We start from the raw sequence: 55,057 nt of genomic DNA, 5'->3' as shown, positions 1-55,057 counted from the left end.
CAAAGTCGAAGGTGGGCGACGAGGCGGTCGACGGCGGCGCGTCGGCCGGCGTGCAGGGCGGCGCATCGGCCTCGGGCGCCGCACAGTAAGCGGCCCTCCGACGTCGCACGACGTTCGCCCCGGACGGCGCGTCGTGACGGCGATCGATCGGCGGCCCGGTTCGCTTCGCGCGAACCGGGCCGTTCTTCATGCGTGGACGCGGGCCGTCATGGCCGGTGCTGTTCCTGGCCCGGTCCGGGCGCCGGTCGCGCGGCGGACGGCGTGAATACGCTGCGCAGCCACGCGGCAAGCCGCGCGAAAACGTCGTACGGCTCGTCGACGAAGATCTCGGGCTTCAGCAGCCGCAGGTATTCCATGATCTGCTGCGCCTCCTGTTTCTGGAACGAACCGTGCGCGAGCCCGAGTCGCAGCAGGCCGCGCAGTTCGCCGAGCTTGTCGCGCGCGGCGCTGCCGACGCTCATCTCGCACGCGAGCTTCGCCTCGTAGACGCGCTGGCGCAGCGATTCCGCAAGCCGCCATGCGGGCGTCTGCATCATTTCCTCGAGCGCCTGGATGTCGTGCACCGCGCTCTTGATCTGCGCGGCGAGCGGATCGACGAGCGACGCGTCGCCCTGTGCTTCGGCGACGATCGCCTTGGCCCAGTCGCGGCACGCCTTCGCGAGCTCGTCGGGGGTCCATTCGGAGCGCGACGCGAAGCCGAAGCCGAATTCGCCGGCCTGCCGCATCAGGATCGCGACGACGTCCGGAAATTCCTTGTCGAGCGTGCGCTTCGCCCATGCGTACTGGCCGCCCTCGAGCATCCGCTGCACGGCATGCTCGGTCAGCGGCACCATGTTGTCGAGCAGCTTGGCGCGCAGGAAATCCTCGAACGACGGCGTCGCGAACTGCGGGTCGAGTTTCAGCGACACGCGCACGAATGCGTCGTAGTCCTTGCGCAGGGACGCAAGCGTGTCGTCCTTGAGGGAAAGGGTGATCTGGCCCATGAATCGTCTCGATGGCGGCCCGCGCGGCCGGCGGCCGACACCGCGCACCGGTGCGGGCGCAGCGTCGACGGACCGGTTCGCGCCGAGGCCGATGGCGGGTCTTCCTACCCGATATCGGCGCGCCAGGCGAAAACTTGAGCGCGGCCGGCGACGTTCGCTCAGGCCGACAGCCAGTGCGGCATCACGATCCCTTGCCAGAAGAAGAACACCGCGAGCCCGACCGCGATCGTCACGAGCGGCCGGCGTGTCGTCGCCGATACCAGCACGGCGGCGAGCGCGCCGACGAGCTGCGGATTGCGCCAGGTCAGTTCGGCCGTGCCGCCGTGCGGCGAGACGGTCATCGGCACGATGATCGCGGTCAGCACGGTGACGGGCACGAAGCCGAGCGCGGTCCGCACGAGCGGCGGGAAGGTCAGCCGCTCGCCGAACAGGAACAGCGTCGTCCGGATCGCATAGGTGATCACGGCCATCCCGAGGATCAGCAGCGCGTAGCTCACGATGCGGTCTCCGTGTGTGAGGCGGTGCGCGAACGCTCGTGCCGCAGTGTCAGCGCGACGCCGACCGCGACGCCGGCGGCGACCGCGCCCAGCAGCCCGAGCTTGTACGGCCAGCCCTGCCAGAAGTACGCGAGCGTACCGGCCGTCGCGGCGGCCGCGAAATAGCGCAGCGTGCCGAGTTGCGGAACGACGATCGCGATGAAGGTCGCCGCCATCGCGAAATCGAGGCCGAGCGACTGGAGGCCCGGGAAGGCCGCGCCGAAACCGATGCCCGCGAGCGTCCAGACCTGCCAGTTCAGGTACATCGCGAGGCCCGAGCCGAAGAAGTAGTGGGGGCCGATCGCACCGGGCGGGAAGTGCCGGTAGTGCGCGTAGGCGACCGCGAACACCTCGTCGGTCATCAGCGCGCCGAGCGTCGCGCGCCAGCGCAGCGGCAGGTGCGCGACGTACGGGGCGAGCGTCGCGCTGTACAGCAGGTGACGCAGGTTCACGATCAGCGTCGTCGCGAGCACGACGACGAAGCTCGCGCTGCCGGCGATCAGGCCGAGCGCGATGAATTGCGCTGAGCCCGCGAACACCGCAAGCGACATCAACGCGCCGTGCCATGCGGCGAGCGGGCCGCCGCCGACCAGCGTGCCGAAGATCACGCCGAACGGCGCCGCGCCGATCATCATCGGGATCGTGTCGCGTGCGCCGTCGAGCCATTCGTTGAGCGGGCGGCGGGGCGGGGATGAAGGTGTGGGTGCAGGTTTCACAGGGCGCGTCTCCATGCAATGCAGGATAGCGGTGCGCTGCTCGTGGCGGCTTGTACGTTCTTGCGCACGCGGCGCCGGCGGCGCAATCTGCGTGCCGGTTGCCGCGTATCGTCGAATGCAGGATGGGCGTGTGCGCGTCAGCGCGCCTGCCAGCGTCCGGGCGGCACGCCGAACATCCGCTTGAAATGCCGGGAGAAGTGACTCTGGTCGACGAAGCCGCTGGCCGCGGCGACGTCGGCGATCGACACGCCCGCGCGCAACGGCGCAAGCGCGCGCTGCAGCCGCAGCTGGTTGCGCCACGCATGCGGCGGCATCCCGATCGTCCGGGTGAACAGGCGCGCTGCGTGGAACGGCGACAGGCCGGCGGCCTGCGCGACGTCGTCGAGCGTGACCGTGCACGTGAGATCGGCGGCGAGCCTCTCGCGCATCGCGTCGACGCGCGGCTCGTCGGCCGCGAGCGCCGCCGGCTGAAGCCGCGCGTCGGCATGGCGCGCGATCAGTGTCGACAATGCATCGAGCATCGCCGTTTCGGCGGCGAGCGGATCGTAGGCGCACGGTGCCGCGGCGGCCGGAACGTCGGCGGCCGGCTGCTCGTGCGGATGGAACGGCGGCATGCACTCGCTGCCTGCCTCCATCATCCGGTGGGCCAGCGCGAGCCGTGCCGCGAGATCGGCGTCGCGGATCACGTCGGACGGGAACCATGGCGCATCCTGCGGGCGCCCCGCGATCGCGCTCGCGAGCGCGCGAATGTAGTCGACCGGCACGTAGCTCACGCGATAGCACCAGCCTTCGTCCGTCGCGCGCGAGCCCGTGTGCACCTCGCCGGGATTGATCACGGGCACGGTGCCCGTTTCGGCGACATGGCCGCTGCCGCGACAGGTGTAGCGCTCCGCGCCCTCGAGGATCACGGGAATCGTGTACGCGTCGTGCCAGTGCGGCGCGAACGTATGGTCGCGATAGGTCGCCGTGAGCAGGTCCGCATCCGGCAGCAGCGGCGTGCGCCAGTAACGTGCGGAGTCCGGAAGAAGGCGGGGGGCGGACATGGTCGGGCGCGAGGGCGGTCGAATCGACAGTGTATCGCTCGAGCGCCCGGCCGGCGCGGGCTTACTTGACCGGAATCGTCGTGCCGGCCGGCATCGGCACCGCGGTCACGGCGTTCTTCGGACTGCCGCTGACGATGCGGTCGCTGTAGGTCAGGTAGACGAGCGTGTTGCGCTTCTTGTCGACCACGCGCACGACATGCAGCGTCTTGAAGATGAACGACATCCGCTCGCTGAACACGTCGGTCTGCTGCTTGAGCGGCTCCTTGAAGCTGAGCGGACCGACTTGCCGGCACGCGATCGACGCTTCGCTCGGATCCTCGGCGACGCCGAGCGTGCCCTTGATCCCGCCGGTGCGCGCCCGCGACACGTAGCAGGTGACGCCCGTCACGAGCGGATCGTCATACGCTTCGACGACCACGCGGTCGGAGCCCGTCACGCGGAAATGAGTGTTGACGCTGCCGACTTCCTCCGCGTGCGCGAGCGGCGCGGCGGCAAGGGCGGAGAGCAGAAGGGCGAACGGCGCAGCGGAAAGGAGGCGGTGCTTCATCGATGGAACCGGATGCGAATGCGGGACAGAAACTCTAGCATGCGCGGCGGTGACCGACGGGCGCCGGAAAAACAAAAGGCCCGTCGAATGACGGGCCTTTTGCTGTCTGGCTCCCCGACCTGGGCTCGAACCAGGGACCTACGGATTAACAGTCCGGCGCTCTACCGACTGAGCTATCGGGGAATAAATCGGTACATCTGCGTGCTTGTTTGGTGGCCAACAAAAAACCCGTCCACCTTCAACGGGCTCTTGCGTTTTTGGCTCCCCGACCTGGGCTCGAACCAGGGACCTACGGATTAACAGTCCGGCGCTCTACCGACTGAGCTATCGGGGAACAAACAACAACAGCAGAGAAACGAGATTGTATGGAGCGTTCGCTAACCTGTCAACACTTTTGAGCGGCGACGTGCAAAATATTTTGCGGCGCCGCTGCGCGATCAGCGTTCGAGCAGGTGCAGCTTTTCCTGCACGTCCTTCCACTCGTCCGCATCGGCCGGTGCCGGCTTCGTCTTCGTGATGGACGGCCAGTTCTTCGCCAGCTCGGCGTTCAGCTCGGTGAACTGCTGCTGGTCGCCCGGAACGTCTTCTTCGGCATAGATCGCATTGGTCGGGCACTCGGCGACGCACACGGCGCAGTCGATGCACTCGTCCGGATCGATGGCGAGAAAGTTGGGACCTTCACGGAAGCAATCCACCGGGCACACATCCACGCAATCCGTGTATTTGCACTTGATGCAGCCTTCGGTCACAACGTGAGTCATTAAAACGCTCCTGCTTGGCGGTATATATGGGGTGGCGTTTGCGCCAAAAGCGGCATTGTAACTGAAGCGCAAAACCCGCATGGCGTGGTCGGCTTTCCGGCTTATATCGTTTCGTGATTAGTTTATGGGGCCGACCGTGGGCGCGGTGCGTACGGCCGGCCGCACGACGCGGTGGGGAAGGGGGAGGCGGTTTCATGATGGTCGGGCCCGCATTCGGGTAACATGGCCGGCAGACCGGGCGGCGCGCGGTGCGCCGGGGCCCTGTCACGATATTGGCGGTGCCGTAATCATGATCATCACTTCGCTGCTCGACACGGATCTCTACAAATTCACGATGATGCAGGTCGTCCTGCATCACTTTCCTGCCGCAAACGTCGAGTACCGGTTCCGGTGTCGCACGCCCGGCGTCGATCTCGTCCCGTACATCGACGAGATCCGCGACGAGGTGCGCGGCCTGTGTTCGCTGCGCTTCACCGACGACGAACTCGACTACCTGCGGCGCATGCGCTTCATCAAGAGCGACTTCGTCGACTTCCTCGCGCTGTTCCACCTGAACGAGAAATACATCTCGATCACGCCTTCGCCGAAGGGCAACGGCGAGATCGACATCGTGATCGAGGGGCCGTGGCTGCACACGATCCTGTTCGAGATCCCGGCGCTCGCGATCGTCAACGAGGTCTATTTCCGCAACACGCAGCGCGAGCCCGACTATCGCGAAGGCCGCGAACGGCTGCGCGAGAAGATCAAGCTGCTCGGCGCGAAGCCCGAGTTCGCCGACTGCAAGATCGCCGACTACGGCACGCGCCGGCGCTTTTCGAAGGTGTGGCACGAGGAGGTCGCGCTGACGCTGCGCGACGGGCTCGGGCCGCAATTCGCGGGCACGAGCAACGTGTTCTACGCGATGAAGCACGGCCTGACGCCGCTCGGCACGATGGCCCACGAATACCTGCAGGCCTGCCAGGCGCTCGGCCCGCGGCTGCGCGATTCGCAGACCTACGGTTTCGAGATGTGGGCGAAGGAGTATCGCGGCGACCTCGGGATCGCGCTGTCGGACGTTTACGGGATGGACGCGTTCCTGAACGACTTCGACATGTACTTCTGCAAGCTGTTCGACGGCGCGCGCCACGATTCGGGCGATCCGTTCGAATGGGGCGAGCGCATGCTGCGCCACTACGAGGCGAACCGCTGCGATCCGCGTACCAAGGTGCTCGTGTTCTCGGACGCGCTGGACATCCCGAAGGTCATGCAGCTGTACGAACGGTTCCGCAACCGCTGCAAGCTCGCGTTCGGCGTCGGCACCAATCTCACGAACGATCTCGGCTACGTGCCGCTGCAGATCGTGATCAAGATGGTCCGCTGCAACGGACAGCCGGTCGCGAAGCTGTCGGATTCGCCGGGCAAGAGCATGTGCGACGACAAGGCGTATCTCGCGTACCTGCGCCAGGTGTTCGGCATCGCGCAGCCGGTCGACGAGGACGCATCGCAGTAAGCGTCGGCCAAGCGGCCAGGTGCGTCGCGGCGAGGGCGGCCGGTATAATCCGACGGTATTGCACGCCAACGTCACGAGGACCGTTCATGGACACTTCCGCTGCCCGTCGCCAGATCCTCGCACGCATTCGCGCGGCGCAAGGACGCGCGCCCGAACCCGATGCAGCGGAGCGCGACGGCGTCGCCGACTATCTCGCCCGCCATCCCGAGGGGCCGCGCCCGCCGATGCCGGCCGACCTCGTCGCCGCATTCGTCGACGAAGCGGCTCGCTTGTCGACGACGGTCGACGAGGTCGCGACACTGGCCGATGCGCCGGCCGCCGCCGCCCGCTATCTTTCCGCTCACGGCCTGCCAATGCAGGCCGTCGCGTGGCGCACGCTGGCCGAGCTCGACTGGGCCGGCGCGGGCTTGTCGGTCGAATGCCGAAAACCGCGCGACGGCGATCTCGTCGGCCTCACCGGCTGCTTCTGCGCAACCGCCGAAACCGGTTCGCTGGTGCTGCTGTCCGGCCCCGACACTTATGCGTCGGCCGGGCTGCTGCCGGAGACGCACATCGCGATCGTGCCGGCGTCGCGGATCGTCGCGGGCCATGAAGACGCATTCGCGCTGATTCGCGCGGAGCGCGGCGAATTGCCGCGTGCGGTCAATTTCGTATCGGGCCCGTCGCGCACGGGCGATATCGAGCAGACCATCGTGCTGGGCGCGCACGGCCCGTACCGCGTTCACGCGATCGTCGTACGCGGCGCATGACGCGCGCGCCTGATCCATCCTCACTCGACTCACACGCACAAGGAAGTTCTGCATGAAACGACATGCCGCCTGGGCGGGCATGGCGTCGGGAGCAGCGCTTGGCGCCGTTCCCGCGCTTGCATCGGCCGCCACGCTCGACGGTGCCACGCTGTCCGCACTCTGGGGCATCCCGTTCGCCGGGATCCTGCTGTCCATCGCGGTGTTCCCGCTCGTCGCGCCGGTGTTCTGGCATCACCACTTCGGCAAGATCGCCGCGGCGTGGGCGATCGTGTTCCTGGTTCCGTTCGCCGCCGCGTTCGGTGCGGGCACGGCGTTCGGTACGCTCGTGCACGCGCTGCTCGAGGAGTACATACCGTTCATCGTGCTGTTGACGGCGCTCTATACGGTCGCCGGCGGCATTTGCGTCAACGGCAACCTGCACGGCACACCGAAGCTGAACACCGCGATCCTCGCGCTCGGCACGCTGCTCGCGAGCGTGATGGGCACGACGGGCGCCGCGATGCTGCTGATCCGGCCGCTGCTGCGCGCGAACGATAACCGCAAGCATGTCGTGCACGTCGTGATCTTCTTCATCTTCCTCGTCGCGAACGCAGGCGGCTCGCTGTCGCCGCTCGGCGATCCGCCGCTGTTCCTCGGCTTCCTGAACGGCGTGAGCTTCTTCTGGACGACCACGCATCTCGCACTGCCGATGCTGTTCATCTGCGCGGTGCTGCTGACGCTTTTCTTCGTGCTCGATACGTACTTCTACCGGAAGGCCGGCGAGGAGCGGCCGGCCGCACTCGACCCGACGCCTGACGGCGGTGCGCTGTCGATCGACGGCAAGGTCAACTTCGTGTTGCTCGCGGCCGTGATCGGCCTCGTGCTGATGAGCGGCGTCTGGAAGCCGGGCATCTCGTTCGACGTGTGGGGCACGCACGTCGCGCTGCAGAATCTCGTGCGCGACGTCGCGCTGGTCGTCGTGACGCTCGCGTCGCTCGCGCTGACGCCGCGCTCGGCGCGCGAAGGCAACGCGTTCAACTGGGCGCCGATCGAGGAGGTCGCGAAGCTGTTCGCGGGGATCTTCGTGACGATCGCGCCGGTGATCGTGATCCTCCGCGCGGGTGCGGACGGTGCGTTCGCCCAGATCGTCCATCTCGTCACGGGGCCCGACGGCAAGCCGATCGACGCGATGTACTTCTGGGCGACCGGCTTGCTGTCGTCGTTTCTCGACAACGCGCCGACCTACCTCGTGTTCTTCAACCTCGCGGGCGGCGATGCGCAAGCGCTGATGACGACCGGCGCGACGACGCTTGCCGCGATTTCGGCGGGGGCGGTGTTCATGGGCGCGAACAGCTACATCGGCAATGCGCCGAATTTCATGGTGAAGGCGATCGCGGAATCGCGCGGCGTGAAGATGCCGAGCTTCTTCGCGTATCTGGGCTGGGCGCTCGTGATCCTGGTACCCGTATTCCTGCTGACGTCGTGGATCTTCTTCCCGGCGTAGGCTGACGATTTTCAACCAAGCGCGGACGGCTCCGGCGGCGCACGATGTGCCGCGTGCCGGCCGCGGCATGCGGAGATGGCGATGCAGAAGATCCTGGTCGCACGTCCGATCTTTCCGGACGTGATCGAACGGCTCGAGCAGTATTTCGAAGTCGACTGGAACAATGGCGACGCGCTCGCCCCCGATGCGCTCGCTGCGCGTCTCGCGGACAAGGACGGCGCGCTGACGGCGGGCGACCCGGTCGGCGCGGCCGCGCTCGCGGCGGCGCCGCGCCTGCGCGTCGTGTCGAACATGGCGGTCGGCTACAACAATTTCGACATGGCCGCGTTCAATGCCGCGAACGTGCTCGGCACCAACACGCCCGACGTGCTGAACGAATCGACCGCGGATTTCGGCTGGGCGTTGATGATGGCCGCCGCGCGGCGGATCGCCGAATCCGAGCACTGGTTGCGCGCCGGACACTGGCAGAAGTGGGCGTATGACGGTTTCCTCGGCAGCGACATTTACGGCTCGACGCTCGGCGTCATCGGGATGGGGCGCATCGGTCAGGCACTCGCACGGCGCGCGCGCGGCTTCGGGATGGAGGTGATTTATCACAACCGGTCGCGGGTCGCGCCCGAGATCGAGGCCGAGCTGAATGCCGAATACCTGTCGAAGGATGACTTGCTGGCGCGCGCCGATCACGTCGTGCTCGTGCTGCCGTACACGAAGGAGAACCATCACACGATCGGCGCGGCCGAGCTCGCGAAGATGAAACCCACCGCGACGCTGACCAACATCGCGCGCGGCGGCATCGTCGACGACGCGGCGCTGGCCGCCGCACTGCGCGACAGGACGATCGCCGCGGCAGGCCTCGACGTCTATGAAGGCGAACCGAGCGTGCACCCGGCGCTGCTCGAGGTGCCGAACGTCGTGCTGACGCCACACATCGCGAGCGCGACCGAGAAGACGCGCCGCGCGATGGCGAACCTCGCGGCCGACAACCTGATCGCCGCGCTGGGCGAAGGGCCGCGCGCGGGGCAGCCGCCGAACCCGATCAACCCTGACGTGATCGGGAAGCCGCGCGCATGACGACGATGTTGTTGCTGGCGACGGTCATCGTGCTGGCCGTCGCGCTCGCGGTGGCGATCGTCGCGATCGTGCGCGGCGGTGGCCGCCACGACGATGCGGCCGTGCTCGGCGACCGGATCGAGGACGCCGCGCACGCGCAGGCGCTCGCGGTCGAGCGGCTCGAGCGCGAGCTGCGTGGCGAGATCGTCGAGAACGCGCGCGGCTCGCGCACCGAGCTGGCTGGCAGTTTCTCGCAGCTTCAGCAGACGCTCGCGACACAGCTCACGAGTATCGCGACCGTGCAGAACAATCAGATCGAGGGGTTCGCGCAACAGTTGGGCAAGCTCGTCGCGGGCAACGCGCAGCAGTTCGATGCGATGCGCGAGAGCGTGCAGCGTCAGGCGCAGCAGGCGCGCGAAGAGCAGACGGTCGCGCTGCGGCTGTTCGGCGACACGCTGAACCGGCAGCTCACGCAACTGACCGAGGCCAACGATCGCCGGATCGGCGAAGTGCGTGCGACGCTCGAGCAGCGGCTGAAGGAAATCGAGACGAACAATGCGGCGAAGCTCGAGGAGATGCGCCGCACCGTCGACGAGAAGCTGCATGCGACGCTCGAACAACGGCTCGGCGAATCGTTCAAGCTCGTGTCGGACCGGCTCGAGCAGGTCCACCGCGGGCTCGGCGAGATGCAGACGCTCGCGGCCGGCGTTGGAGACCTCAAGAAGGTGCTGACGAACGTGAAGACGCGCGGCACCTGGGGCGAGGTGCAGCTCGAGGCCTTGCTCGAGCAGATGCTTACGCCCGACCAGTATGCGAAGAACGTCGCGACGGTGCCGAAGAGCAGCGAACGCGTCGAGTTCGCGATCCGGCTGCCGGGGCGCGATGCCGGCACGCGCGACGCGCCGCCGGTGTGGCTGCCGATCGACGCGAAATTCCCGCGCGAGGACTACGAGCGGCTGATCGACGCGCAGGAGCGCGCCGATTCCGTGGCGGTCGAGGACGCGGCCCGTGCGCTCGAGGCGCGCGTGCGGATGGAAGCGCGCACGATTGCGGAGAAGTACGTCGCACCGCCGCATACGACCGATTTCGCGCTGCTGTTCCTGCCGACCGAGGGGCTCTACGCGGAGATCCTGCGCCGCCCGGGGCTGACCGACCTGCTGCAGCGCGACTATCGTGTCACGGTGGCCGGCCCGACCACGCTGACCGCGCTGCTGAACAGCCTGCAGATGGGTTTCCGCACGCTCGCGATCGAGCAGCGCTCGAGCGAAGTGTGGCAGGTGCTCGGTGCGGTGAAGACCGAATTCGGCAAGTTCGGCGATGTGCTCGCGCGCACGAAGGCGCAGCTCGAAACGGTCACGCGCTCGATCGAGGCCGCCGAGCAGCGCACCCGCGTGATGAACCGCAAGCTGAAGCAGGTCGAGGCGTTGCCGGGCGAGACGGCGGCCGGGCTGCTCGGCGCGGAAGCCGCCGACGGCGCCGATGCGGACGATGCATGACGCATCACGTGTACAGCCGAAGCCGGCTGGAACGAAAAACGGGCGCCGTGGCGCCCGTTTTCCTTTGCAGCACCGACCGGCGTGGCCGGCCCGCGTTCAACGTGCGGCGAGCGCGTTCAGCGCATCCCCGGTGACGCGCACGATGCGCCATTCCGGCAGCACGGTCGCGCCCATCTTTTCGTAGAAGTCGATCGCCGGCTGGTTCCAGTCCAGCACCGACCATTCGAAGCGAGCACAGCGGCGCTCGACTGCGAGTGCCGCGAGGTGCTGCAGCATCGCGGTGCCGAGGCCCGTGCCGCGCTGCGACGGCTGCACGTACAGATCCTCGAGATACAGGCCGCGACGGCCGAGGAACGTCGAATAGTTGTGAAAGAACAGCGCATACGCGACGATCGCGCCGTCGCGCTCGGCCACCAGCGCTTCGGCGGCGGGGCGCTCGCCGAACAGCGCGTCGGCCAGATCGGCGTCGCTCGCGACGAACAGGTGCGCAAGCTTCTCGAACTCGGCCAGCTCGCGCATCAGCGCGAGAATCGCACCGACGTCGCGCGTTTCGGCCGTGCGGATCAGCGGCGTGCCGCTCACGCTTCCTCCGGCGGATCGGACAGCACGATCTCGATGCCGCCGAAGCGCGACGCGACCCAGTTGTACGCGTGGCAGGCGATCCACAGCAGCACGAAACCGAGGATCGCGTTCAGCAGCAGCGCGCTCAGGATCGTGCTCAGTTCGACCATCCCGTAGCGGATGTACGCGACCAGGATGCCGAGCAGCACGATCGGCACGCTGAACGTCAGATAGACGAGGATCAGCGCCTTCGCGGTCTGCCCCGCGGCGATCGACGAGATTTGTTTCTTCATGTGCGGATTGCCCCCGTAGAGATATACCGATTGGAATTCAGATCAAGCCGTCGAGCGGCAGGATGTCGACCGGGGCGCCCGCGTCGACTGCCGCGGAATCGTGGCCCAGGACGATGAAACAGTTGGCGGCCGCGAGGCCGCTCAGCGATGCGGAACTCTGCGAGCCGGCCGGTGCGACGTGCCACTGGCCGTCGGCGTCGCGCGTCGCGACGGCGCGCAGGTATTCTGTACGGCCCGGGTGCTTTTTCAGCGCCTGCGTGCTGCGTGCCGTGTACATCGCCGGCGGTGGCGCATGCGCGCCGGCCAGCGTCAGCAGCGCGGGGCGCACGATCGCGTAGAACGTCACGGCGGACGCGACCGGATTGCCGGGCAGCCCGAAGAACAGCACGTGGCCGGCGCCGTCGGCCGCAGGCGCGAGCGTGCCGCACGCGAGCGGCCGGCCGGGCCGCAGCGCGAGGCTCGCGAAGGTCACGTCGCCGAGCCGCGCCATCACGTCGCGCGTGAAATCGGCTTCGCCGACCGACACGCCGCCCGACGTGATCACCGCGTCGGCCTGTGCGGCGGCGGCCTCGCGCAGCGCGCGTTCGAGCGCCACGGGATCGTCGCGGACGATCCCGAGATCGAGCGCGTCGATGTGCAGCCTTTCGAGCATCGCGACCAGCATCCCGCGATTGCTGTCGTACAGCGTGCCGCGATCGAGCGGCTCGCCGGGTTCGCGCAGTTCGTCGCCGGTCGAGAACACGGCGACGCGCACGCGGCGGCGCACCGTGACTTCGTGCAACCCGAGCGATGCGAGCAAGCCGAGATCGGACGGGCGGAGGATGCGCCCGGCGGCAAGCGCGCAGGCGCCGCGGGCGAGATCCTCGCCGGCCCTGCGGCAGTTTGCGCCGCGCGTGACGTCGTGCGCGGCGAAGCGGATGACGTCGCCGTCGACGCGCACGCGTTCCTGCGGAATGACCGTGTCGCATCCGGCTGGCATCGGCGCGCCGGTCATGATGCGGATGCACGCACCGGGCGCCACGACTCCGTCGAACGGATGGCCGGCGAACGCCGTGCCGGCGACCGTCAACGCGATGTCGGCGGCCGATGCAGGCCCATGTGCGCTGCCGTCGAATGCATAGCCGTCCATCGCCGAGTTGTCGTACGCGGGAATGTCGAACGGCGCATTCACGTCGGCCGCGAGCACGCGGTCGAGGGCGTCATGCAGCGGCACTGTGTCGCACGCGTCGACCGGCATCGCGAATCGGCACGCGAGCGCCTGCGCGTCGGCGAGCGACAACGGGGCAGCGGAATCGGGTGCGGTTCGGGAGGCGGGCGAGGATTGCGTGATCATCAGTCTGACTGCGCCGCAAGGCGTATCGGGTTCGTGGCCGGTGGCGCGCGGAGGGCGCCGGAGCGCGAAGGCGCATGCGGCGGGCGGGAACGGATGCCGGGGCCGTCAGCGGCGGGCAAGCGCGGCAAGTTCCTGCCAGGAGTTGGCATTGTAAAACGCACGCTCGTCGCAGAACTCGACTTCGACCGTCTTGTGGCGTGCGTACCACGCACGCACCTTGCGCTCGCCGGCCGCGAGCCTGACCGCGAGGTCGTCGGCGAGCGACGTGCGCAGCAGCGCGAAGGTCGGCTGCGGCGAACGTGCCTGTTGCGCGTCGACGGTCACCGCCATCGCGATGTCGGCCTGCTGCGCATCGAGCGCCGCATGCAGCCGCGCGACGAGGTCGGTCGGCAAATAGGGCGTATCGCACGGCGAGCACGCGACGAGCGGTGCGCGCGCCGCGCGCATGCCGGCGAGCAGACCCGCGAGCGGGCCGGGGAAATCGGGTGTTTCGTCCGGCACGATGCGCGCGTCGAACGGCGCACCGAGCTCGGCATAGCGATCGGTGTTGCGATTCGCGCTGATCAGCGTCTCGTCGACCTGCGGCGATAGCCGGCGCAGCACGTGCAGCGCAAGCGGCGTACCGTCGAGCAGTTGCAGACCCTTGTCGGCGCCGTCCATGCGCGTCGCGCGCCCGCCCGCGAGCAGCAGGCCGGTGACGGAAGGCGAGGCGGAAGCGGACATCGCGGGAAATCGGGGCGGCGGGCGCGCGTCAGCCGCCGATGTACGACATTTCTACGCGCTTGCCGGCACCGTGGGGCGCCGCGTCGGCGGTCGCGCTGCCGCGCAGCTGCGAATAGCGGTCGGTGCGGGCCTGCCAGATGCGGGCGATCGCGGTCGCGATCTCGGCGTCGCTGGCGCCGCCGCGCACGAGGGCGCGCAGGTCATGGCCGGTCGACGCGAACAGGCACAGATACAGCTTGCCTTCGGTCGACAACCGCGCGCGCGTGCAGTCGCCGCAAAATGCCTGTGTGACGCTCGAGATCACGCCGATTTCGCCGCTGCCGTCGGCATAGCCCCAGCGCTGCGCGGTTTCCGCCGCCGTGTGCGGCTCGAGCGGCACGAGCGGGAACTGTTCGGCGATCCGTGCGACGACGTCCGCGGACGGCAGCACTTCGGTCATGTTCCAGCCGTTCGACGTGCCGACGTCCATGTATTCGATGAAACGCAGGATCACGCCGGTGCCGCGGAAGCGCTCGGCCATCGGCAGGATCTCGCTGTCGTTGGTGCCGCGCTTCACGACCATGTTGACCTTGACTGGCGCGAGGCCCGCGGCCTGCGCGGCGAAGATGCCGTCGAGCACGTCGGCGCTCGCGAAGTCGGCGTCGTTCATGCGCTTGAACAACTTATCGTCGAGCGCGTCGAGGCTGACCGTCACGCGCGTGAGGCCGGCATCCTTCAGCGCGCGCGCCTTGCGCGCGAGCAGCGAGCCATTGGTCGTCAGCGTCAGGTCGAGCGGGCGGCCGTCATGGGTCGTCAGGCGCGCGAGGCGCTCGATCAAGAATTCGAGGTTCTTGCGCAGCAGCGGTTCGCCGCCGGTGATCCGGATCTTTTCGACGCCGTGTGCGACGAACAGCCGCGCCACGCGCTCGATTTCTTCGTGCGTGAGCAGCGCGCTGTGCGGCAGGAACGGGTAGTTCTTGTCGAACACGTCTCGCGGCATGCAGTACACGCAACGGAAGTTGCAGCGGTCCGTCACCGAGATGCGCAGGTCGCGCAGCGGCCTGGCGAGCGTGTCGGCCAAGGCGCCGTCAGGGGTATGCGCGACGCCGGAGATATCCGGCATCCCGCTGACGTCGGCGAGAGGAATGATGCGTCGGGACATGTTGAAAGAAGTGCGAGCCAAGCTTCTATTCTAGCCGGAAGCGGCTGGCCGGGCCGGTGGGCGGAAACCCGCAGCGCGGAAATGGAAAAGCCCGCCGGAGGCGGGCTTTTCCTGGTCGGGCGATGCGCCGCTTAATGTTGCGACGTTTCGACCTGCTGCATCGGGGTCGTGTCGACCGGCGGCAGCGCCTTGCGCTCGCGCGGAACGCGGACTGCGCGCGGCAGGCTAGACGCGGCTTCCTGAGCAGCGCGGAACTTGTCGGCGTCGGTGTTCACCCACACAAGACCGGCTTGTTCCAGCACGACATCGAGGCTCGCCGACGCTGGCGCAGCGGCCGTTTGCACGGGCGCCGGTGCCGGCGCGGCGACGGCTTCGACCGGCGCAGTTTCGACGCGAGCCGGTTCGACGGCGGCCGGAGCTGCTTCGGCTGCGACGACCGGTGCCGGTGCGGCCTGCTCGACGGGCGCGGACTGCGGCGCTTCGGCGGCAGCCGGCGCGGCCGGCACTTCGAACGCATCGGTCGGCGAAACCGCGACCGGAGCCGGGGCGGCTTCCGGAGCAGCGGCCGGCGTGACCGGTGCCGCTTCGGCTGCCGGTGCGACGACGGCCGGCTCGAGCGGCTCGACCGGCGTCGCTTCGACGCGAACCGGTGCCGGTTGCGGCTCGGCTGCGACCGGTGCCGCCGCTTCGGCAACGACTGCGCCTGCTGCGGCGACGGCTGCCACCGCGACCGGTGCGGCCGTATGAGCCGGCTCGACCGCGCTCGGGGTTTCCGTCGTCACGGCCTGCACGGCGGCTTCGCCGTCCGCGCCTTGCTCGGCGTGGTCGACGACTGCGCCTTCGTCCTCGCGCTCGCGACGACCGCCACGGCGACCGCGGCGGCGGCGGCGACGTTCCTCGCCGTCACGTGCGCCGGCTTCCGCGTCGGCTGCGACATCGGCGCCCGGCAGGGCGACGGCTGCAGTCTGGTCGGCTGCCGCTTCCGGATGGTTCTCGCCACGGGTGACGGTTTCGAGCGTCGCCGCGTGTTGCGTCGGCTTGCGGCGCTCTCCGCGCTCGCGACGTTCGCCGCGTTCCTGGCGCTCGCCGCGGCCGGCTGCCTCGACGGCTTCCGGCTGCTCGGTGCGCTCGCGCGGTTCGCGGTTCTCGCGCGGTTCACGGCTCTCACGCGGCTCACGCGGTTCGCGGCCTTCGCGTGGGCCACGACCCTCGCGACTTTCGCGACCCTCACGGCTTTCGCGCGGCTCACGGCCTTCACGCGGTTCGCGACCTTCGCGCGGTTCACGCGGCTCGCGCCCTTCCTTGCCTTCGCGTTCCAGGCGTTGCGACTGGCCACGGCCTGCCGCTGCCTGATCGCGACCGCCCTGAGCCTGCTGGGCGCCGCCGCGACGGTTGCGGTTGCGATCGCCGCCGCGCTGCTCGGTCTTCTCGGTCCGCTCGCGGGCCGGACGGGCTGCCTGCTCCTTGGCCGGTGCCGGTGCGACCGGCGCGGGTGCCGAAGCCGGCGACATGCCGAACAGACCCTTCAGCCAGCCGATGAAGCCGCCGCTCGCCGCGGCGACCGGGGCGGGTACCGCAACCGGTTCGACCGGGCGCTGCGGTGCCGGGCTCGGTGCCGGACGCTCGGGCGTGATGCCCTTGACCGCGGCTTCCTGCTTCGGCTTCACGTCGGCCGCACGCTTGCTGTAGCCGGTTTCCGACTCCAGTTCGCGGGCGGCTTCTTCCGCCATCTTCCAGGACGCACGCGGATCGTCGAGGCGCGCGTCGTCATGGCGCAGGCGCTCGAGCTTGTAGTGCGGCGTATCGAGGTGCTTGTTCGGGATCAGCACGATGCCGACCTTGAAGCGCGACTCGATCTTGTTGATTTCCTGACGCTTTTCGTTGAGCAGGAAGGCGGTCACCTCGACCGGCACCTGGCAGTGGATCGCCGCGGTGTTTTCCTTCATCGCTTCTTCCTGAATGATCCGCAGGACCTGCAGCGCGGACGATTCGGTATCGCGGATGTGGCCGGTGCCGTTACAGCGCGGGCACGTCACGTGGCTGCCTTCCGACAGGGCCGGACGCAGGCGCTGGCGCGACAGTTCCATCAGGCCGAAGCGGGAGATCTTGCCCATCTGCACGCGCGCACGGTCGTGCTTGAGCGCGTCCTTCAGGCGTTGCTCGACTTCGCGCTGGCTCTTCGCCGACTCCATGTCGATGAAGTCGATCACGATCAGGCCGCCGAGGTCGCGCAGGCGCAGCTGGCGGGCCACTTCGTCCGCCGCTTCGAGGTTCGTGCGGGTCGCCGTTTCCTCGATGTCCGCGCCTTTGGTCGCACGCGCCGAGTTGACGTCGATCGCGACGAGCGCTTCGGTGTGGTCGATCACGATCGCGCCGCCCGACGGCAGCGGCACCGTGCGCGAATACGCGGTCTCGATCTGGTGCTCGATCTGGAAGCGCGAGAAGAGCGGCACGTCGTCGTGGTAACGCTTCACCTTCGACACGTTGTCCGGCATCACGATGTCCATGAACGCACGGGCCTGATCGTAGATCTCGGTCGTGTCGATCAGGATTTCGCCGATATCGGGCTGGAAATAGTCCCGGATCGCGCGGATCACGAGGCTCGATTCCAGATAGATCAGCATCGGCTGGCCGGAATTGCCGCTTTGCGATGCCGCTTCGATCGCGCGCCACAGCTGCAGCAGGTAGTTCAGGTCCCACTGCAGTTCCTCGGCGCTGCGGCCGATGCCCGCGGTGCGGGCGATCATGCTCATGCCGTCGGGAATCTGCAGCTGCGCCATGGTTTCGCGCAGTTCCTGCCGCTCGTCGCCTTCGATCCGGCGCGATACGCCGCCGCCGCGCGGGTTGTTCGGCATCAGCACGAGGTAGCGGCCGGCGAGCGAGATGAAGGTCGTGAGGGCGGCGCCCTTGTTGCCGCGCTCCTCCTTCTCGACCTGAACGATCAGCTCCTGGCCTTCGCGCAGGGCATCTTGGATGCGCGCGGAGCGCATGTCGATGCCTTCCTTGAAGTACTGGCGGGCGACTTCCTTGAACGGCAGGAAGCCGTGGCGGTCTTCGCCGTAGTTGACGAAGCACGCTTCGAGCGACGGCTCGATGCGGGTCACGACACCTTTATAGATATTGCCCTTGCGCTGTTCGCGCCCGGCTGTCTCGATGTCGATGTCGATGAGCTTTTGCCCATCGACGATGGCGACGCGCAGCTCCTCCTGCTGCGTCGCATTGAACAGCATGCGTTTCATGAACGACTCCAGGCGGCTCTGCTGCCGGCGCCTCGCGATTGTCAGTCGCGAGGGCGGGAACGACGGCAGGCCGCGCCTTGTTGTGTTGTCACGGGCACGCTGGAGCGGGAAGGATGGCGGGGAGAATTGCCTGAAGAGGCGCTTGGGCCCGAAAGACGGGGCCGGCGGCCAAAGGGCACCTGCGAACACGGCTTCAAAGCACGGCGTCCACACACCGCACGCTGCGAAAGCGCGCTAAGCCTGAGACCGGGGCACTGCCACGGGGCGCGCGCAATGCGTCGCGCGCGCCGACGGGCGGCAGATGCTGCGGCTTGGGCCGCAGCGGGGAGTATCGAATCCAGCCCGACTTTCCCGCCTGGGGTGTACTTCCCTGGTTTGACGTCGCCAAGCCCCGCACGCTTCGCGGGGCCAAATCGGGCGCAACGCCGTATTTTCGCAACCGGCAGCCTACGGACGTACTTCACGCCGTCGGGCTGCCGATCAAATTCTTTTCAACCAACTTTCCGTTACCGCGGCGCCTTGCCGACCGAATCCGCCTGTGGGCGCGATCCTTGCCGACGGGCGGCGCCGTGCGTGCAACTTGCTGCATCTCTTTGGTTAGGGGCGAGCAGCAGACCCCCGGCGCAAGTAAAATAGCGGTTTGCGCTTGCGCCTTGCCCGATTCCGTCGGGGCCGGCCTGTCAGGCCACCCTCAACGTCCGGCTGGGCAAAATTATATTCAGTATGAATGAGTTAGGCAAAATATCCCAGAATTCAGTCGCAAGCGGCCAGGTATCGATGATCCAGATCGACGAAAACTCGGCCGGTCAGCGGATCGACAACTTCCTGTTGCGCGTCTGTAAAGGCGTGCCCAAAAGCCATATTTACCGGATCCTGCGCAGCGGCGAAGTGCGCGTGAACAAGGGTCGGGTCGACGCCCAGTATCGCCTCGCGTTCGGCGACATCGTCCGCGTGCCGCCCGTGCGGGTGGCGGCGGCCGACCTCGCGCGCGCCGACACGCCGATCGTGCCGCCCGCGCAGTTCGAGGTGCTGTACGAAGACGATGCGATGCTCGTCATCAACAAGCCGGCCGGCGTCGCCGTGCACGGCGGCAGCGGCGTCGCGTTCGGCGTGATCGAGCAGATGCGCCAGGCGCGTCCGCGCGCGAAGTTCCTCGAACTCGTGCATCGGCTCGACCGCGAGACCTCCGGGATCCTGATGCTCGCGAAGAAGCGCTCGGCGCTCGTCGGCCTGCACGAGCAGATCCGCGAGAACCGGATGGACAAGCGTTACTTTGCGTGCGGACACGGAGAGTGGCAGTCCGACTGGGGCCGCCGCCGCGCGGTGAAGGCGCCGCTGTTCAAGTATTCGACCCCGGAAGGGGAGCGGCGCGTGCGCGTGCAGGACGACGGCCTGCCGTCGCACACGGTGTTCAACCTGATCGAGCGCTGGCCGGACTACGCGCTGGTCGAGGCGGAACTCAAAACGGGTCGGACCCATCAGATCCGTGTGCACCTCGCGCATCTTGGCCTGCCGATCGCCGGCGACGCCAAGTATGGCGACTTCGCACTGAACAAGGCGCTGGCGCGCGCGAACGCGCAGCCGTCGCTCAAACGGATGTTCCTGCATGCGCACCGGCTGAAGCTCGCGCATCCGCTGACCGGCGAGGCGCTGCAGTTCGACGCGCCGCTGCCGGACGAATGCCGGCGCTTCCTCGATCAACTCCGCGCTCTGCGCGATACCGCCTGACTCGCATGGCCCGACAGCAATTTGACCTGATCGTCTTCGACTGGGACGGCACGCTGATGGATTCGACTGCGCACATCGCGCACAGCATCCAGGCCGCGTGCCGCGATCTCGGCCTGCCCGCGCCGTCGGACGAGGCCTCCCGCTATGTGATCGGCCTCGGCCTGCGCGATGCGCTCCAGATCACTGCGCCGACCCTCGATCCGTCCGACTATCCGCGGCTGGCCGAACGTTATCGCCATCACTACCTGCTGGACGATGAGCGCATCGAACTGTTCGCCGGCGTGCGCGAACTGCTCGCGGAATTGCGCGATACGGGTTACCTGCTCGCGGTCGCGACCGGCAAGGGCCGTGTCGGACTGAACCGCGTGCTCGACCAGTCGAAGCTGACGAGCCTGTTCGATGCGACGCGCTGCGCGGACGAAACATTCTCGAAGCCGCACCCGGCGATGCTGCACGAATTGTCGCGCGAATTGGGGCAGGATCTTGCGCGTACCGTGATGATCGGCGACACCACGCACGACCTGCAAATGGCCGCCAGTGCCGGGGCCGCCGGCATCGGCGTCGCGTACGGCGCGCACACGGCCGATGCACTGGCTGCGCTGACACCGCGCTTCGTCGCGCCGGACGTCGGCGCGCTGGCGGCGTGGCTGCGGGAGCACGCATGAGCACGACGCCGGACGCCGTGCGCGTGTGCGCATCGGACGCGCTGGCCGACGGCGGCGCCGGTGTGCGCGTCGACGCGTCGCTGCGCGGCGAGCAGGCGGTCGTGTTCTTCGTGCGTTACGAAGGTCGCGCGTACGGCTACCTGAACCGCTGCGCGCACGTGCCGATGGAGCTCGACTGGGCCGAAGGGCAGTTCTTCGAGTCGTCGGGCCTGTACCTGATGTGCGCGACGCACGGCGCGATCTACGCGCCGGATACCGGCAAGTGTGTCGGCGGCCCGTGCCGCGGCGGCCGTCTGCGGCCGGTCGAAGTCGACGAGCGCGACACGCCGGACGGGCGTGCGGTATTCTGGGTGCCGGATGCCGACCTGGGTCCCGCCGCTCCGCCTCCTTCCGCCACGACCGACTGAAGACATTACTGCATGGCCGACCAACCGAACATCCCTGATTCCTCGTCCCGTCCCGACAGCCGCGAACCGAACTGGGAGCGTGCGGCGCTCGAGCGGATCGCGCTCGCGGCCGTCAAGGAACAGCGTGCGGCGCGGCGCTGGAAGATTTTCTTCCGCTTCGCGTTCCTCGGCGTATTCGTGCTGTTCGCGTTCGCGCTGATCGATTTCTCGAGCGACTCGAAGTTCTCGTCGAGCGGGCGCCACACGGCGCTCGTGACGATCGACGGCGAGATCGCGGCGGGCACCAACGCGAACGCCGACGACATCAATACGGCGCTGGATGCCGCTTTCGACGACAACGGCACGGCCGGCGTCGTGCTGCGGATCAACAGCCCGGGCGGCAGCCCGGTGCAGGCAGGGATGGTCTACGACGAGATCCGCCGGCTCCGCACGAAGTATCCGGACAAGCCGTTGTACGTCGTCGTGACCGACATGTGCGCATCGGGCGGCTATTACATTGCGTCCGCCGCCGACAAGATCTTCGTCGACAAGGCGAGTATCGTCGGCTCGATCGGCGTGCTGATGGACGGGTTCGGCTTCACGGGCCTGATGGGCAAGCTGGGCGTCGATCGCCGCCTGCACACGTCGGGCGAAAACAAGGGCTTCTACGATCCGTTCTCGCCCGAGACGCCGAAGATGGATGCCCATGCGCAGGCGCTGCTCGACCAGGTCCATGCGCAGTTCATCAAGGCCGTGAAGGATGGCCGCGGCAAGCGACTGCACGAAACGCCCGACATGTTCTCGGGTCTGTTCTGGACCGGCGAGAAGAGCGTCGAACTCGGGCTCGCCGACGGCTACGGCACGACCGACACGGTCGCGCGCGACGTGCTGAAGGCGCCGGATCTCGTCGACTACACGGTGAAGGAAAGCCTGACGAATCGCGTTGCGCGCAAGTTCGGCGCGGCGGTCGGCGGTGCCGCGATGAAGGCGCTGACCGCCGGCGGCGCGTCGTTCAGCCTGCGCTGAGCCGCAGCCGGCCGGCGCCGCGGCGAGCGCAGCGGGGTGCCCCGTGCCGCGAGGCTGTTGCCGGCGCCGATCTCAGTTCGCGAGCAACAGGAAGATGGCGGGGCGCTTGTGCAGATTCGGCGCAGGCGCCTTTTTCCAGTCGGCCACCGTACGGCTGGAGATCGTCTCGGTCTCGAGGGTCAGGTCGGCCGCGACGCAGATCTGCGTCGACGGCGCGCAGGTCGCGACGAGCGTGTCGAGCATCGCGTGGTTCCGGTACGGCGTCTCGATGAATATCTGCGTCTGGCGCGCCTTGCGCGACAACTGCTCGAGTTCGCGCAGGCGTTTCGCGCGCGCGGCCGCATCGACCGGCAGATAGCCGTTGAACGCGAAACTCTGGCCGTTCAGGCCGGATGCCATCAGCGCGAGCAGGATCGAACTCGGCCCGACGAGCGGCACGACCTTCACGCCGCGCTCGTGCGCCCGGCGGACTAGCAGCGCGCCAGGATCGGCAACGGCGGGGCAGCCGGCCTCGGATACGAGCCCGGCGTCCGCGCCCGCCAGTACCGGTGCGAGTAGCCGGTCGATCTCGCCGGCCGGCGTATTGACGTTCAGTTCCCGGATCTCGATTTCCTGGATCGGCCGCGTCGTGCCGATCTTCTTCAGGAACGCGCGGGTCGTTTTCGCGTTTTCGCCGATGTAATAGCCGAGCGCGCCGGCGCGCGCCTGCACGGCCGCGGGCAGCACGGCGGCGAGCATCGATGCGTCGCCTTCACCGAGGGTATTCGGGACGAGATAGAGCGTGCCGGCGGTCATGCGCGGTCTCCCTGGGTGGCAAAGAGCGGATAGCCCGCGGCGCGCAGCATCCGCGTGAGCGCGATCAGCGGCAGGCCGACGAGCGCCGTCGGGTCGTTGGAGTCGATGGCATCCAGCAGCGCGATGCCGAGCCCTTCGGATTTCGCGCTGCCGGCGACGTCGTACGGCGTTTCCGCGCGCAAGTATGCGTCGAGTTCGGCTTCGGGCAGCGAGCGGAAGCGCACGTGCGTGACGAGGTCCTCGCTCCAGGTTTCACCCGTGCGGCTGTCGTACAGGCTGAGCGCACTGTGGAATTCGACGTCGCGGCCCTGCATCGACAGGAGCTGCGCGAGCGCGCGCTCGTGCGTGCCGGGCTTGCCGATCTGGTGGCCGTCGAACGTCGCGACCTGGTCCGACCCGATCACGAGTACGCCGTCCGGCGCGTCGATCGTCGCGGCGACCGCGCGCGCCTTCGCGCCGGCGAGGCGCAGCGCGGTCGCGGCCGGCGTTTCGCCTGCGAGCGGGGTTTCGTCGAGGTCGGGCGACATCACGTCGAACGGCACGCCGAGGCGCTCGAGGAGCGCGCGGCGGTAGCGGGAACTGGAGGCGAGAATCAGCCGCGGCGGGCGGCAAACGGTATCCGTCATGGTCGATTGGGTCGATGAGTCGTCAGGTGTGGCGCGGTGTTGCGAGGGCGCAAGCATAAGTGATTGACCGCAAAAGGTAAAACAGGTATGCTTTCCCGCTTTTCGTCGGCAGGCTTTCGCAGTGGTGGCGCCTGCCGGGTCTTCGGAAGTAAAGTACGTAATCGTACGCGGCGTAGATCGCGCACGTGCGCGGCGCCAAATGTGCGGCGCCAGCAAGCCGGATCCCGCAAGTCAGCCTGTAGGCAGGAGCGCAACATGAACACTTCTTCTGGCAAACCTGCGGCGTCGCTTGATCCGCACGCGGTCGACCTGTTCGAATTCGCCCGCAGCGGGCGGCAGGCAGCGGGTGCCGTGCGCCTGTCGCAGCTGCCGCGCATGCTGAACGAAGTGCCGGCGGACGCGCCCGATCGTGACACGGTCTTCACGTGGCAGGCCGAAGGGTTCACCCAGAAAGAGTTGCAGGACGACGGCGCCGATGGGCAGCAGCCGTATCTGCGCCTCGCGGTGCACGGCCATGCGTGGCTCACGTGCCAGCGCTGCATGACCCCGTACGACCAGACGTTCGACGTCGACATGACGTACCGGGTCGTTGCGACCGAAGAAGAAGCTGAAGAATTTCCGCTCGACGACGATGAAGCCGATGTGATCGTGGGCTCACGCCAGTTCGATCTCGTCGACTTGATCGAAGAGGAGTTGCTGCTTTCGTTGCCGCTCGTGCCCAAGCACGAGGTTTGCCCGGCAGTTCACGAAAGCCTCGTGTCGGGTGCGAGCGGTCCTTCGGAAGACGCGGACGACGAGTCCGCCGAAGACGAGGACGAAGGCAAACGGCCGAATCCGTTCGCGGCGCTGGAAGCGCTGAAGAAGGACGGGGACGGCGGCAAGAAACACTAAGCAGTTGTGGCGCGGGAAGGCGTAAGGGCTTTGGGCCAGGGTAGTTAAGCGCCGGATCGGGCTGTGTTAGAATCCGGAAAATTATTTAGGAGTTAGTCATGGCAGTCCAGCAAAACAAGAAGTCGCCGTCGAAGCGCGGCATGCATCGTTCGCACGATTTCCTGACGGCAGCGCCGCTGGCAGTCGAGCCGAGCACGGGTGAAGTGCACCTGCGTCACCACGTCAGCCCGAACGGCTACTATCGCGGCAAGAAAGTCGTCAAGACGAAGAACGACTAAGCGTCAAGTCACGCGTTGCGCGCTACGATCGCCGTTCGCGTGACAACTGGTTCGCTTGACACTTTCCTGGCTCAACAAAAAGGCGGCATTCAACTGCCGCTTTTTTGTGCCTGAAATTCGTCGCATTCCATGACCGTAAAGCTCACAATCGATTGCATGGGAGGCGACCACGGCCCGTCCGTGACCGTTCCCGCGGCAGTCAAGTTCGTCCGCGCGCATCCCGATGCGCACCTGATGCTCGTCGGCATCGAAAGCGCGATCCGCGCTCAGCTGAAAAAGCTGAAAGCCCTCGACGATCCCGCGCTGACCGTCGTGCCCGCCACCGAAGTCGTGGCGATGGACGACCCTGTCGAAGTGGCGCTGCGCAAGAAGAAGGATTCTTCGATGCGTGTCGCGCTCAACCACGTCAAGGAAGGCGCGGCCCAGGCCTGTATCTCCGCCGGCAACACCGGCGCGCTGATGGCCGTTTCCCGTTATGTGCTCAAGACGCTGCCCGGCATCGAGCGGCCTGCGATCGCGTTCGCGCTGCCGAACCCGACCGGCTACACGATGATGCTGGACCTCGGCGCGAACGTCGACTGCGAGCCGCAGCACCTGCTGCAGTTCGCGGAGATGGGGCACGCGCTCGTCGCCGCGCTCGAAGGCAAGGAGCGCCCGACGATCGGCCTGCTGAACATCGGCGAAGAAGTCATCAAGGGCAACGAGACGATCAAGCGCGCAGGTGAACTGCTGCGCGCCAGCACGCTGAATTTCCGCGGCAACGTCGAAGGCAACGACATCTACAAGGGCACGGTCGACGTGATCGTCTGCGACGGCTTCGTCGGCAACGTCGCGCTCAAGACGTCCGAAGGGCTCGCGCAGATGCTGTCCGACATCATCCGCGAGGAGTTCGGCCGTTCGCTGATGTCGAAGCTGATGGCACTGCTTGCGCTGCCGGTGCTGATGCGTTTCAAGAAGCGCGTCGATCACCGCCAGTACAACGGTGCGGCGCTGCTGGGGCTGAAGAGCCTCGTGATCAAAAGCCACGGTTCGGCCGATGCCTACGCGTTTGAGTGGGCGATCAAACGCGGGTATGATGCCGTCAAAAACGGCGTGCTGGAGCGCCTCGCGCGCGCGATGGCGGACAATTCGGTGTCGCTCGGCGACGGCGAACACGACGCGGGCGGCGCGGGCCAGACGAGCCCGGCCGCAGGCCATCACGCCGAACCTTCCGCTGCGCAATCCTCTAAAGCATAAATGGCCCAATCGACTCTCTATTCCCGCGTGCTCGGCACGGGCAGCTACCTGCCGCCCGACCGCGTCACGAACCAGCAGCTCGCCGATCGACTCGCGAAGGAAGGCATCGAGACGAGCGATGAGTGGATCGTTGCGCGCACGGGCATCCATGCGCGTCACTTCGCCGCACCGAACGTCACGACGAGCGATCTCGCGCTCGAAGCGTCGCGTCGTGCGATCGAGGCGGCCGACATCGATCCGCAGTCGATCGACCTGATCATCGTCGCGACTTCGACCCCCGATTTCGTGTTCCCCAGCACGGCGTGCCTGCTGCAGAACAAGCTCGGCATCAAGAACGGCGGCGCGGCATTCGACGTGCAGGCGGTGTGCTCGGGCTTCGCGTATGCGATGGCGACGGCCGACAGTTTCATCCGCAGCGGCCAGCACCGCACGGCGCTCATCGTCGGCGCGGAGACGTTCTCGCGCATTCTCGATTTCAAGGACCGCACGACCTGCGTGCTGTTCGGCGACGGCGCGGGCGCGGTGATCCTGTCCGCATCGGAAGAGCCGGGCGTGCTCGGCAGCGCGCTGCATGCGGACGGCAGCTATTCGAACATCCTCTGCACGCCGGGCAACGTCAATCGCGGCGTGATCGACGGCAGCGCGTTCCTGTACATGGACGGGCAGGCCGTGTTCAAGCTCGCGGTCAACGTGCTCGAAAAGGTCGCGATCGAGGCGCTCGCCAAGGCGAATCTCGCGCCCGAGCAAGTCGACTGGCTGATCCCGCACCAAGCCAACATCCGCATCATGACCAGCACCTGCCGCAAGCTCGGCCTACCGCAGGAGCGCATGGTCGTGACGGTCGACCAGCACGGCAACACGTCGGCTGCGTCGATCCCGCTGGCACTCGACACCGCGGTGCGCGACGGCCGCATCCAGCGCGGTCAGCACGTGCTGATCGAAGGCGTCGGCGGCGGCTTCACGTGGGGCGCATCCGTCTTCCGCTACTGATCCGCGGCGCGCAATTGCTGCGCGCGGATCCCGAACCGGCGCGCCGTTCGCGCGCGCCGTCCGAATCGATTCAATTGGGGACGATATGAAATTTGCATTCGTTTTTCCGGGGCAGGGCTCGCAGTCGGTCGGCATGCTCAACGCATTCGCCGATCTGGCCGTCGTGCGCGAGACGGTCCAGGAAGCATCCGATGCACTCAATCAGGATCTCGGCAAGCTGATCGCCGAAGGTCCGGCCGAAGAACTGAATCTGACCACCAACACGCAGCCCGTGATGCTGACGGCCGCCTACGCGAGCTATCGCGCATGGCAGCAGGCCGGCGGCCCGGCACCGTCGATCGTCGCGGGCCACAGCCTCGGCGAATACACGGCGCTCGTTGCCGCGGGCGCGATCGCGTTCAAGGACGCGGTGCCGCTCGTGCGCTTCCGTGCGCAGGCGATGCAGACGGCCGTGCCGGTCGGCGAAGGCGGCATGGCCGCGATCCTGGGTCTCGATGACGACACGGTGCGCGCGGTGTGCGCCGAAGCCGCGCAAGCGGGCGTCGTCGAAGCCGTGAACTTCAACGCGCCGGCGCAGGTCGTGATCGCGGGCGCGAAGGCGGCCGTCGAGAAGGCCTGCGAGATCGCGAAGGCGAAGGGCGCGAAGCGCGCGTTGCCGCTGCCGGTGTCGGCGCCGTTCCATTCGTCGCTGCTCAAGCCGGCGTCGGACCAGCTGCGCGACTATCTCGCGAGCGTCGACGTGAAGGCGCCGCAGATTCCGGTCGTCAACAACATCGACGTCGCGGTGGTCAGCGATCCGGCCGCGATCAAGGACGCGCTGGTGCGCCAGGCCGCTGGCCCGGTGCGCTGGGTCGAATGCGTGCAGCACATCGCGGGCACGGGCGTCACGCACGTGATCGAATGCGGTCCGGGCAAGGTGCTGGCAGGGCTGACGAAGCGCATCGACGGCAACCTGGTCGGCGCATCGGTGTTCGATCCGGCTTCGCTCGACGAAGCACTGAAGCTGGCGACCGCCTGACGCGGCGCCTTTCCTCAAGAGACGGATATTCGATTCATGGAAAAGACTCTCGATAAACAGGTCGCGATCGTGACCGGCGCATCGCGCGGCATCGGCCGGGCGATCGCGCTCGAACTCGCGCGCCAGGGCGCGACGGTGATCGGTACGGCGACGAGCGAATCGGGCGCCGCCGCGATTACCGCAGGGTTCGCGGAAGCGGGCGTGACGGGCCGCGGCGCGATGCTGAACGTCAACGACGCGGCGGCGGCCGAAGCGCTGATCGACGCGACCGTGAAGGAATTCGGCGCGCTTCACGTGCTCGTCAACAACGCCGGCATCACGCAGGACCAGCTCGCGATGCGGATGAAGGACGAGGACTGGGACGCGGTGATCGACACCAACCTGAAGTCGGTGTTCCGCCTGTCGCGTGCGGTGCTGCGTCCGATGATGAAGGCCCGCGGCGGCCGCATCATCAACATCACGTCGGTGGTCGGCTCGGCCGGCAACCCGGGGCAGGCCAACTACGCGGCGGCGAAGGCCGGCGTCGCGGGCATGACGCGTGCGCTCGCGCGCGAGATCGGCAGCCGTGGCATCACGGTGAACTGCGTCGCGCCGGGCTTCATCGACACCGACATGACGAAGACGCTGCCGGAAGAACAGCAGGCCGCGCTCAAGACGCAGATTCCGCTCGGCCGTCTCGGCAGCCCGGAAGACATCGCCCATGCCGTCGCGTTCCTCGCATCGCCGCAGGCCGGTTACATCACCGGCACGACGCTGCACGTGAACGGCGGCATGTACATGTCGTAACGATTTTCGTTTACCATCCGCGCCGTATCCCGTTTTTCAGGCGGATCGGCGCTTGATCGACCATCAAGCCAACGCGCGTTTTGGCGTCAGCAAACCTGATAAAATGCGCGCACTTGTAAATCTGAACTTTCCCTCGGAGGGGTAATGGATAACATCGAACAACGTGTCAAGAAGATCGTCGCTGAGCAACTGGGCGTCGCAGAAGCCGAGATCAAGAACGAAGCATCGTTCGTGAACGACCTGGGCGCAGACTCGCTCGACACGGTCGAACTGGTGATGGCGCTCGAAGACGAGTTCGGCATGGAAATCCCGGACGAAGAAGCAGAGAAGATCACGACCGTTCAGCAAGCGATCGACTACGCTCGCGCAAACGTCAAGGCGTAAGCGCCTTTCGCGCTTATCTGCCACGTCGCCGCGATCTTCGCGTTTGACGCGCCATCCTGCCGGCAACCGCGCCGGACGGACTAACAGCCACAGGGCTCGCAGGGCTGGTTCCTGTGGCCACTGTGGCTTTTGTTTTTGTCATCCAATGGAAAAGAGGTTACCGTGAGCCGCCGTCGTGTTGTCGTTACAGGCCTGGGGCTGATTTCGCCCGTTGGCAATAATGTTGCCGACGGCTGGGCCAATCTCGTCGCCGGCAAGTCCGGCATCGCCACCGTCACGAAGTTCGATCCGTCGAACCTCGCCTGCCATTTCGCTGGCGAAGTGAAGGGTTTCAGCGCCGAGGAATACATTCCGGCGAAGGAAGCCCGCAACATGGATACGTTCATCCATTACGGCATCGCAGCCGGCGTCCAGGCAATCCGGGACAGCGGCCTCGAAGTGAACGAAGCCAATGCGGAACGCATCGGCGTGCTGGTCGGCTCCGGCATCGGCGGCCTGCCGATGATCGAAGATACGCACCAGACCTACGTCGATCGCGGCGCGCGCCGGATCTCGCCGTTCTTCGTGCCGGGTTCGATCATCAACATGATCTCGGGTCACCTGAGCATCATGTTCGGCCTGAAGGGCCCGAACCTTGCGGCCGTGACGGCCTGCACGACCGGTCTGCACAGCATCGGCCTCGCGGCGCGCCTGATCCAGGCCGGCGACGCCGACGTGATGGTCGCGGGCGGCGCCGAATCGACGGTGTCGCCGCTCGGCATCGGCGGCTTCGCGGCCGCGCGTGCGCTGTCGACCCGCAACGACGATCCGGCCACGGCGTCCCGTCCGTGGGACAAGGATCGCGACGGCTTCGTGCTGGGTGAGGGCGCGGGCGTGATGGTGCTCGAGGAGTACGAGGCGGCGAAGGCACGTGGCGCGAAGATCTATGCGGAAGTCTCGGGCTTCGGCATGACGGGCGATGCGTACCACATGACCGCGCCGAACATGGACGGTCCGCGCCGCTGCATGGTTGCGGCGCTGCGCGACGCCGGCGTGAACGCGGACGAGGTCCAGTACCTGAACGCGCACGGCACGTCGACGCAGCTCGGCGACAAGAACGAGTCCGACGCGGTGAAGGCGGCATTCGGCGAGCACGCGTACAAGCTCGTCGTGAACTCGACGAAGTCGATGACGGGCCACCTGCTGGGTGGCGCGGGCGGCCTCGAGTCGGTGTTCACGGTGCTGGCGCTGCACAACAACGTGTCGCCGCCGACCATCAACATCTTCAACCAGGACCCCGAGTGCGATCTCGATTACTGCGCGAACACCGCGCGTGACATGAAGATCGACGTTGCCGTAAAGAACAACTTCGGCTTCGGCGGTACCAACGGCACGCTGGTGTTCAAGCGCGTCTGACGCTGAATCGCTTGACGAGTCCATTCGATGCTCCGGCCGGGCGTCCGCAGCGCTTTGCGTTGCGGGCCTCGGCCGTGTCGTATGTCGTGCTGGCCGTGTTCGTCGCGGCGGCTGCCGCGTCCGCGTACCTGTTCTGGGCGCCGCGGGCCGGTGCCGCAGCCGGCGCGTGCGTGTCCGCGGCGACGGCAGCGCTGCTTGCCATGTGTGCCGCACGGGCCTGTGCCCGTCGGCTGCCGGCCGAGTTGCGGATCGATGCATTCGGGGAGATCGCGGCGTTTGGCCGCACCGGGCGCTTGCTGGCCCGGGGCCGCGTGACCGGCCATGCCCACTGGAGCAGCCTGCTGCTCGTGCTGTCGGTCGGGCAGGGCGCCCGGCGTGCCCGGCCGCTGCTGATCCCGGCCGATGCGCTCGACGCCGCGTCGTTCAGCGCGCTGTCCGTGCTGGCGCGTACCGCGGGCACGGCGGGGCGGGCATGACGGTGGCGCAGTTACCGACCGTAACCAGCGGCCGGCGCCGGAACGCTACAATAACGCTCCGCGTTGCATCCCTAGTTAACGGATTTGTCAGGTGAGTGAAAAAGAAATCGATCAGGCTCTGGTCGAGCGCGTACAGAAAGGCGACAAGGCGGCGTTCGAACTCCTGGTCTCCAAATACCACCGCAAGATCATTCGGCTGATCTCGCGCCTCGTGCGGGATCCCGCCGAGGTCGAGGATGTGGCCCAGGACGCGTTCATCAAGGCGTATCGTGCGCTGCCGCAATTTCGCGGCGAGTCGGCGTTCTACACGTGGTTGTACCGGATTGCCGTCAATACGGCGAAGAACTACCTTGCGACGCAGGGCCGCCGGGCACCGACCTCCACCGAGGCCGATGCCGAGGAAGCGGAAACTTTCTCCGACGCAGACCAACTAAGGGATATCAACACGCCTGAGTCGATGTTGATGAGCAAGCAGATTGCCGAGACGGTCAACGCTGCAATGGCCGTCCTGCCCGAAGAACTGCGCCAGGCGATCACGCTGCGCGAGATCGAGGGCCTGAGCTACGAAGAGATCGCGGAAATGATGGATTGTCCGATCGGGACGGTCCGGTCGCGGATCTTCCGGGCGCGCGAGGCAATCGCTGCGAAATTGCGTCCGCTGCTCGATACGCCCGAAGGCAAGCGCTGGTAAGCGCGACGGGCGCAACGAAGCGGGTCGGGGTCTAGTTACGGATAGAGTCGTGAAGTCACGACGGGGTGTGTGCAAGATGGGGAGCATCATGGGGTCGGTCAATACGCAGTCGCAAGCGTGCTCGCGCGGCGAGCGCCTTTCCGCTCTGGTCGACGGTGAACTGTTCGACGGCCCGGATCACGGGCAGTTTCTGGCTGAGCTCGACCGCGCGGATCGCGCTGCGTGGGCCCATTACCACCTGATCGGCGATGCGCTGCGCTCGGACGAGCTCGCGCTGTCGCCCGCGCTGAGCGTCGCGTTCACCGCGCGCATGTCGGCCGCGCTGGAAAGCGAGCCGCACCTGCTCGCGCCGGCCGCCGCGCCGGTCGCGCGCAAGCTGCTGTCGCTGCGCCGGCGTGTCGTGCCCGCGTTCGCGGTGGCCGCCGCGGCCGCCACGCTGACGTGGATCGTCGTCCCGCAGATGCAGACGGCCGGTGCGCCGGGCGCCGTCCAGGTCGCGTCGACAGGCGCACCGCAGAACGGCAACCTGCAGCGCGTGACGGTTGCGCAGGCATCGGCGCAGCCGGGCCTGCAGGACGTCAACATCATCCGCGACGCAAGTCTCGACCAATACCTTGAAGCGCACCAGCAATTCGCGCAGCAGCCCGTCGTCACGGGCTCGATGCCGCTGATCCGCGCTGCCGTGACCACCACGCCAGGCCAATAAACCCGATGCGGACATTGCAGTTGAATCACGCCATCTCCGGATGGAAGCGGCTGCCGGCCCTCCTGCTTTGCGCAGCCGCCCTGTTGTCCGTTCAATCTCTCTCAGCCAGCGCCCAGCAACCGGACGATCCCGTCGCGACCCGCAAGGGTGCGGCGGATTGGCTCGATCGCATCCAGCAGGCGGCGCAGCAGCAGAGCTACGAGGGTACGTTCGTCTACCAGCGCGGCGGGTATGTCCAGTCGTCGCGCATCGCGCACGTGGCGTCCCGCGACGGCGAGTTCGAGCGGATCGAGTCGCTCGACGGCAAGCCGCGCAAGGTTCTGCGGCACAACGACGAGTTGTACACGTTCGTTCCCGAGCGCAAGTTGTGCGTGGTCGAGCGCCGCCAGACGCGCGATTCGTTCCCTGCACTGCTCGGCGCGGGTGGCGAGCACGTGATGTCCGTTTATGACGCGAAGCTGCTCGGCAAGGACCGGGTGGCCGGGGTCGACGCGCAAGTGGTCGAACTCGTGCCGAAGGATGCGTACCGGTTCACGTACAAGCTGTGGGCCGACACCCGCACCGGGCTGCTGCTGCGTTCGCAGACGCTCGATGCGAGCGATCACGTGCTCGAGCAGGTCGCGTTTTCGCAAGTGCAGACGGGCGGCGCGGTCGGCGACAAATCCGCGATCGCGGCCGGCATGCGCAACCTGAGCGGCTGGACGATCGTTCGCCCGCCGGTCGCGACGGTCGACATGGAAGCGCAGGGCTGGCAGATCGCACCGACCATCGCCGGCTTCCGGAAGATTCGCGAGGTGCGCCGGCCGATGGCTGCGCGCGACGCCGGCGATCCGCCGATTCCGGTCGATCAGGCCGTCTTCACCGACGGCCTCGCCACGATCTCCGTCTTCATCGAGCCGGCCGAAAAGAACACGCGCAAGGAAGGGGCGGGCAGCACCGGCGCGACCCACGTGCTCGTGAAGCGTCGCGGCGACTACTGGATCACAGTGCTCGGCGAAGTGCCGCCGGCCACCTTGCAGCAGTTCGCGTCTGCCATAGAATACAAGGCTTCCAAGTAACGCTACGGCTTCCGACATGACGAAACTCACGCTGCGCAAAGTGCTCGCGGCGGCGGTGCTGTTTGCCTGCCTGCCGCTCGCCCCGCAAACCGCGGCCGCTGTCACGCCTCCAGCAGCCAGCCTTCCCGACTTCGCCGATCTGGTCGAGAAGGTCGGGCCGGCTGTCGTGAACATCCGGACCACCGCGAACGTGCCGACGCCCGGGCCGCGCGGCGTGCTCCCGCCGGGCTTCGACAACGGCGACATGTCGGAATTCTTCCGGCGCTTCTTCGGCATTCCGCTGCCGCAGGCGCCTGGCAACGGTGGCGGCAACGGCAATGGCAGCCCGAAGAACGCGCCGGCGCCGGACAATCCGCCCGACACCGAGCAGAACCGCGGCGTCGGTTCGGGCTTCATCGTGTCGGCGGACGGCTACGTGATGACCAACGCGCACGTCGTCGACGACGCGGACACCATCTACGTGACGCTGACCGACAAGCGCGAATTCAAGGCGAAACTGGTCGGCGTCGATGACCGCACGGACGTCGCGGTCGTCAAGATCCAGGCGTCGAACTTGCCGGTCGTCGCGATCGGCGATTCGAACAAGGTGCGCGTCGGCGAGTGGGTCGTCGCGATCGGTTCGCCGTTCGGCCTCGACAACACCGTGACGGCCGGCATCGTGAGCTCGAAGAGCCGCAACACGGGCGATTACCTGCCGTTCATCCAGACCGACGTCGCGGTGAACCCCGGCAACTCGGGCGGCCCGCTGATCAACATGCAGGGCGAGGTGATCGGCATCAACTCGCAGATCTACAGTCGTACCGGCGGTTTCATGGGCATTTCGTTCGCGATTCCGATCGACGAGGCGATGCGCGTGGCAGACCAGCTGAAGGCGACCGGCAAGGTCACGCGTGGCCGCATTGCGGTGGCGATCGGCGAAGTGACGAAGGAGGTGGCCGATTCGATCGGGCTGCCGAAGGCGGAAGGCGCGCTCGTCAGCAGCGTCGAGCCGGGCGGTCCGGCCGACAAGGCGGGCATCCAGCCGGGTGACATCATCCTGAAGTTCAACAGCCGGTCGGTCGATACGGCGTCGGATTTGCCGCGCATGGTCGGCGACACGAAGCCGGGCACCAAGGCGACCGTCAGCGTGTGGCGCAAGGGTCAGGCGCGTGATGTGCCGATCACGATCGCCGAGACGCCGGCGGAGACGACGGCGAAGGCCGAGCAGCGCAAGAATGTGCCGCAGAAGCCGCGCCCGGCCAATTCACTCGGCTTGACGGTCAGCGACCTTTCGGCTGACCAGCTGAAGTCGCTGAAGCTGAAGAACGGCGTGCAGATCGACGGCGTCGACGGCCCGGCGGCCCGGGCGGGCCTGCAGCGCGGCGACATCGTGCTGCGCGTCGGCGACACCGACATCACGAGCGCGAAGCAGTTCGCCGACGTGACCGCGCAGCTCGATCCGCAGAAGGCGGTCGCGGTGCTCGTGCGGCGCGGCGACAATACGCAGTTCGTGCCGGTGCGCCCGCGCCCGATCCAGAAGTAACGCACCGATGTTCACGCTCTACGGCCGCGGCTGGTGCCACCTGTGCGACGACATGCGTGATGCGCTGGCGCCGGTGGCGGCCGAATTCGGCGTTGCCGTCGACTACGTCGACATCGATGCCGATCCGGCACTCGTCGCCCGTTACGATGAGGACGTGCCGGTGCTGTTGCTGGACGGCACGGAAGTGTGCCGCCACCGGTTCGACGAGGCGAGGGTGCGCGGCGCGCTAACGGTGCGGCGCTGAACCTGGCCCCGTCGCCGGCCGCGCCCTGCGCGGCGTGCCGGTGCGAGTCCGCCCGCCAAGGCCTCCGGCAGGACGCCCTGACCGGGCCTCCGTGACCAGGCGTCCCAAATTACCGCCCGGCAAAGGCCTTTTCGGCTAAAATAAGCCGTTTTTTCACCGACTTACAAGGCGTGCTCCGCAGTCGTCGAGCGCGCCTTTTTCGCTTGATCGGCACTGAATGGATCATATTCGCAATTTCTCGATCATCGCGCACATCGACCATGGCAAGTCGACGCTCGCGGATCGCATCATCCAGGTATGCGGCGGCCTCGCCGACCGTGAAATGGAAGCGCAGGTGCTCGACTCGATGGATATCGAGCGCGAACGCGGCATCACGATCAAGGCGCAGACGGCGGCATTGTCCTATCGCGCCCGCGACGGCAAGGTCTACAACCTCAACCTGATCGATACGCCGGGGCACGTCGACTTCTCGTACGAGGTCAGCCGTTCGCTGTCCGCGTGCGAAGGTGCGCTGCTCGTGGTCGACGCGAGCCAGGGCGTCGAGGCGCAGACGGTCGCGAACTGCTACACGGCGATCGAGCTCGGCGTCGAGGTCGTGCCGGTGCTGAACAAGATCGACCTGCCGGCCGCGAACCCCGAGAACGCGATCGAGGAGATCGAGGACGTGATCGGCATCGACGCGACCGACGCGACGCGCTGCAGCGCGAAGACGGGGCTCGGCGTCGAGGACGTGCTCGAAGCACTGATCGCGAAAGTGCCGCCGCCGAAGGGTGATCCGGCCGCGCCGCTGCAGGCGCTGATCATCGACTCGTGGTTCGACAACTACGTCGGCGTCGTGATGCTCGTGCGCATCGTCAACGGCACGCTGCGTCCGAAGGACAAGATCAAGATGATGGCGACCGGCGCGCAGTATCCGGTCGAGCACGTCGGCGTGTTCACGCCGAAGTCCCGCAATCTCGAATCGCTGTCGGCCGGGCAGGTTGGCTTCATCATCGCCGGCATCAAGGAACTGACTGCCGCGAAGGTCGGCGATACCGTCACGCACGCGACCAAGGCCGCTGCCGAGCCGCTGCCGGGCTTCAAGGAAGTGAAACCGCAGGTGTTCGCGGGCCTCTATCCGGTCGAGGCGAACCAGTACGACGCGCTGCGCGAATCGCTCGAGAAACTGAAGCTCAACGATGCGTCGCTGCAGTACGAGCCGGAAGTGTCGCAGGCACTCGGCTTCGGTTTCCGCTGCGGCTTCCTCGGGTTGCTGCACATGGAAATCGTGCAGGAGCGACTCGAGCGCGAGTTCGACATGGACCTCATCACGACCGCACCGACGGTCGTCTACGAGGTCGTGCAGAGCGACGGCTCGACGATCATGGTCGAGAACCCGGCGAAGATGCCGGAGCCTGGCCGCATCGCGGAAGTCCGCGAGCCGATCGTCACGGTGAACCTGTACATGCCGCAGGACTACGTCGGTTCCGTGATCACGCTGTGCGAGCAGAAGCGTGGCTCGCAGATCAACATGCAGTATCACGGCCGCCAGGTGCAGCTCACGTACGAAATCCCGATGGCCGAAATCGTGCTCGACTTCTTCGATCGCCTGAAGTCGGTGTCGCGCGGCTATGCATCGATGGATTACGAGTTCAAGGAATACCGTTCGTCGGACGTCGTGAAGGTCGACATGCTGATCAACGGCGACAAGGTCGATGCGCTGTCGATCATCGTGCACCGCTCGCAGTCGCAGTATCGCGGCCGTGAAGTGGCCGCGAAGATGCGCGAGATCATTCCGCGCCAGATGTACGACGTAGCGATCCAGGCGGCGATCGGTGCGCACATCGTCGCGCGCGAGAACATCAAGGCACTTCGCAAGAACGTGCTCGCGAAGTGCTACGGCGGCGACATCACGCGAAAGAAGAAACTGCTCGAGAAGCAGAAAGAAGGTAAGAAACGCATGAAGCAGGTGGGTTCGGTCGAGATCCCGCAGGAGGCGTTCCTCGCGATCTTGCGCGTCGAAGACAAATAACAGGACTGATCCTTTTATGAATTTTGCGCTGATTCTTTTTGTGCTCGTCGTCGTGACGGGCGTAGCGTGGGTGTTGGACAAACTGGTGTTCCTGCCGCGGCGACGCAAGGCGGCCGACGCGGCGATCGAGGAGTTCGATCGCCAGCAGTCGCGTATCGACAAGCGTTTCGCGGACGAAAACGCGGGGCAGACGCGTTCGAAGCTGCGTGACGAAAAGCTGCGCCAGCCGTGGTGGCTCGAGTACACCGCAAGCTTCTTCCCGGTGATCCTGGCCGTGTTCGTCGTGCGTTCGTTCGTCGTCGAGCCGTTCAAGATCCCGTCGGGCTCGATGGTGCCGACGCTGCTGGTCGGCGACTTCATCCTCGTCAACAAGTTCGAATACGGCCTGCGCATGCCGATCACGAACACGAAGATCACGCAGGGCAGCCCGCTGTCGCGTGGCGACGTCGTCGTGTTCCGCTATCCGAAGGACGAGTCGGTCGACTACATCAAGCGCGTGATCGGCCTGCCGGGCGACACGGTCGCTTACCAGGACAAGCAACTGACGATCAACGGCCAGCCGGTGCCCGAAACGCCGCTGCCGGATTTCTTCGACGACGAGCGCCAGAACTACGCGAAGCAGTTCGAGGAGACGATCGGCACGAAGAAGAATGCGATCCTCAACAATCCCGCCGTGCCGCCGTTCGTGATGGGCGCCTACGATTATCCGTATCGCGACAACTGCACGTACAACAGCCGCGGCGTGATCTGCAAGGTGCCGCCGGGCCACTACTTCATGATGGGCGACAACCGCGACAACAGCGCGGACAGCCGCTACTGGGGTTTCGTGCCGGACAACAACATCGTCGGCCGCGCGTTCTTCATCTGGATGAACTTCGGCGACCTGAAGCGCATCGGTTCCTTCAACTGATCGCGTTCGACTCGCACGCAATACGCGACGCACGGGCCGCGCCGCGTATTGCCGAACTACTTTAAGAACCGGCGGTAACACCGCCTCGTCACGCCTTTTCGCGTCCGGCCGTGCCGTTTCGGCCCGACCGGCGCCCGCGTTATACTCCTGCACATGCCCCTATCCCAGTTGGAAAGCCGGCTGCGCTATGAATTTCGCAATGCGGAATTGTTGCGCCAGGCTTTGACCCATCGCAGTCACAGTGCCACGCACAACGAACGGCTCGAGTTTCTCGGCGATTCCGTTCTGAATTGCGCGGTGGCCGCCCTTTTGTTCCAGCGTTTCAGCAAGCTGGACGAAGGCGATCTGTCGCGCGTGCGCGCCAATCTCGTCAAGCAGCAGTCGCTCTACGAAATCGCTCAGGCCCTGAATATTTCGGAGGGGCTGCGGCTGGGCGAGGGCGAATTGCGCAGCGGCGGCTTCCGTCGCCCGTCGATCCTCGCGGACGCGTTCGAAGCCATCATCGGGGCGGTATTCCTCGATGGCGGCTTCGAAGCCGCCCAAGGGGTCATCAAGCGCCTCTATATCCCGATTCTCGACCACATCGACCCGCGCACGCTCGGCAAGGATGCGAAGACGCTGCTACAGGAGTACCTGCAGGGGCACAAGATCGCGCTGCCGACCTACACGGTCGTCGCGACGCATGGTGCGGCGCACAATCAGCAGTTCGAGGTCGAATGCACGGTGCCGAAGCTCGACGTGAAGGTGTCGGGCTCTGGTGCGAGCCGGCGAGCGGCCGAGCAGGCTGCCGCGAAGAAGGCGCTCGACGAGGTGCTGGCGGCTGCGCCGATGCTGGCCGCGAAGCCGAAGCGTTCGAAGAACGCACGCGGGTCGAAGCACGTCGAGCCTGAAATCGTGCCGGGCGTGAAGGGCGTGCAGGAAGCGCTGGACCTGCGTTCGCCGGAACGGAAGGAGCGTGCGGCGGCGCGCGATGCGAAGGCGGCGGCGGCCGCGTCGGCAGCGACCGACGCCGGCGCGCACCCGACCGAGCGGCCGGCGCAGGCGCCGATGGCCGCGATTCGCGCGGCGCATGTGGAAACGGCCGCTGACAAGGCCGACCGGCACATGAAGCCGACGGCCGACAAGCCTGCCGAGAAGGCGCCCGAGAAGCCGTCGGATCGCAACGAAGCCGGCTCGCGCGCGGCGGACAAGCCCGCGGAAGCCGCACCCCGTGCAGCCGACAAGCAGGCCGGCCAGGCGGCCGACAAGCCTGCTGCCGGTTCCGATGCCGCGTCGCGTGCGGCGTCGCGCGCCCGCGACACCACGGCGCCCGGCACCGAGACGCCGCAGGACGGCGCAAGCCTCGCTGCCGCGCAGGCGCGCGTGGCCGATGCCGACCACTGAATTGCCCCTCGATCGTGCCGCGCGCCGCGCGGCCGTTTCCGAACCTGTCTCCCAAACGATATGAACACTCCCGCTCCTACCGGTTTCCGTTGCGGCATGATCGCGATCGTGGGCCGCCCGAACGTCGGCAAGTCGACGTTGATGAACGCACTCGTCGGCCAGAAGATCAGCATCACGTCGCGCAAGGCGCAAACGACCCGCCATCGCATCACCGGCATCAACACGTTCGACGACGCGCAATTCGTGTTCGTCGACACGCCGGGCTTCCAGACCCGCCACAGCACCGCGCTGAACCGCTCGCTGAACCGCGCGGTCACGTCGACGCTCACGTCGGTCGACGTGATCCTGTTCGTGATCGAGGCCGGCCGCTTCGGGCCCGACGACCAGAAGGTGCTCGACCTGATCCCGCCCGGCATGCCGACGCTGCTGATCGCGAACAAGATCGACCGCGTGGCCGACAAGGCGACGCTGTTCCCGTTCATGCAGAAGGTGAGCGAGCTGCGCGAATTCACCGAACTCGTGCCGCTGTCGGCGCAGCGGCCGGAAGACATCAAGCGCCTGCTGGACACGATCAAGCCGTACCTGCCGGAAGGCGAGCCGATCTACGGCGAGGACGAGCTGACCGACCGCAGCTCGCGCTTCCTCGCGGCCGAAATCCTGCGCGAGAAGGTGTTCCGCTGGACCGGCGACGAACTGCCATACACGAGCACCGTGCTGATCGACAAGTTCGAGGAGGAAGGGCGCCTGAAGCGTATCTTCGCGACGATCCTTGTTGAGCGCGATTCGCACAAGGCGATGGTGATCGGCAAGAAGGGCGAGAAGCTCAAGCAGATCAGCACCGAGGCGCGGATGGACATGGAGAAGCTGTTCGACGGCCCCGTGTATCTCGAGACCTTCGTGAAGGTGAAGAGCGGGTGGGCCGACAACGAGGCGGGGCTGCGCGCCTATGGGTACGAATGACGCGCTGACGTCGACCGAAGACGCGGTGACCGCCGGCGCGAACGACGCGCCGTTGCCGGCACCGCCCGAACCGCCGCGTCGCAAGGCGCGGCGCGCGACGTCTCGCACGTCCGATTTCCGCGTCGCCGAGCAGCCGGCGTTCGTGCTGCACAGCTATCCGTACAGGGAAACGAGCCTGATCATCGACGTGCTCACGCGCGATCACGGCCGCCTTGCGCTCGTCGCGAAGGGCGCGAAGCGCCCGCACTCCGCGCTGCGCGGCGTGCTGCAGACGTTCCAGCCGCTGCTGCTGTCCTGGTCGGGCAAATCCGAAGTACGCACGCTGACGGGTGCCGAGTGGGTCGGCGGGATGCTGCCGCTCGGCGGCGACGGGCTGCTGTGCGGCTTCTACGCGAACGAGCTGCTCGTGAAATTCTGCGCGCGCGAGGATCCGCAGCCGCCGCTCTTCAATCATTACGTGCTGACCCTCACGCGCCTTGCGCACGGCGAACCCGCGGTGCAGGTGCTGCGTTCGTTCGAGCGCGTGCTGCTGCGCGAGACCGGCTATGCGATGGCGCTGAACCGCACGGTCGCGCGCCGTGCGGTCGAACCGGATCGCCGCTACGTGTTCGATCCCGAGCGCGGCGTGCGCAATGCGGACGACGACGTACCGTCGCACTGGCCGGTGATTACCGGACAGACGTTGCTCGACATGGAGCAGGACGATTACCATCGAGCCCAGACGGTCGCGCAAAGCAAGACGCTGATGCGCTTCCTGCTGAACACCTATCTCGGCGGTACGCCGCTTGCCACGCGTCAGATCCTGATCGACCTGCAAAACCTATGAGTTTCTTCCTGACAACGCCCACCGCCATCGACCTCGGCGTGAACATCGACCACGTCGCGACGCTGCGCAACGCGCGCGGCACGACCTATCCCGATCCGATCCGCGCGGCGCTCGCCGCCGAAGAGGCCGGTGCCGACGCGATCACGCTGCACCTGCGCGAGGACCGCCGCCACATCGTCGACGCCGACGTGCGCAAGCTGCGCCCGCTGCTGAAGACGCGGATGAACCTCGAATGCGCGGTGACGGCCGAGATGCTCGACATCGCATGCGAAGTGCGTCCGCACGACGCGTGCCTCGTGCCGGAGAAGCGCGAGGAACTGACGACCGAAGGCGGTCTCGACGTTGCCGGCCGCTTCGAGGCCGTGCGTGCGGCATGCAAGCAGCTCGCCGACGCCGGCGTGCGCGTGTCGCTGTTCATCGATCCGGACGAGACGCAGATCCGCGCCGCGCATGAAGCCGGCGCACCGGTGGTCGAGCTGCATACCGGCCGCTACGCCGATGCGCACGACGAGGTCGAGCAGCAGCGCGAATACGAGCGCATCGTTGCGGGCGTACAGGCCGGCGCGCAACTGGGCCTCAAGGTCAACGCCGGCCATGGCCTGCATTACACGAACGTGCAGCAGATCGCCGCGATCGACGGCATCGTCGAACTGAACATCGGCCACGCGATCGTCGCGCACGCGATCTTCGCCGGCTGGGACAACGCGGTGCGCGAGATGAAGGCGATCATGGTCGCCGCACGGGTCGCCGCGTTGCACGGCGGCGCGCGCTGACGATGCGTCGCGTGCGCGCGCGCTTCGCTCATCGCCCGGCATCGTCCGCGCATCACGGCGGGCGCTGAGATGGCGATCTACGGCATCGGCACCGACATCGTCCAGGTGAGCCGCATCGCGGCCGTGCTTGCGCGCACGGGCGGCCGGTTCGCCGAGAAGGTGCTCGGTCCCGACGAACTGCGCGTGTTCCATGCGCGCCGTGCGCGCTCGGAGGCGCGCGGCATCGCGTTTCTCGCGACACGCTTTTCCGCGAAGGAAGCGTTCTCGAAGGCGATCGGGCTCGGCATGCACTGGCCGATGACGTGGCGCGCGCTGCAGACCCTCAACCAGCGCAGCGGCGAACCGTACGTCGTCGCGTCGGGCGAGCTGGCCGACTGGCTCGCCGCGCGCGGCATCACGGCGCGTGTGACAGTCAGCGACGAACGCGACTACGCGGTGTCATTCGTGGTCGCCGAGGCCGATGCCGCGCCGCCGCCTGCACCCGCACCTGTTTCCCGAACCACTCCCTGACGGACTTCCCGATTCGATGAAAACGACTCCCGGCCCGGTCATGCTCGACGTCGTCGGCACGGCCCTGTCGCGCGACGACGCGCGGCGCCTTGCGCATCCGAACACCGGCGGCGTGATCCTGTTCGCACGGCATTTCCAGAACCGCGCGCAACTGACCGCGCTGACCGATTCGATTCGCGCGGTGCGCGAGGACATCCTGATCGCCGTCGATCATGAAGGCGGCCGCGTGCAGCGGTTCCGCACCGACGGCTTCACCGTGCTGCCGGCGATGCGCCGCCTCGGCGAGCTGTGGGACCGCGATGTGCTGCTCGCGACGAAGGTCGCGACGGCGGTCGGCTACATCCTGGCCGCCGAGCTGCGCGCATGCGGGATCGACATGAGCTTCACGCCGGTGCTCGATCTCGACTACGGGCATTCGAAGGTGATCGGCGATCGCGCGTTTCATCGCGACCCGCGCGTCGTCACGCTGCTCGCGAAGAGCCTGAACCACGGGCTGTCGCTCGCGGGCATGGCGAACTGCGGCAAGCATTTTCCGGGGCACGGCTTCGCGGAAGCCGATTCGCACGTCGCGCTGCCGACCGACGACCGGCCGCTCGACGCGATCCTCAAGCAGGACGTCGCCCCGTACGATTGGCTTGGCCTGTCGCTGTCCGCGGTGATCCCCGCGCACGTGATCTACACGCAGGTCGACAAGCGGCCCGCGGGCTTCTCGCGCGTGTGGCTGCAGGACATCCTGCGCGGGAAGCTCGGTTTCACGGGCGCGATCTTCAGCGACGACCTGTCGATGGAGGCGGCACGCGAAGGCGGCACGCTCACGCAGGCGGCCGACGCGGCGCTCGCCGCCGGCTGCGACATGGTGCTCGTCTGCAACCAGCCGGACGCGGCCGAAGTCGTGCTGAACGGGCTGAAGGCGCAGGCGTCGGCCGAGTCGGTGCGGCGCATCAAGCGGATGCGGGCGCGCGGCAAGCCGCTCAAGTGGGACAAGCTGATCGTGCAACCCGAGTATCTGCAGGCGCAGGCGCTGCTCGGCAGCGCGCTGGCGTAAGCAGAGAAGGGCGGCGCGATGTCGCCTTTCCCGTTGCCGTTGTCGAAAGCAAAAAGCCGCGCACAAGCGCGGCTTTTTGCTGTTCCACCGACGCGGGGCGAGGTGCAAGGCGACATGGTCTCGTGCAACTAACCGTCAGCTCCCACCAGCGCCCCGAACAACTGCGGCGCGGTCAGTTGACCTTCATCCGCTGCAGCTTGTTGTACAGCGTCTTGGGGCTGATGCCGAGCAGCGTCGCCGCGCGATGGCGCGTGCCGCCGACCGCGTCGAGCGTCGCGCGGATCAGCAGGTCCTCGACGTCGGACAGCGGGGTGCCGACCTTGATCTGCACGCTGCTGCCGTTCAGCGCGGCGCCGGCCGCGAAGCTCGCTTCGCCCGCGCGCAGCGTTTCGATGAAATCGCCGGACGCGTCATAGGCGAAACGCACGCGCTCCTGCAATTCGCGCACGTTGCCGGGCCATTCGTAGGACAGGCATTCGCGCACGAAGCCCGGTGCCGCGCGCTTGTCGGTCGTGCTGCGGCCGGTGGCGCGCGCTTCGCGGTTGAGTTCGTCGATCAGCGCATCCGCGATGGCGAGTGCATCGCCGTCGCGCTCGCGCAGCGGCGGCATCGTGATCGATGCCGCGTCGAGACGCAGCCATAGATCCTCGCGCAGCGTGCCGTTCGCGACCGCCTCGCGGGCCGGGCGGCGCGTGGTCGCGATCAGCCGGAAGTCGCTCGCGATCGAACTCGTGCCGCCGATCCGCATGAAGTTCTGCGAGTCGAGCGCATGCAGCAGCGCCTCCTGCAGCACGAGCGGCAGTGCGGTGATCTCGTCGAGGAACAGCGTGCCGCCGCCGGCCTGTTCGAACAGGCCCGATTCGCGCCGCTCGGCGCCGTCGAACGCGCCGCGTTCATGGCCGAACAGCACGCTGTCGAGCGACGCGCCGTGACGCCCGGCATGCGCGATCGTGCGGCAGTCGAACGACACGAACGGCCCCTTGCGGCGCCGGCTCAGGTCGTGCAGCGTGCGCGCGGCCAGCTTCTTGCCGGTGCCGGCTTCGCCCGTGAACAGCACGGCCGTTTCGGTGCCGGCGTTGTGCTCGATCATGTCGTACACGTGCTGCATCGCCTCGCTGCGGCCCACCAGCGCGCCGAAACGGCCCAGGTGGCGCAGCGACGCGCGCAGCGTCCGCACTTCGTCGATCAGTTCGTAGGGACGCGGAATCCGGGCCAGCAGGCTGCGCAGGCGCGGAATGTTGATCGGCTTCAGCAGGTAATCCCAGATGCCGTGACGCAGGCCTTCGATCGCGCTCTCGACCGTCGCATTGCCCGTCAACACGATCACCGGCAGCGAGCCGTTCGGCTGCTGCTGCGGCAGATGCTGGAGCAGGTCGAATCCGCTGCCGTCCGGCAGGTTCAGGTCGACCAGGACGACATCGGGAATCGAGCGGCCGAGCGCCGTGCGTGCCTCGGCGAGCGACGTGGCCGTGTCGACCGAGAAGCCGTCCGCGGCGAGCAGTGCGGTCAGGCCGGACAGACTGTTGGGATCGTCTTCGACAATCAGGGCGTGTGGCATGGTGGACGCGAGTCGAGTCAAGAGAGGCGGGCTGTCGGCCATCGAGCCGGCCGCAGCCGCATGTCAGATTAAAAACTGATTTTATGCCCCGCTGAACACCTGACGTGCATTATTTCTTTGTCGCTATAAAACAGTTACCGATGATACAAATTGAATACCTTTAGTGCTGGATTTTGTGTTGCCCATGGTGCCGACGCATCGGTGCTGTTGGCGGCAGACAAACAAAAAGCGCCCCGAAGGGCGCTTTGTTCGATCCGGAAATCGCGGGCGATTACGCGCGGCTGCGATATTCGTTCGTGCGCGTATCGATTTCGATCTTGTCGCCGGTGTTGCAGAACAGCGGCACTTGCAGTTCGAAGCCCGTTGCGAGCTTGGCGTTCTTCAGCACCTTGCCCGACGACGTGTCGCCCTTGACGGCCGGTTCCGTGTAGGTGATCTCGCGAACCAGGACCGTCGGCAATTCGACCGAGATCGCCTTTTCGTTGTAGAACACGACTTCGCAAGCCATGCCGTCTTCGAGGTAGTTCAGCGCTTCGCCCATCATTTCCGCTTCGACTTCGTACTGGTTGTAGTCGGCGTCCATGAACACGTACATCGGATCGGCGAAGTACGAGTACGTCACTTCCTTGCGGTCGAGCACGACGACTTCGAATTTGTCGTCAGCCTTGTAGACCGATTCCTGGCCTGCGTTCGACAGCAGGTTCTTCATCTTCATCTTGACGACGGCGGCGTTACGGCCCGACTTGTTGTATTCCGTCTTTGCGATGACCCATGCGTCGCTGCCGATCTGCACGACGTTGCCTACGCGGAGTTCCTGTGCGGTCTTCATAAAAAACTGTCCTGATCCAATCAAATAAATAGGTGCCTGAGCGTTGCACAACGGCTGACGGCGCAAGCGGGGGGCGTTCCGGTGGGTGCCAAGAGCCCCAAACGCGAGCGCTTGCGTGGTCAGCCGTCGGATAACCGCTTATTTTAACTGAGATTTTGCGTATTCCGCCAGCTTTCCGGCGAGATCGCCGACGCCCGCCAGCGCGTCGGCCCAGCATGCCGCGTTGGTGTCCAGTGCGGCACGATGTTGCAGCAAATCGGCCCAATCGGGCCTGCCGCCGCCGTTCCATGCGTGCCAGAAGCGCTCGAGCGCCGCGCGCGGCGCGTCGGCGAGGCCGGCCGACAGGTGCGCGAGCGCGGCGTCGAGCTTCGGTAGGTGCGCGTCGTCGGCCTGCGGGTAGATGTGCCACACGAACGGCTTGCGCGCCCATTGCGCGCGGACGAACGAGTCCTCGCCGCGCACGAAGTTGATGTCGGCCGCCCACAGCAGCGGGTCATAATCGGCCTGCGGGACGAACGCGAGCCCGTAAGCGGTCAGGTTGCCGGCGGTCGCGCGCGCGCCGGCGCCGAACGATTCGACCCCGAAGAAACGGGCGACGGCCGGCGATATGCGGCCGACGGGCACGAGCGCGACGACGGGCGACGGGCCGTCGCGCCACTGCGCGAGCAGCGCGTCGACGGCCGGATTTTCATAGGCGAAGAGGCTGACGACGGTCGTGCCCGGCGCCGGCGGCGCGTCGCCGGTCGCCTGCCGCCACCAGGCGGCGCGCGCTGCCGCGTCGGCTTCGAAGGCCGTGCGGCGCGCGTCGAGGTCGCGTTCCTTCAGCACGCCGCCCGTGCCGGCCGACAAACCCGGGAAGAAGAACGTCTTCAGCAGCGGGTAGCGCGGATGCGGCGATGGCCGCAAATGGAAATCGGCGACCCAGTCCTCGGCGCTCAGGTATTCGAGATTGATCCACACGGGGCGGCGAGCGCGGCGCGCCATCGCCGCGAGATACGCGCCGGGCAGCTCGCACGCGAACGCTTCGATCACGACGTCGGCGATCTCCAGCGCATCGCCGACTTCCGCATGCCAGTGTTCGATCACGATGCCGTCGAGCGTCTGCCGCCCGGCATCGGGATCGACCCCCGGCAGCAGCCGCGCGAACGTGCCCAGATCGTCGATGAAGAGTCGCACCTGCCAGCCGTGCTCGTGCGCGAGCTGGCGCGCGAGGCGCCAGCACACGCCGATGTCGCCGAAGTTGTCGATCACGGTGCAGAAGAGGTCGCACGCGATCGGTTCGTCGGGTGCGAGCGGCGCAGGGGAGGCGGGGGCAGTGCGGGGCATCGAAGGGGGCCGGTGAATGCTCTAAACTGGCGATTCTAATGGACCCGTTCCGCGCCACAAGGCACCCGGATCACGCATGACATCCCCAGAAGCCGCCGACATTCCGTTCGAACCCAAGAAGATCCTCGCGCAATTGCCGCACATGCCGGGCGTCTACCGCTACTACGACACGGCGGGCGCCGTGCTTTACGTCGGCAAGGCGCGCGACCTGAAGAAGCGCGTATCGAGCTATTTCACGAAGACGCAGCTGTCGCCGCGCATCGCGATGATGGTCACGCGCATCGCGCGCATCGAGACGACCGTCACACGCTCGGAGGCCGAGGCGCTGCTGCTCGAGAACAACCTGATCAAGGCGCTCACGCCGCGCTACAACATCCTGTTTCGCGACGACAAATCGTATCCGTACCTGAAACTCACCGCGCACCGCTTTCCGCGCATGGCGTACTACCGCGGCTCGGTCGACAAGCAGAACCAGTATTTCGGGCCGTTCCCGAGCGCATGGGCCGTGCGCGAGAGCATCCAGATCCTGCAGCGCGTGTTCCAGCTGCGCACCTGCGAGGATTCGGTCTTCAACAATCGCACGCGGCCATGCCTGCTGCATCAGATCGGGCGCTGCACGGCGCCGTGCGTCGGCGCGATTTCCGAGGACGATTACGCGATCGACGTGTCGAATGCCGCGCGGTTTCTGCTCGGCCGGCAGTCGGAAGTGATGAAGGAGCTCGAGCAGAAGATGCACGCGTTCGCGGCCGACCTGAAGTTCGAGCAGGCGGCCGCCGTGCGCAACCAGATGAGCTCGCTCGCGACGGTGCTGCACCAGCAGGCGATCGAGGTCGGCAGCGACAGCGACGTCGACATCCTGGCGGTCGTCGCGCAGGGCGGGCGCGTGTGCGTGAACCTGGCGATGGTGCGCGGCGGCCGGCATCTCGGCGACAAGGCCTATTTCCCGACGCACGTCGAAAGTGCGCTGACGCTTGCCGAAGGCGGGCTCGGCGACGAAGCCGAGGCGGCGGACGCTGCCGACGAAACCGCCGCGGCATTGCCCGACGGGCCTGCGGAAGACGCTGCGGCCGCGCGCGACGCGGGGGCGTCGGTGGAGGCCGAGGTGCTCGATGCGTTCATCGCGCAGCACTATCTCGGCAACCGCGTGCCGCCCGTGCTGGTCGTGAGCCACGCACCCGCGAGCCGCGACCTGCTCGAACTGCTGTCCGAGCAGGCCGGTCACAAGGTCTCGCTGGTGCGGCAGCCGCAGGGGCAGCGGCGCGCGTGGCTGTCGATGGCCGAGCAGAACGCGCAGATCGCGCTCGCACGGTTGCTGTCCGAGCAGGGCTCGCAGCAGGCGCGCACGCGCGCGCTCGCGGAGACGCTCAGCTTCGAAGGCGACGATCTTGCAACGCTGCGGATCGAATGTTTCGACATCAGCCATACGATGGGCGAGGCGACGCAGGCGTCGTGCGTCGTCTATCACCATCACAAGATGCAGTCGGGCGAGTACCGGCGCTACAACATCACCGGCATCACGCCGGGCGACGATTACGCGGCCATGCGGCAGGTGCTGACGCGTCGCTACGAGAAGATGGTCGAGCAGGCCGCGCAGGCGGCGTCCGCCGACGACGCGGCCGGCATCGACGGCGAATCGACGCGCAAGGCCGAGGCATCGAGCCTGCTGCCGAACATCGTGCTGATCGACGGCGGCAAAGGGCAGGTCGAGATCGCGCGACAGGTGTTCACCGAACTCGGCCTCGACACGTCGATGCTGGTTGGTGTCGCGAAGGGCGAAGGGCGCAAGGTCGGCCTCGAGACGCTCGTGTTCGCGGACGGCCGCGCACCGCTCGAACTCGGCAAGGAGAGCGCCGCGCTGATGCTCGTCGCACAGATCCGCGACGAGGCGCACCGTTTTGCGATCACCGGGATGCGCGCGAAGCGGGCGAAGGCGCGCCAGACTTCGCGGCTCGAGGAGCTCGAAGGGGTCGGTGCGAAACGTCGGCAGCGACTGCTCGCGCGGTTCGGCGGGCTGCGCGGCGTGGTGGCCGCGAGCGTCGAGGAACTGGCGAGCGTCGACGGCATCTCGCACGCACTCGCCGAGCAGATCTACAAGCAGCTTCACTGAAGCGGCCGTGCGGCCGGCGGCCCCAGCGCGCGATCTCGCGTTCTTGTGGCGGGCCGGTCGACACGGCACAATTGCGAATCCTTTACTGACCCGCATGCCATGCCGTTCAATTTCCCGATTTTCCTGACGTGGGTACGGATCGTGCTGATCCCGCTCGTCGTCGGCGTGTTCTATCTGCCGGACACGGTGATGGGCGGCGCGCACCGCAACCTCGCGGCGGCGGCGATCTTCATCCTCGCCGCGTTGACCGACTGGTTCGACGGGTTTCTCGCCCGCAAGTGGAACCAGACGTCGTCGTTCGGCGCGTTCCTCGATCCGGTCGCGGACAAGCTGATGGTGACAGCCGCGCTGCTGATCCTCGTGCAGATTTCGCGGGTCGATGCGGCGATCGCGCTCGTGATCGTCGGCCGTGAGATCGCGATCTCGGCGCTGCGCGAATGGATGGCACAGATCGGTGCGTCGAAGAGCGTCGCGGTGAACCAGCTCGGCAAGTTCAAGACCGCGTGCCAGATGGTCGCGATCCCGATGCTGCTGTACTACGGCCCGCTGCCGCTCGGCATCGCGACGATCGACACGCGCGTGTGGGGCGAATGGCTGATGTACCTCGCGGCGGTGCTGACGATCTGGTCGATGCTGTACTACATGAAGCTTGCGTGGCCGCAGATTCGCGAGCGCGGCGGCGCGTGAGCAGCCCCGCACGGGCGGTTGCGCAGGTTTTTGGAAAAAGGGCTGGAAAAGCCCTTGACACACGAATGAGCCTTCGACATAATCTCGCTTCTCCGCTGCACGACGAAGTAAGTGTGTGACGGGGAAGCAGTAGTGCAGCAATACGCGGGAGTAGCTCAGTTGGTAGAGCGCAACCTTGCCAAGGTTGAGGTCGCGAGTTCGAGACTCGTCTCCCGCTCCAGATTTTTCTGGCAGCGTGTTGTACGGTAAAGCGCTGCAGATGCAGGACACATGCGGGAGTAGCTCAGTTGGTAGAGCGCAACCTTGCCAAGGTTGAGGTCGCGAGTTCGAGACTCGTCTCCCGCTCCAGATTTTTCTGGCAGCGTGTTGTACGGCAAAGCGCTGCAGGTGCAGGACAATGCGGGAGTAGCTCAGTTGGTAGAGCGCAACCTTGCCAAGGTTGAGGTCGCGAGTTCGAGACTCGTCTCCCGCTCCAAGTAATGGGGAAGCCACGCTTCCCTTTTTATTTGATGGACTGATGGTCCTCGAATAAAAAATCTGTCGCTTGCCTCTACGGCATCCGGACAGTCCGCTTTTGGCGCGATAGCAAAGCGGTTATGCAGCGGCCTGCAAAGCCGTTTAGGCCGGTTCGACTCCGGCTCGCGCCTCCAAGTAGAACGAGATAAAGCCCTGATTCGTCAGGGCTTTTCTTTTTTCTGCGCCTTTCCAAAGATGGAAATGCGTCGCCTAGAGTGGTAAAAAGTTGCCTGTAACCAACTGACAACCGACGCCAACCACCCGTCAATCGGCTAATTGGCAATCGAGGCGAGTTATCTAGGCATGGCGAACAAACGACTGCGGCCGTCCGGCACGTGGGAATACACCATCAAGCGGGCGAAGCTGCTACCAAAGCCACTTTCCCTGACGTTTGACACCGAGGAAGAGGGCGACGCGTACGTCGCACGGTTAGAGCAGTTGCTGGACGCGGGCATCGTTCCGGAAGAGGTGGTCGAGCAGCGCGAAGCGATCTCGACCGCGGGCGACGCTATCCGGGCGTATCTGCGTCGCGTGTCGGTGCCGGACTCCGACGTCCAGGTGCTGAACGCGCTCCTCGGCAGGGTGGCCATCACGGCAAAGTCGCTTACGATGCTCGACTATCAGTGGGCAGAGCAGTGGGTGACCGGTATGAAGCGTCGCGACCATCTATCGCCGTCGACGATTCGACACTACGTCGGTGCGCTGGCCCGCTGCTTCGATTGGGTCGTGAGGTCGGGCACGCCGATGTTGGCGACCAATCCGCTCCGATTGCTCCCGAAGCGATACGCGACTTACACCGATGAAGATCGAACATCAGTGGCCGCTCAAGATGTCGACGCGAAAGAGGATGTCCATCGGGACCGGCGGCCGAGCGAAACAGAACAGGCCGAGATTCGACGACTGATGGCAGGTGGGAAGCCGAACGGACGCGAGCGTGCATTCGAGCTCCCGTATCGGCCAGCGCTGGTGTTCCTCTTCGAGCTGGGCATCGAATCCGCAATGCGAATGCGGGAAATGTATACGCTCGAGGTCGACCAGTTTGAGGCCGGCCGTCGCACGGCTGCGCTCGAAAAAACGAAGAACGGTAGCAAGCGCTCGGTGCCGCTCACAACGATCGCTATCGCTGCGTACGAGCGGTACGTCGCTGCCGTGAATGGTAGCGACCCGGAGATGAACGGCTTCACCTTCGATGCTGGCCGCTTGTTCCCGTGGGTTGACGAGATGGAGGCATCAATGCGGGCCGAGGGCGCGTCGCTTCTGAAGCGCAAAGTGCTTGCCCGCGTCACGTCTCGACTATCTGCTCAATTCGGCCGGATCTTTGACGCCGCCGGCTGCTCGGATCTGGTGTTCCATGACCTGCGGCACGAGGCGACGTCGCGGTTGTTCGAGCGCACCACGTTGAGCGACATTCAGATTGCGAAAATCACCGGCCACACCAACCCGAAGGTACTGATGCGTTATGCGAACCTGAGGGGGAGTGACCTAGCGGAGCGGCTTTGGTAAGCGAGCCCACGCGGAAATCCACCATGACATTGGTCAGTGTGCCAATATTCGACTACCGACGGATATCACCCAGTAGAATCGGGGCTTGCCGTCTGATACTATCGGTGCACATACCGCCGAATATTACAATTGTCAAGAAATGCCGAACTTCAAACATCCGACGCTTGCTCAAGCGGCTTTCCTGCTCCATTTTGGGGAGCAGCAGACCAAAGTGCGCTTCACGCAGGGAGACGCAGAGGTCGCGTTCGGAGCATTCGGGTCTGGGCAATCCCAGCAGACGAATGTCCTTGATGACGCAGACCCATCACTGCCGCGCATAGTTTTCGCAAAGGCCAAGAAGAATATTGCGATATCTCAACTGGCTGTACAGTATGCGCAAGCGTTCGACGTGGGCGAGTGCCCAGTTGACGGGCAAGTTGGTGACATTCTGGCAACGGCCCGCTCGTTTTATGATCAGGCTCTCGAGTATCGCGCCTTGACGGATTACGCTAGTCTGGGGCTGGTTCTTACTGTGAATTACGCTTCCAATTCCCCCACCGATGAGATTCACAAATTCGTTTACGAGAAATTTGTGGCGCTTCCGGCGTTGGGTGATGTGGCAAGTGTTCAAATGACGCTTGGCTTCAAGATGCGTGATTTGTTTGTCAATCTTGGAGCGTCAGTATACGAAACCCGTCAATTTGACTTTAAGGGAGTAGCGTCTCATAAACTTACTACTTTCCGACTCGATCAGTTGGCGGTGGTCGAAAAAGGTATGCAGATAAATCTGGATGTGAATACGAGGGCGCGCGCCGGTCAGGGTGCTGTTGATCGGTCGGCTATGGAGGATATTATCTCTATGGCAACTGAGTTTCTAAGTGTTCGACTTCCGGAAATCGTGGGTTCGGAGACTATAAAATGAACGAGGAAATTGAATCTGGCGTTGTCTCTGCCGTAACTAATACGATCGAGAGTACTCAGTCTGTGGGTTATGTGGAGTCTTCCGAGTATTTTGGTCAAGTTGCGAATATAGATCATTTGATTCGGGTGTCGACTGATCTGCAAACACTTTCTCTGACGGCTCATGTATGGGAGACGAAGGAGGTTGCTGCCAGATTCAATCGATTGATTGCGGAGCGGATGCAGGACCTAAGGTTGGTAGTCGATTTCGCAGCTTGGCAAAAGAAAAAAATTGATTACGATGGTGTTTATCAGGCTTTTCTTCTTGATGCCATTACGGACGAGCAGTTCATGGAGGAATCGGAGCGATTTGCCGTCGAGATCGCTAAGAGGGATACACAGTTCGTTGCAGAGACGGCTGATAAGCTCGCCGAGTTACTGCCGTTCGAACTCTCGACGTCTGATCTTGCTGAGTTTTTTTCGTGCGAACAGCGTGATGTTGTTGCCGCTATCGCAAGCAAATGGTCTCATTCGAAGAAGCTCAAGGAGCTTCTGCCGGATAACCTGCTCCACGGCGAGGGTGCATAGAAGATGACGCAGGCGATCGCTATCTGCTCGTCGATTGAAGGCGAAAAGATCAAGTTTGAAACTAGGCAATTTAATATTTCGCCGCCCGTAAAAGAAGGTGGTCGTCTACGCTTTGGATTTAAGCTTGGTATTCGCAGCACAGCGTGGATTACCGAGTCTTACGCGAATCCTGCTCAAAGTGTCGTTTATGTTCAATCCATGACTGCGGTGGACGATGAAGTCATGGGCACGTCGCTCGATGGCTGGGCGACAAAACCCCTAAAGGAGCCTGCGCTCGTAAAAGGGTCTGGGCGACATAGTGCTAGCGCATTGACCATCACGGGCGGAGCATACGTGCATATACAAGCAGCAGCTCGCGAGCATCTGGAAAATGCCGATCTGTCTGAAAAAATGAAACCTGTTGAGCAAGTCCGCCGGCTGGAAGACATTGAAGCGGCGGAGTGATTGGCAGAATCGTCGACACCTCATGAATATGAAAGGCCGCCAGGAATGGCGGCCTTTTTGTTCTAGCGCTAGTTTTTGAGGTCTTGATCAAGGCATATCCGGCCTACGCAATCATCGGCTGCGACGGTTCGTTGATATCCGGTAGCCTTGGCAGGGGGCGTGCTTTTCGGCCGGGCCGGCGTGGGTCGGTCGCCGAAAGTTGCTTAGTGATCGCTCGGTGTACTCGTTCGTCGGTTGCGGGCGAGCTGGTGCGGATCTGCTCGATGCGCCTTTGCGTTTGCGCTTGCACCTGCTCGCGGAGGTACGCAACGACGTCATCTTCAAGAAAGACCCACGCGCGGCCTATCTTGGCACCGAGAATGTCGCCGCGATGGACGATGTCTAGAAGCGTTGTCCGGTCGATCTTGAGGAATTCCGCGCATTCGATCAGATCAAGCGTGCGCATTTGGTCCTCCGGCTACCCGCGGATCAGTGCTGTTATCGATCTTCGGATGCCAAATATCAAGCCACGCACGCACGTCCTTCTTGTATTCGAACGTCGAGTGCTCGATGTCGACGTGACGCCGGCTGAACAGACAATTCCACTTACCGTCGTCTGTGCGCCAGATCGACACGGCGCCGTAGTCGCCGGCGTCGGTGCAAGCGCGGTGCTGAAGAAGCAGGCGCACTGCGTGCGCGGGCGAGTTGAAGAACGGAACGTTGTCGATGCGGCCGCCAGCGACGCCCGGAAGGTTGATTAGGGAACCCATCATTGGTCTCCGTGCTTAAAAGTGGTAGGTGTCGCGCGATCGAGCTGCATGAGCCCAGTCTCGAGCGTGACGCCGGCAGTGGCCGCCCAGGTGCGGGCCTCTTGCGCGGCTTTGTGGCGAGCGTAGCTGCCGACTTCGTTAGCCATCAGGTCGAGCAGCTCGACGTCGGCCGCCTGCGAGATCTCGACGACTAGCTCGCGGATCGCAATGCGCAGCGCCTCGAGGCGCTCGGCTCTGCCTCGGCGGGTCACCGCCGAGGCATCGTTCACCTGGATAGGTTTGCGTGTTTACGCCGACCGGAAATTGAGCCACTTGTAGGGATCGCGCCGACTGAAAACTGAGCCGGGCAATCAACCTATCCTGCTAGTTTTTCAGGCAGGGTGTTTGGGGATGATCCCGATGACCATGA

Annotated in this window: 58 protein-coding genes and 6 tRNA genes (1 of these 64 cut by a window edge); 42 read left to right on the top strand and 22 right to left on the bottom strand. The window is 65.9% G+C overall.

Features of this window, described 5'->3' with window-relative positions; genetic code table 11:
• On the top strand, positions 1–89 hold the 3' end of the coding sequence (locus HWX25_RS04540) for a hypothetical protein (protein WP_175907381.1). 322 nt of this gene lie to the left of the window's left edge; 89 of the gene's 411 nt are visible here — the last part of the coding sequence; its start codon lies beyond the left edge, outside the window; the stop codon is at positions 87–89.
• Between the two features lie 117 nt (positions 90–206).
• Here HWX25_RS04540 and HWX25_RS04535 read toward each other — a convergent pair whose 3' ends face one another.
• The 8 genes from HWX25_RS04535 to fdxA all read right to left on the bottom strand — a co-directional run bounded on the left by HWX25_RS04535 (position 207) and on the right by fdxA (position 4,586).
• Positions 207–983, bottom strand: coding sequence for a DUF4088 family protein (locus HWX25_RS04535; protein WP_059816122.1), 777 nt, complete (start codon positions 981–983; stop codon positions 207–209).
• A 158-nt stretch (positions 984–1,141) separates the two neighbouring features.
• Positions 1,142–1,480 carry an AzlD domain-containing protein gene (locus HWX25_RS04530; RefSeq protein ID WP_175907379.1) on the bottom strand — a complete coding sequence of 113 codons (339 nt, stop codon included), beginning with the start codon at positions 1,478–1,480 and terminating at the stop codon, positions 1,142–1,144.
• The gene (locus tag HWX25_RS04525; protein ID WP_175907377.1) at positions 1,477–2,250 is read right to left on the bottom strand and encodes an AzlC family ABC transporter permease; all 774 of its coding nucleotides are present in this window, start codon (positions 2,248–2,250) and stop codon (positions 1,477–1,479) included. Before HWX25_RS04525 ends, HWX25_RS04530 begins: the two co-directional genes overlap by 4 nt.
• A gap of 122 nt (positions 2,251–2,372) precedes the next feature.
• Positions 2,373–3,278: an AraC family transcriptional regulator gene (locus HWX25_RS04520; RefSeq protein ID WP_175907375.1), complete on the bottom strand. Its 906-nt coding sequence runs from the start codon at positions 3,276–3,278 to the stop codon at positions 2,373–2,375.
• 61 nt (positions 3,279–3,339) lie between these two features.
• Positions 3,340–3,825, bottom strand: coding sequence for a CreA family protein (locus tag HWX25_RS04515; protein ID WP_059523767.1), 486 nt, complete (start codon positions 3,823–3,825; stop codon positions 3,340–3,342).
• 107 nt (positions 3,826–3,932) lie between these two features.
• Positions 3,933–4,008 (bottom strand) — tRNA-Asn (locus tag HWX25_RS04510).
• Positions 4,009–4,083: 75 nt separating this feature from the next.
• Positions 4,084–4,159 (bottom strand) — tRNA-Asn (locus HWX25_RS04505).
• Positions 4,160–4,262: 103 nt separating this feature from the next.
• Entirely contained in the window at positions 4,263–4,586 is a 324-nt protein-coding gene (gene fdxA, locus HWX25_RS04500) for a ferredoxin FdxA (RefSeq protein WP_006753067.1), read from the bottom strand.
• A gap of 289 nt (positions 4,587–4,875) precedes the next feature.
• On the opposite strand from fdxA, the gene pncB reads away from it, so the two are divergent.
• The 5 genes from pncB (at position 4,876) to rmuC (ending at position 10,853) form a co-directional block, all read left to right on the top strand.
• Entirely contained in the window at positions 4,876–6,075 is a 1,200-nt protein-coding gene (gene pncB, locus HWX25_RS04495) for a nicotinate phosphoribosyltransferase (protein ID WP_059523765.1), read from the top strand.
• An 86-nt stretch (positions 6,076–6,161) separates the two neighbouring features.
• Complete coding sequence (locus HWX25_RS04490; protein ID WP_059523763.1) at positions 6,162–6,824, top strand: lactate utilization protein C; 663 nt, start codon at positions 6,162–6,164, stop codon at positions 6,822–6,824.
• Between the two features lie 52 nt (positions 6,825–6,876).
• On the top strand, positions 6,877–8,307 hold the full coding sequence (locus HWX25_RS04485) for a sodium:proton antiporter (protein ID WP_175907374.1): 1,431 nt from the start codon (positions 6,877–6,879) through the stop codon (positions 8,305–8,307).
• Positions 8,308–8,388: 81 nt separating this feature from the next.
• Positions 8,389–9,378: a D-glycerate dehydrogenase gene (locus HWX25_RS04480; RefSeq protein ID WP_175907373.1), complete on the top strand. Its 990-nt coding sequence runs from the start codon at positions 8,389–8,391 to the stop codon at positions 9,376–9,378.
• Positions 9,375–10,853 carry a DNA recombination protein RmuC gene (rmuC, locus tag HWX25_RS04475; protein ID WP_175907372.1) on the top strand — a complete coding sequence of 493 codons (1,479 nt, stop codon included), beginning with the start codon at positions 9,375–9,377 and terminating at the stop codon, positions 10,851–10,853. Before HWX25_RS04480 ends, rmuC begins: the two co-directional genes overlap by 4 nt.
• Before the next feature lie 96 nt (positions 10,854–10,949).
• Here the strand turns inward: rmuC and HWX25_RS04470 are convergent, their stop codons facing one another.
• From HWX25_RS04470 to HWX25_RS04445, 6 genes are all read right to left on the bottom strand, one after another.
• Positions 10,950–11,435 (bottom strand): GNAT family N-acetyltransferase, encoded by a 486-nt coding sequence (locus tag HWX25_RS04470; RefSeq protein ID WP_175907371.1) that lies wholly within the window; start codon positions 11,433–11,435, stop codon positions 10,950–10,952.
• The gene (locus HWX25_RS04465) at positions 11,432–11,707 is read right to left on the bottom strand and encodes a hypothetical protein (protein WP_006476519.1); all 276 of its coding nucleotides are present in this window, start codon (positions 11,705–11,707) and stop codon (positions 11,432–11,434) included. The genes HWX25_RS04470 and HWX25_RS04465 overlap by 4 nt, the downstream gene beginning before the upstream one ends.
• Positions 11,708–11,744: 37 nt before the next feature.
• Positions 11,745–13,040 (bottom strand): gephyrin-like molybdotransferase Glp, encoded by a 1,296-nt coding sequence (gene glp / locus HWX25_RS04460; protein ID WP_175907370.1) that lies wholly within the window; start codon positions 13,038–13,040, stop codon positions 11,745–11,747.
• Positions 13,041–13,145: 105 nt separating this feature from the next.
• Entirely contained in the window at positions 13,146–13,763 is a 618-nt protein-coding gene (gene mobA / locus HWX25_RS04455) for a molybdenum cofactor guanylyltransferase MobA (RefSeq protein ID WP_175907369.1), read from the bottom strand.
• A 28-nt stretch (positions 13,764–13,791) separates the two neighbouring features.
• On the bottom strand, positions 13,792–14,904 hold the full coding sequence (moaA, locus tag HWX25_RS04450) for a GTP 3',8-cyclase MoaA (RefSeq protein ID WP_175907367.1): 1,113 nt from the start codon (positions 14,902–14,904) through the stop codon (positions 13,792–13,794).
• 131 nt (positions 14,905–15,035) lie between these two features.
• Positions 15,036–18,143: an Rne/Rng family ribonuclease gene (locus HWX25_RS04445; protein WP_175907365.1), complete on the bottom strand. Its 3,108-nt coding sequence runs from the start codon at positions 18,141–18,143 to the stop codon at positions 15,036–15,038.
• Positions 18,144–18,866: 723 nt separating this feature from the next.
• On the opposite strand from HWX25_RS04445, the gene rluC reads away from it, so the two are divergent.
• Genes rluC through HWX25_RS04425 form a run of 4 tightly spaced genes read left to right on the top strand, consistent with a single transcriptional unit; the run spans position 18,867 to position 21,948 of the window.
• A complete protein-coding gene (rluC, locus tag HWX25_RS04440; RefSeq protein WP_059702505.1) occupies positions 18,867–19,871 on the top strand; it encodes a 23S rRNA pseudouridine(955/2504/2580) synthase RluC in 1,005 nt (334 codons plus the stop codon).
• Between the two features lie 5 nt (positions 19,872–19,876).
• Positions 19,877–20,536: an HAD-IA family hydrolase gene (locus HWX25_RS04435; protein ID WP_175907363.1), complete on the top strand. Its 660-nt coding sequence runs from the start codon at positions 19,877–19,879 to the stop codon at positions 20,534–20,536.
• Positions 20,533–20,943 carry a Rieske 2Fe-2S domain-containing protein gene (locus HWX25_RS04430; RefSeq protein WP_059523743.1) on the top strand — a complete coding sequence of 137 codons (411 nt, stop codon included), beginning with the start codon at positions 20,533–20,535 and terminating at the stop codon, positions 20,941–20,943. The genes HWX25_RS04435 and HWX25_RS04430 overlap by 4 nt, the downstream gene beginning before the upstream one ends.
• Positions 20,944–20,955: 12 nt before the next feature.
• Positions 20,956–21,948, top strand: coding sequence for a S49 family peptidase (locus HWX25_RS04425; RefSeq protein ID WP_059816070.1), 993 nt, complete (start codon positions 20,956–20,958; stop codon positions 21,946–21,948).
• Between the two features lie 72 nt (positions 21,949–22,020).
• Here HWX25_RS04425 and HWX25_RS04420 read toward each other — a convergent pair whose 3' ends face one another.
• Positions 22,021–22,743, bottom strand: coding sequence for an SAM-dependent methyltransferase (locus tag HWX25_RS04420; protein WP_175907361.1), 723 nt, complete (start codon positions 22,741–22,743; stop codon positions 22,021–22,023).
• Positions 22,740–23,369 carry a Maf-like protein gene (locus tag HWX25_RS04415; RefSeq protein WP_175907359.1) on the bottom strand — a complete coding sequence of 210 codons (630 nt, stop codon included), beginning with the start codon at positions 23,367–23,369 and terminating at the stop codon, positions 22,740–22,742. The genes HWX25_RS04420 and HWX25_RS04415 overlap by 4 nt, the downstream gene beginning before the upstream one ends.
• A 255-nt stretch (positions 23,370–23,624) precedes the next feature.
• Between HWX25_RS04415 and HWX25_RS04410 the strand changes: the two genes are divergently transcribed.
• The 22 genes from HWX25_RS04410 to nagZ all read left to right on the top strand — a co-directional run bounded on the left by HWX25_RS04410 (position 23,625) and on the right by nagZ (position 43,462).
• On the top strand, positions 23,625–24,260 hold the full coding sequence (locus HWX25_RS04410) for a DUF177 domain-containing protein (protein WP_059702495.1): 636 nt from the start codon (positions 23,625–23,627) through the stop codon (positions 24,258–24,260).
• A 98-nt stretch (positions 24,261–24,358) separates the two neighbouring features.
• Complete coding sequence (gene rpmF, locus HWX25_RS04405; RefSeq protein ID WP_006051932.1) at positions 24,359–24,538, top strand: 50S ribosomal protein L32; 180 nt, start codon at positions 24,359–24,361, stop codon at positions 24,536–24,538.
• 129 nt (positions 24,539–24,667) lie between these two features.
• Positions 24,668–25,774 (top strand): phosphate acyltransferase PlsX, encoded by a 1,107-nt coding sequence (gene plsX / locus HWX25_RS04400; RefSeq protein ID WP_175907357.1) that lies wholly within the window; start codon positions 24,668–24,670, stop codon positions 25,772–25,774.
• A complete protein-coding gene (locus HWX25_RS04395) occupies positions 25,775–26,764 on the top strand; it encodes a beta-ketoacyl-ACP synthase III (protein WP_059816060.1) in 990 nt (329 codons plus the stop codon).
• Positions 26,765–26,849: 85 nt separating this feature from the next.
• Positions 26,850–27,782, top strand: coding sequence for an ACP S-malonyltransferase (gene fabD / locus HWX25_RS04390; protein ID WP_175907355.1), 933 nt, complete (start codon positions 26,850–26,852; stop codon positions 27,780–27,782).
• A gap of 36 nt (positions 27,783–27,818) precedes the next feature.
• Complete coding sequence (gene fabG, locus HWX25_RS04385; RefSeq protein ID WP_175907353.1) at positions 27,819–28,568, top strand: 3-oxoacyl-ACP reductase FabG; 750 nt, start codon at positions 27,819–27,821, stop codon at positions 28,566–28,568.
• 144 nt (positions 28,569–28,712) lie between these two features.
• Positions 28,713–28,952: an acyl carrier protein gene (acpP, locus tag HWX25_RS04380; protein ID WP_004197638.1), complete on the top strand. Its 240-nt coding sequence runs from the start codon at positions 28,713–28,715 to the stop codon at positions 28,950–28,952.
• Between the two features lie 162 nt (positions 28,953–29,114).
• Positions 29,115–30,347 (top strand): beta-ketoacyl-ACP synthase II, encoded by a 1,233-nt coding sequence (fabF, locus tag HWX25_RS04375; RefSeq protein ID WP_059691082.1) that lies wholly within the window; start codon positions 29,115–29,117, stop codon positions 30,345–30,347.
• A gap of 11 nt (positions 30,348–30,358) precedes the next feature.
• Complete coding sequence (locus HWX25_RS04370) at positions 30,359–30,823, top strand: protein YgfX (RefSeq protein WP_059816055.1); 465 nt, start codon at positions 30,359–30,361, stop codon at positions 30,821–30,823.
• A 91-nt stretch (positions 30,824–30,914) separates the two neighbouring features.
• The gene (rpoE, locus tag HWX25_RS04365) at positions 30,915–31,514 is read left to right on the top strand and encodes an RNA polymerase sigma factor RpoE (RefSeq protein WP_006752490.1); all 600 of its coding nucleotides are present in this window, start codon (positions 30,915–30,917) and stop codon (positions 31,512–31,514) included.
• An 88-nt stretch (positions 31,515–31,602) separates the two neighbouring features.
• Positions 31,603–32,220, top strand: coding sequence for a sigma-E factor negative regulatory protein (locus HWX25_RS04360; protein ID WP_059523722.1), 618 nt, complete (start codon positions 31,603–31,605; stop codon positions 32,218–32,220).
• 5 nt (positions 32,221–32,225) lie between these two features.
• The gene (locus HWX25_RS04355) at positions 32,226–33,278 is read left to right on the top strand and encodes a MucB/RseB C-terminal domain-containing protein (protein ID WP_175907351.1); all 1,053 of its coding nucleotides are present in this window, start codon (positions 32,226–32,228) and stop codon (positions 33,276–33,278) included.
• Positions 33,279–33,294: 16 nt separating this feature from the next.
• Positions 33,295–34,800: a DegQ family serine endoprotease gene (locus HWX25_RS04350; RefSeq protein WP_059523716.1), complete on the top strand. Its 1,506-nt coding sequence runs from the start codon at positions 33,295–33,297 to the stop codon at positions 34,798–34,800.
• A 7-nt stretch (positions 34,801–34,807) separates the two neighbouring features.
• The gene (locus HWX25_RS04345; protein WP_059816043.1) at positions 34,808–35,044 is read left to right on the top strand and encodes a glutaredoxin family protein; all 237 of its coding nucleotides are present in this window, start codon (positions 34,808–34,810) and stop codon (positions 35,042–35,044) included.
• 217 nt (positions 35,045–35,261) lie between these two features.
• Positions 35,262–37,055, top strand: coding sequence for a translation elongation factor 4 (gene lepA / locus HWX25_RS04340; RefSeq protein WP_021159691.1), 1,794 nt, complete (start codon positions 35,262–35,264; stop codon positions 37,053–37,055).
• A gap of 16 nt (positions 37,056–37,071) precedes the next feature.
• On the top strand, positions 37,072–37,965 hold the full coding sequence (gene lepB / locus HWX25_RS04335) for a signal peptidase I (RefSeq protein WP_059447970.1): 894 nt from the start codon (positions 37,072–37,074) through the stop codon (positions 37,963–37,965).
• A gap of 153 nt (positions 37,966–38,118) precedes the next feature.
• On the top strand, positions 38,119–39,348 hold the full coding sequence (gene rnc, locus HWX25_RS04330) for a ribonuclease III (RefSeq protein WP_175907349.1): 1,230 nt from the start codon (positions 38,119–38,121) through the stop codon (positions 39,346–39,348).
• Positions 39,349–39,408: 60 nt separating this feature from the next.
• Complete coding sequence (era, locus tag HWX25_RS04325; protein WP_059523712.1) at positions 39,409–40,308, top strand: GTPase Era; 900 nt, start codon at positions 39,409–39,411, stop codon at positions 40,306–40,308.
• Positions 40,295–41,134: a DNA repair protein RecO gene (recO, locus tag HWX25_RS04320; RefSeq protein ID WP_014897645.1), complete on the top strand. Its 840-nt coding sequence runs from the start codon at positions 40,295–40,297 to the stop codon at positions 41,132–41,134. The genes era and recO overlap by 14 nt, the downstream gene beginning before the upstream one ends.
• Entirely contained in the window at positions 41,131–41,907 is a 777-nt protein-coding gene (gene pdxJ, locus HWX25_RS04315; RefSeq protein ID WP_059816037.1) for a pyridoxine 5'-phosphate synthase, read from the top strand. Before recO ends, pdxJ begins: the two co-directional genes overlap by 4 nt.
• Before the next feature lie 69 nt (positions 41,908–41,976).
• On the top strand, positions 41,977–42,417 hold the full coding sequence (acpS, locus tag HWX25_RS04310) for a holo-ACP synthase (protein ID WP_059816034.1): 441 nt from the start codon (positions 41,977–41,979) through the stop codon (positions 42,415–42,417).
• 16 nt (positions 42,418–42,433) lie between these two features.
• Entirely contained in the window at positions 42,434–43,462 is a 1,029-nt protein-coding gene (nagZ, locus tag HWX25_RS04305) for a beta-N-acetylhexosaminidase (protein WP_175907347.1), read from the top strand.
• Positions 43,463–43,634: 172 nt separating this feature from the next.
• Here the strand turns inward: nagZ and HWX25_RS04300 are convergent, their stop codons facing one another.
• The 3 genes from HWX25_RS04300 to earP all read right to left on the bottom strand — a co-directional run bounded on the left by HWX25_RS04300 (position 43,635) and on the right by earP (position 47,175).
• Positions 43,635–45,020, bottom strand: a complete 1,386-nt coding sequence (locus HWX25_RS04300; RefSeq protein WP_059523708.1) for a sigma-54 dependent transcriptional regulator — start codon at positions 45,018–45,020, stop codon at positions 43,635–43,637.
• Between the two features lie 271 nt (positions 45,021–45,291).
• Positions 45,292–45,849 (bottom strand): elongation factor P, encoded by a 558-nt coding sequence (gene efp / locus HWX25_RS04295; RefSeq protein ID WP_059816028.1) that lies wholly within the window; start codon positions 45,847–45,849, stop codon positions 45,292–45,294.
• 138 nt (positions 45,850–45,987) lie between these two features.
• Complete coding sequence (earP, locus tag HWX25_RS04290; RefSeq protein ID WP_175907345.1) at positions 45,988–47,175, bottom strand: elongation factor P maturation arginine rhamnosyltransferase EarP; 1,188 nt, start codon at positions 47,173–47,175, stop codon at positions 45,988–45,990.
• 76 nt (positions 47,176–47,251) lie between these two features.
• Between earP and uvrC the strand changes: the two genes are divergently transcribed.
• The 10 genes from uvrC (at position 47,252) to HWX25_RS04240 (ending at position 53,899) form a co-directional block, all read left to right on the top strand.
• A complete protein-coding gene (gene uvrC, locus HWX25_RS04285) occupies positions 47,252–49,282 on the top strand; it encodes an excinuclease ABC subunit UvrC (RefSeq protein ID WP_059702472.1) in 2,031 nt (676 codons plus the stop codon).
• A 99-nt stretch (positions 49,283–49,381) separates the two neighbouring features.
• Positions 49,382–49,969 carry a CDP-diacylglycerol--glycerol-3-phosphate 3-phosphatidyltransferase gene (gene pgsA, locus HWX25_RS04280; protein ID WP_006757520.1) on the top strand — a complete coding sequence of 196 codons (588 nt, stop codon included), beginning with the start codon at positions 49,382–49,384 and terminating at the stop codon, positions 49,967–49,969.
• A gap of 144 nt (positions 49,970–50,113) precedes the next feature.
• Positions 50,114–50,189: transfer RNA gene (locus HWX25_RS04275), tRNA-Gly, on the top strand.
• 52 nt (positions 50,190–50,241) lie between these two features.
• Positions 50,242–50,317, top strand: a tRNA-Gly gene (locus HWX25_RS04270).
• A gap of 51 nt (positions 50,318–50,368) precedes the next feature.
• Positions 50,369–50,444 (top strand) — tRNA-Gly (locus tag HWX25_RS04265).
• 101 nt (positions 50,445–50,545) lie between these two features.
• Positions 50,546–50,619, top strand: a tRNA-Cys gene (locus tag HWX25_RS04260).
• 169 nt (positions 50,620–50,788) lie between these two features.
• Positions 50,789–51,988 carry a site-specific integrase gene (locus HWX25_RS04255; protein WP_175907343.1) on the top strand — a complete coding sequence of 400 codons (1,200 nt, stop codon included), beginning with the start codon at positions 50,789–50,791 and terminating at the stop codon, positions 51,986–51,988.
• 85 nt (positions 51,989–52,073) lie between these two features.
• Complete coding sequence (locus HWX25_RS04250; RefSeq protein WP_175907341.1) at positions 52,074–52,889, top strand: hypothetical protein; 816 nt, start codon at positions 52,074–52,076, stop codon at positions 52,887–52,889.
• Positions 52,886–53,455, top strand: a complete 570-nt coding sequence (locus tag HWX25_RS04245) for a hypothetical protein (protein ID WP_175907340.1) — start codon at positions 52,886–52,888, stop codon at positions 53,453–53,455. The genes HWX25_RS04250 and HWX25_RS04245 overlap by 4 nt, the downstream gene beginning before the upstream one ends.
• A gap of 3 nt (positions 53,456–53,458) precedes the next feature.
• The gene (locus HWX25_RS04240; protein ID WP_175907339.1) at positions 53,459–53,899 is read left to right on the top strand and encodes a hypothetical protein; all 441 of its coding nucleotides are present in this window, start codon (positions 53,459–53,461) and stop codon (positions 53,897–53,899) included.
• A 103-nt stretch (positions 53,900–54,002) separates the two neighbouring features.
• On the opposite strand, the gene HWX25_RS04235 is transcribed toward HWX25_RS04240, so the two are convergent.
• From HWX25_RS04235 to HWX25_RS04225, 3 genes are read right to left on the bottom strand one after another with little or no spacing between them, the layout of a single operon-like run.
• Positions 54,003–54,344: a helix-turn-helix domain-containing protein gene (locus HWX25_RS04235; protein ID WP_175907338.1), complete on the bottom strand. Its 342-nt coding sequence runs from the start codon at positions 54,342–54,344 to the stop codon at positions 54,003–54,005.
• Positions 54,331–54,648: a hypothetical protein gene (locus tag HWX25_RS33360; protein ID WP_244138732.1), complete on the bottom strand. Its 318-nt coding sequence runs from the start codon at positions 54,646–54,648 to the stop codon at positions 54,331–54,333. The genes HWX25_RS04235 and HWX25_RS33360 overlap by 14 nt, the downstream gene beginning before the upstream one ends.
• Positions 54,648–54,917, bottom strand: coding sequence for a hypothetical protein (locus tag HWX25_RS04225; protein ID WP_175907337.1), 270 nt, complete (start codon positions 54,915–54,917; stop codon positions 54,648–54,650). The genes HWX25_RS33360 and HWX25_RS04225 overlap by 1 nt, the downstream gene beginning before the upstream one ends.
• Between the last annotated feature and the right edge of the window lie 140 nt (positions 54,918–55,057).

This window comes from Burkholderia sp. BCC1640 (assembly GCF_902833125.1).
Classification (GTDB): domain Bacteria; phylum Pseudomonadota; class Gammaproteobacteria; order Burkholderiales; family Burkholderiaceae; genus Burkholderia; species Burkholderia diffusa.
The sequence above is the reverse complement of the archived record's forward strand: the minus strand, read 5'-3'. Positions and strand labels throughout refer to the sequence as shown.

Excerpts from the sequence above, each read along its gene's own strand:
- HWX25_RS04515 (WP_059523767.1), bottom strand. The coding sequence starts at position 3,825 with ATGAAGCACCGCCTCCTTTCCGCTGCGCCGTTCGCCCTTCTGCTCTCC.
- recO (WP_014897645.1), top strand. The coding sequence starts at position 40,295 with ATGGGTACGAATGACGCGCTGACGTCGACCGAAGACGCGGTGACCGCC.
- HWX25_RS04255 (WP_175907343.1), top strand. The coding sequence starts at position 50,789 with ATGGCGAACAAACGACTGCGGCCGTCCGGCACGTGGGAATACACCATC.
- HWX25_RS04350 (WP_059523716.1), top strand. The coding sequence starts at position 33,295 with ATGACGAAACTCACGCTGCGCAAAGTGCTCGCGGCGGCGGTGCTGTTT.
- HWX25_RS33360 (WP_244138732.1), bottom strand. The coding sequence starts at position 54,648 with ATGGGTTCCCTAATCAACCTTCCGGGCGTCGCTGGCGGCCGCATCGAC.
- rpmF (WP_006051932.1), top strand. The coding sequence starts at position 24,359 with ATGGCAGTCCAGCAAAACAAGAAGTCGCCGTCGAAGCGCGGCATGCAT.
- HWX25_RS04410 (WP_059702495.1), top strand. The coding sequence starts at position 23,625 with ATGAACACTTCTTCTGGCAAACCTGCGGCGTCGCTTGATCCGCACGCG.
- HWX25_RS04345 (WP_059816043.1), top strand. The coding sequence starts at position 34,808 with ATGTTCACGCTCTACGGCCGCGGCTGGTGCCACCTGTGCGACGACATG.
- plsX (WP_175907357.1), top strand. The coding sequence starts at position 24,668 with ATGACCGTAAAGCTCACAATCGATTGCATGGGAGGCGACCACGGCCCG.
- HWX25_RS04490 (WP_059523763.1), top strand. The coding sequence starts at position 6,162 with ATGGACACTTCCGCTGCCCGTCGCCAGATCCTCGCACGCATTCGCGCG.
- HWX25_RS04535 (WP_059816122.1), bottom strand. The coding sequence starts at position 983 with ATGGGCCAGATCACCCTTTCCCTCAAGGACGACACGCTTGCGTCCCTG.
- acpS (WP_059816034.1), top strand. The coding sequence starts at position 41,977 with ATGGCGATCTACGGCATCGGCACCGACATCGTCCAGGTGAGCCGCATC.
- HWX25_RS04355 (WP_175907351.1), top strand. The coding sequence starts at position 32,226 with ATGCGGACATTGCAGTTGAATCACGCCATCTCCGGATGGAAGCGGCTG.
- HWX25_RS04420 (WP_175907361.1), bottom strand. The coding sequence starts at position 22,743 with ATGACCGCCGGCACGCTCTATCTCGTCCCGAATACCCTCGGTGAAGGC.
- pgsA (WP_006757520.1), top strand. The coding sequence starts at position 49,382 with ATGCCGTTCAATTTCCCGATTTTCCTGACGTGGGTACGGATCGTGCTG.
- HWX25_RS04520 (WP_175907375.1), bottom strand. The coding sequence starts at position 3,278 with ATGTCCGCCCCCCGCCTTCTTCCGGACTCCGCACGTTACTGGCGCACG.
- HWX25_RS04425 (WP_059816070.1), top strand. The coding sequence starts at position 20,956 with ATGGCCGACCAACCGAACATCCCTGATTCCTCGTCCCGTCCCGACAGC.
- HWX25_RS04525 (WP_175907377.1), bottom strand. The coding sequence starts at position 2,250 with ATGGAGACGCGCCCTGTGAAACCTGCACCCACACCTTCATCCCCGCCC.
- nagZ (WP_175907347.1), top strand. The coding sequence starts at position 42,434 with ATGAAAACGACTCCCGGCCCGGTCATGCTCGACGTCGTCGGCACGGCC.
- HWX25_RS04235 (WP_175907338.1), bottom strand. The coding sequence starts at position 54,344 with ATGCGCACGCTTGATCTGATCGAATGCGCGGAATTCCTCAAGATCGAC.
- moaA (WP_175907367.1), bottom strand. The coding sequence starts at position 14,904 with ATGTCCCGACGCATCATTCCTCTCGCCGACGTCAGCGGGATGCCGGAT.
- pncB (WP_059523765.1), top strand. The coding sequence starts at position 4,876 with ATGATCATCACTTCGCTGCTCGACACGGATCTCTACAAATTCACGATG.
- fabD (WP_175907355.1), top strand. The coding sequence starts at position 26,850 with ATGAAATTTGCATTCGTTTTTCCGGGGCAGGGCTCGCAGTCGGTCGGC.
- era (WP_059523712.1), top strand. The coding sequence starts at position 39,409 with ATGAACACTCCCGCTCCTACCGGTTTCCGTTGCGGCATGATCGCGATC.
- HWX25_RS04395 (WP_059816060.1), top strand. The coding sequence starts at position 25,775 with ATGGCCCAATCGACTCTCTATTCCCGCGTGCTCGGCACGGGCAGCTAC.
- rnc (WP_175907349.1), top strand. The coding sequence starts at position 38,119 with ATGCCCCTATCCCAGTTGGAAAGCCGGCTGCGCTATGAATTTCGCAAT.
- HWX25_RS04415 (WP_175907359.1), bottom strand. The coding sequence starts at position 23,369 with ATGACGGATACCGTTTGCCGCCCGCCGCGGCTGATTCTCGCCTCCAGT.
- fabG (WP_175907353.1), top strand. The coding sequence starts at position 27,819 with ATGGAAAAGACTCTCGATAAACAGGTCGCGATCGTGACCGGCGCATCG.
- HWX25_RS04445 (WP_175907365.1), bottom strand. The coding sequence starts at position 18,143 with ATGAAACGCATGCTGTTCAATGCGACGCAGCAGGAGGAGCTGCGCGTC.
- HWX25_RS04480 (WP_175907373.1), top strand. The coding sequence starts at position 8,389 with ATGCAGAAGATCCTGGTCGCACGTCCGATCTTTCCGGACGTGATCGAA.
- HWX25_RS04245 (WP_175907340.1), top strand. The coding sequence starts at position 52,886 with ATGAACGAGGAAATTGAATCTGGCGTTGTCTCTGCCGTAACTAATACG.
- HWX25_RS04430 (WP_059523743.1), top strand. The coding sequence starts at position 20,533 with ATGAGCACGACGCCGGACGCCGTGCGCGTGTGCGCATCGGACGCGCTG.
- HWX25_RS04360 (WP_059523722.1), top strand. The coding sequence starts at position 31,603 with ATGGGGTCGGTCAATACGCAGTCGCAAGCGTGCTCGCGCGGCGAGCGC.
- glp (WP_175907370.1), bottom strand. The coding sequence starts at position 13,040 with ATGATCACGCAATCCTCGCCCGCCTCCCGAACCGCACCCGATTCCGCT.
- fdxA (WP_006753067.1), bottom strand. The coding sequence starts at position 4,586 with ATGACTCACGTTGTGACCGAAGGCTGCATCAAGTGCAAATACACGGAT.
- HWX25_RS04240 (WP_175907339.1), top strand. The coding sequence starts at position 53,459 with ATGACGCAGGCGATCGCTATCTGCTCGTCGATTGAAGGCGAAAAGATC.
- HWX25_RS04485 (WP_175907374.1), top strand. The coding sequence starts at position 6,877 with ATGAAACGACATGCCGCCTGGGCGGGCATGGCGTCGGGAGCAGCGCTT.
- acpP (WP_004197638.1), top strand. The coding sequence starts at position 28,713 with ATGGATAACATCGAACAACGTGTCAAGAAGATCGTCGCTGAGCAACTG.
- efp (WP_059816028.1), bottom strand. The coding sequence starts at position 45,849 with ATGAAGACCGCACAGGAACTCCGCGTAGGCAACGTCGTGCAGATCGGC.
- rluC (WP_059702505.1), top strand. The coding sequence starts at position 18,867 with ATGAATGAGTTAGGCAAAATATCCCAGAATTCAGTCGCAAGCGGCCAG.
- mobA (WP_175907369.1), bottom strand. The coding sequence starts at position 13,763 with ATGTCCGCTTCCGCCTCGCCTTCCGTCACCGGCCTGCTGCTCGCGGGC.
- lepA (WP_021159691.1), top strand. The coding sequence starts at position 35,262 with ATGGATCATATTCGCAATTTCTCGATCATCGCGCACATCGACCATGGC.
- rmuC (WP_175907372.1), top strand. The coding sequence starts at position 9,375 with ATGACGACGATGTTGTTGCTGGCGACGGTCATCGTGCTGGCCGTCGCG.
- HWX25_RS04435 (WP_175907363.1), top strand. The coding sequence starts at position 19,877 with ATGGCCCGACAGCAATTTGACCTGATCGTCTTCGACTGGGACGGCACG.
- uvrC (WP_059702472.1), top strand. The coding sequence starts at position 47,252 with ATGACATCCCCAGAAGCCGCCGACATTCCGTTCGAACCCAAGAAGATC.
- HWX25_RS04300 (WP_059523708.1), bottom strand. The coding sequence starts at position 45,020 with ATGCCACACGCCCTGATTGTCGAAGACGATCCCAACAGTCTGTCCGGC.
- pdxJ (WP_059816037.1), top strand. The coding sequence starts at position 41,131 with ATGAGTTTCTTCCTGACAACGCCCACCGCCATCGACCTCGGCGTGAAC.
- earP (WP_175907345.1), bottom strand. The coding sequence starts at position 47,175 with ATGCCCCGCACTGCCCCCGCCTCCCCTGCGCCGCTCGCACCCGACGAA.
- HWX25_RS04465 (WP_006476519.1), bottom strand. The coding sequence starts at position 11,707 with ATGAAGAAACAAATCTCGTCGATCGCCGCGGGGCAGACCGCGAAGGCG.
- lepB (WP_059447970.1), top strand. The coding sequence starts at position 37,072 with ATGAATTTTGCGCTGATTCTTTTTGTGCTCGTCGTCGTGACGGGCGTA.